The organism is Novosphingobium beihaiense, assembly GCF_022832375.1.
Classification (GTDB): domain Bacteria; phylum Pseudomonadota; class Alphaproteobacteria; order Sphingomonadales; family Sphingomonadaceae; genus Novosphingobium; species Novosphingobium beihaiensis.
Genome location: NZ_JALHLG010000028.1, coordinates 1 through 54,198, shown reverse-complemented (window position 1 = coordinate 54,198; position 54,198 = coordinate 1). Strand labels below are relative to the sequence as shown.

The window sequence follows — 54,198 nt, the reverse complement described above, 5'->3', positions numbered from 1 at the left end:
GGCGGACGAGGCTCGGCGGGCGGGCCGCGCTGGAGCCATGACGGCAGCGGCTCGCGCAGCGGCAATTCGGGGGCGCCGGTCTCCGCCGGGACAGGCGCGGGCAATGCCCCGTGTTCGCAGCGCGAGCCCCAGATCGCGTCCCCGATCTCCGCTTCGGGCGGGAACAGCTCGCGCAAGCGGGCGTACCAGCTCTTGGGCGGTGGTCCATCCTTGTCGCGGCGGCTGAGCGCGCCGCCCACGAACAGCGCTTCCTCGGCGCGGGTCATGGCGACGTAGAGCAGGCGCCAGTGTTCTTCCTCGTCGGCCTGCCGGTTGGCCTCGATCCGCTCGGCAATGCGGCCCTGCTTTTCCTCGCGCGAGAGCGGCGGCAGCGGGATCGCGCGGGCCTCGTTGGCGGGATCGGGCAGATCGAGCCCGCGCTCGCGCGCGCTTTCGGGATTGCCGGCGGCATCGGCGAGGATGACGATGGGCGCCTGCAACCCCTTGGAGCCGTGCACCGTCATTACCCGCACCAGCCCGGCGGCATTGTCCGCCTCGCGCTTCAGCTCGCCGTCTCCGGCATCGAACCAGGCGAGAAACCCGGCGAGGCTCGGCGTATCGGTGGCGACATAGGCCTTGGCGGCATTGATCAGTTCGTCGATCGGATCGTTCGCCTCGGTCCCGAGCCGGGCGACCAGCTTGCGCCGCGCCTGCCATGGCCCCACCAGCAGCCAGTGCAGCAATTCCTGCGGCGGCTCGTAATCGGCGAGTGCCAGCAGCCCGGCGAGCTGCTGCACCGCCGCCGCCGCATCGCCCTCGCGCGAGCGGCGCAAGTGATCCCACAGGCGCGTGTGTCTGGGGCGATAGCCGTGTTGCAGCAATTGCTCCTGGCTCCAGCCCACCAGCGGCGAGACCAGCAGGCTGGCGAGATTGAGATCATCCCACGGCTGCACCGCAAAGCGCAGCGCGGAGACCAGATCCTTCACCGCCAGCGGCGCGCCCAGACGCAGGCGGTCGACGCCCGCCACCGGCACGCCCGCTGCGTGCAGCCGCGCAACGATCAGCCCGGCGAGTTCCTTGCGCTGGCGCACCAGCACCATGACATCGCCCGCCGTGGCCCGGCGCGGCTTGCCCTTCACCAGCGTGAAGCCCGGCCCCAGCGGATCGAGCCATGCCCTGACCTGCCGCGCGATATTGTCCGCCATCCGCCGGTCCGGGCGCGAGAGCCAGGTCTGGGCGGTGCCCTCTTCCTGTTCCTCGTCCTCTTCGATGTCCTGCGCGGTTTCGCTGACGGGCTGCCACAGGCCGACATAGCCGGGGCGCGCCTGCCCCTCGTGCCGTTCGGGCGCATGATCGAGGCCGAAACTGGCGTGCCCGATCCCGGCAATCGCCCGGTCGACGAAATCGAGCACGTGCTGCGCGGTGCGGAAGCTGCGGTCCAGCCCCAGCTCGATCAGCTTGCGCGCGCGATCGTTGCTGCGCAGCATTTCGGCGTTCTCCGCCGCCAGCAGCATTTCGCGGCGAACGCGGTCGGCAGCGCGGCGGAAGTTTTCGGGGCTGGTGCCCTGAAAACGGAAGATCGCCTGCTTGTAGTCGCCCACCACGAAGAGCGTGCGCATCGCATCGCCGCGCTGGCCCAGCCCGGCCCAGAACTCTTCGGCCATGGCGAAGATGATGTCCCACTGCGCGGCATTGGTGTCCTGCGCCTCGTCGACGAGGATGTGATCGAAACGGCGGTCCAGCTTGTAGCGGATCCAGTCCGCCTGATCCTTGTTGCCCAGCAGATCGGCGGCGCGGCGGATCTGATCGTCGAAATCGATCAGCCCTTCGCGCTGCTTCGCCTCGTCCCACGCAAGCGCGAAAGCCCGGCCCAGACGCAGTGCCGGAACCAGACGCTCCGCCAGCGACAGCAGCGCGGCAGCGGCGCGGACACCGGCAATGCGCTCGATCACCCGCGCGGCATAATCGGCATAGGCCGGATCGAGCTTCTCCAGCGAAGCGCTCGACCGGGGCAGGCCCTTTTGCGTCAGGAACACGCTCGCCAGCGCGTCGATGCTCTCCAGACGCTGCGCCGGATTGCCCAGCAGCCATTCGCTGATGGCATCGACCGCGCCAAGCCCGGTCTTGGTGCCCCACTCATGGTTCACTTCCATGCAGCGGCGCAGCGAGCGGGTGTCGAACGCTTCGTCGCTGCACATCGCGGCCAGCCAGTCCGCATCGGCCTCACTCGGCAGGCCGAGCAGGCGCAGCAGGTTGAAGCGCATGTCGCCCGACTGCCAGCTTCCCGGCCCGATCCACGCTTCGCGCGCGGAGGCGCAGCGCAGCAGGAAGCCGGTCACGGCATCGGGGCCATGGCGCAGCGAAAGTTCCTCCACCGCGCGCAGCAATTGCGGATCGCCCAGCGGATCGCTTTCGGCATGGACCAGCAGATCCGCCAGCACCTGCCGCGCCAGCAGCACGCGCTCGCGGTCTTCCATCGGGCGGCTGCCGGGGATGAGGTCCGCCTCCAGCGGGAAAGTCGCGAGCAGCCATTGCGAGAAGGCGTGGATAGTATCGATGCGAAGCCCGCCGCCGGGGCAATCGAGCACGGCGGCGAACAGCGTGCGGGCATGGGCCAGCGTAGCCGGATCGGCCGGTGCGCCGATGGCTTCGAGCCGCACGAACAGGTCCGGATCGCTCAGCCGCACCCATTCGGCCAGCGTGCCGTTGATGCGCGCGGCCATTTCAGTGGCGCCTGCCTTGGTGAAAGTGAGGCACAGGATCTGCGAAGGCTCAACGCCCGGCTGCAGCAGAAGCCGCAGCACGCGGGAGGACAACACCTGCGTCTTGCCCGTGCCCGCCGAGGCGGAAAGCCACACCGTCTCGCGCGGATCGACGGCAAGGCGCTGGTTGCCGTGCAGCGGATGGACCGTGGCGCCGCCGCTCATGCTGCATCCTCCGTGCCGGTATCGCCCCCAGTATCACCGAGGGTCGTGAGCCACTCATCAAGGCGCATGAGCTGATCGTAATCGGCGTAGCTGCCCAGTTCGGGATTGAGACGTGCGGTGAAGGGTTCGGTGCCCAGGATCCACCGGTCCAGCGCATCGTTGAGGAAGAATTCGCTGGTCGGCAGGAATTCCTCGCGCGGCAGGCCGGACTTCTTGCGCCCTTCCAGCACCGGTTCGAACTGATAGCCCATTGCGCCGCTCTTGGCCTTGGCCATCGACCAGTATTCGAAGCCGGTCACATCGCCATTGATGCCCTTGAAGCCGTTCGCCTCGGCAATCAGGCCGATGAGCCCCAGTTGCAGCGCGAAGCCTTCCTCCACCCGCTTGCCGGAGGGGGGCTGGCCGGTCTTGTAATCGACCACCGCCAGCGTGCCATCGGCCTTGCGGTCGATGCGGTCAGCGCGGCCGTGGATGCGCACGTCGCGGTAACGCATGTCGCCCCACTGCTCGACGCCGAGCACTTCGCGCCCTTCGGCCTTGGCCTCCAGAATCATATGCTCGAACGTCTCCAGCGCGGCGGCGAGGCGCGGCCACCACAGCACGCGCATCAGCGGGTGCGCGTTGGCCTCGGTCAGCACCTGCTGCGCGATGGCGTGGAGGCCGTCCGGCGGCTCGCCCGCCTCGTGCCAGCGCTGCATGATGAGGTGCGCGACTTCGCCCTTCCACGCCGCGCTCGGCTCGGCATCGAGCGGATCGAGGCTGCGCAACCCGAGAATGGCATTAGCATAGAACTGGTAGGGATCGCCGCGCAGACGGTCTAGTCCGGTGACGGAGACATCCACCTTCCGCTCTTCGGCGGACGGCATGGGCTGCGGGCGCGGATGCGGCGGCACCCGGGCGGCATCATCCAGCATCCGGGCAAGGCGCAAGGTTTCCCGCTCGTCATGGCGGCCTGCCTGATCGCCCAGCATGGCCCTGACCCGCAGCACGAAGCGCGAGGGGATGACGGGCCCGCCCTCGTCGCGCTGCGGCCAGCTCAGCACCACTTCGGGCGCGCCTAATGCTGCGGCAAGGTCATGCGCGGCAAGGCCGATGCGGAAATCGGCGCCGGGCACGCCCAGCGCGCGCAGCACGGCGGGCGGCAGCAGCGAATCCTGCGAAGGCGAGGCAGGCCATACCCCTTCGGCCAGCCCCCCGCAGATGACGAGATCCGCCCGGCTCATGCGCGCTTCGAGCAGGCCGTAGATCGCCACGCGCGGATGCCCGCCCCATGGCGGACGCACCGAAACGCGGTCCATGGCATCGCGCAGCACCGCGTGCAGCTCGCGCGGATCGAGCAGGGTTCCGGCGGCATCGGCGGCTTCGCGCAAGTCCTCCACGAACGCGCCCAGCGCCCGGCCATCGGGCCCGGCCCACACCGCCTCGCCGCACAAGGCCTCCGCCGCATCGGCCAGCGCGCCGAGCAGGCGGGTGAACGGTTCGCTTTCACCGAATGCGAAAAGGGGCGAGAGGATGGCTTCAACCATGCTCCACCATGCGCCCAGCTTGTGCTGTTCGGCGATCCCGGCGAGCGCTTCCAGACCGGCTGCCGGGCGCGGGCCGCGCAGGGCGAGGTCCAGCTTGCGGGCATTTTCCAGCCATTGGGGGCGCCCTTCCCCGCCGCCCGCCAGCGGATGGACCAGCAGCGCGATCAGCGGCACCGGCGCGGCCTGATCTGCGAGCACTTCGGCGAGCAGCAGCAACAAGCGCCCCGCCGCCGTCTGCGGCAAGGGGCGGCCCGCCGTATCGTCCGCCGCGATGCCCCAGCGCTGAAGGTGCGAGACCACTCGCGCGGCCAGACCGCGATCGGGCGAGATCAGCGCCACGCGGCGTTCGGGCTGTTCCAGCGCCTCGCGAATCAGCACGGCGATGGCCTGCGCCTCCTCGCCGGGGTGCGTGCTTTCCATCAGCCGCACGCCCGGCAACCGGCGGTGTTCGGGCTTCAGTTCCGCCCAGACCGCCGAAGCACGCGGCGGCAGGAACAAGTTGGAAATCACCTTGCTGCGCACCGGCGGCGCGGCGGACACACCGGAGCGGTGCCAGGGCTGCACTTCCTCGCGGGCAATGCCCATGCGGTTGAGCAGCAGTTTAAGGTGATATTGCGGGTGCGTCACCGCGTCATGGCGGCCGAAGGGCGGATCGCCCTTTTCCGCGGGCGCCCCGGCCGTGCCCAATTCCTCCCAGACCTCCGGCGCCAGCGCCAGATCGAGATCGGGCAGAATCACGCTGCCGCGCTCCAGCTCGCTCACCACGCGCAGCAGTTTCGCCAGCGCGGGCGAAGCGCTGGTCACGCCTGCCGCGACGACCGGGTGCGGCGGCGGTTCCTCGCGCCAGCGCCGCGCGGCGTGTTCGAACAGGCGGTTGCGGCGCTCGGGCGCATCGATCTGGCCGCGCTCGGAGAGTTCCGCGATCCAGTATTGCTGCACCATCAGGAAAGTGCGGGTATTGTCGCTCCAGTGCCCGGCCAGATCGCCGACGAGGCCGATCACCTCGTCCGACATCAGATCGATCGGCGCGATGCCCTCGACCAGCAGCCGGTCCATGGTGCGCCCGATTTCCCACGCCCGGCGCAGCAGGGCCGCACCCTTCCCGGCCTTGTCTCCCTCCACTTCGCGCAGATAGTGCGCAAGGCGCAGCCAGCGGCGCGTGGAATCGGCGGCAGGCGGAATATCCGCCGCCCCCAGCGGATCGAGCAGCGGCCCCAGCGTCTCGTCCAGATCGAGATCGCCCACTACCGCCATGCGCGGCAGCAGCATCCCTTGTCCTGAATGACGAACGAAAGCCTCCGTCACCGTGCGCACGGTACGGCGGCTCGGCAGCAGCAAGGTCAGCCGGGCGAGGCCCAGATCGGGCTCGGCGTAGCGCGGGACCAGCCCGGCCACCAGGGCATCAGCGAAACCGCGATGGGCGGCGATGGAATAGATGCGGGGCCCGGCCCTCTCAGGCACGGGTCAGCCATTCCTCAGTGGGCTTGATCGCGGCCGGTTCGCCCACCTCGCACCACAGCCCCATGTGCGAGACGGCGTAAAGCCGTCCTTCCTCGATCGCGCGGGTCCACAGGACGTTCGTCGAAAACGGGCCCTCGGGCGCATCGCGCAGCAACCGGTGCGACACGATCTGAACGCCCATGTAGATGAAGGGCGCAACGTAACCCCGCTTGCGGCGGGTCACGCGGCCTTCGGCATCGAGGTGGAAATCGCCTGCGCCGCGATGGTTCAGCGCGCGTGTGTGCGGCACCACCAGCAGCAAGGCATCCATCCGTTCCGGATCCCATGCCTGCGAGAGTTCGCTGAACACATTGTTAGGGCCGTCCAGCCAGATGTTGTCGCTGTTGAGGCAAAAGAACGGATCGGGCAGCATCGGCGCGGCCTTCACCATGCCGCCGCCGGTTTCCAGCAACTGCTCGCGCTCGTCGGAAATTCGCACGTCGGGCGCGCGCTTGCGGACCTTGAAATGGCCTTCCAGAGCGTCTGCCAGATAATGCACATTGACGACGGCATGCGCCACGCCTGCGCTTTCCAGCTTGTCCAGCGCATGGTCGATCAGCGACTTGCCCGCCACGCGCACCAGCGGCTTGGGCTGCGTCGCGGTAAGCGGCCGCATGCGTTTGCCCAGCCCGGCGGCAAGGATCATCGCCGTATCACTGGCGAGAGCTTTTCCGGCCATGCTTGAGACCTTTCCGGTCATACTTGAAACGTTCCCCCATGGGCCGCACGCAAATCGGCTGGAATATTGGTCCCGAACCAGGCCGCCACGGGCGCGAGCGCGGGATGTGCGAGATCGCGTTCCAGCAGCGCCCAGACGCGCGGGATCAGGTCCAGATAACGCGGCTTGCCATCACGCTGCCACAGCCGCACGAAAATACCGATAATCTTGGCGTTGCGCTGCGCGCCAAGCCGCGCGTAGTCCGCCCGGAACGCCTCCGGCTCTACCAGCGTGGACCGCATGTAATGATCGAGCATCCGCGTTTCGAGTTCCCCGGAAACATCGCGGCGGGCATCCTGCAGCAGCGATACCAGATCGTAGGCCGGATGGCCCACCAGCGCGTCCTGGAAATCGAGCAGCCCCTGCTTTTCCAGAGCGCCCAGCAGCATGATGTTCTCGGCATGGTAATCGCGTAGCACGGTAACACCGGGACGCTGGCGCGGCAGCAGGTCGCTCAGCACTTTCTCCCAGGCCGCAACATAGCCCGGCACATCGACATAGAGATTGCGCGCTGCGCAATACCAATCAACGAACAGCCGTGTTTCGCGCTGATATTCGCTCATCGAATAATCGATAAACGGGCCGGGCGGCAAATCGTGCAGATGCACCAGCGCATTCACCGCGCCCTTGTAGACGGCCTCTTCATCGTCGGGCCACTGGTCCAGATAGTCGCGCATACGCGCTGTCCCGAAATCCTCCAGCAGCACAAGCCCCCGGTCCGCATCCTCCGCGAGGATACGCGGCGCGCGCATGCCATTGGCATCAAGCCAATGCGCGGCGCGCAGAAACGGGCCCGGATCTTCATTGGGCGGCGGAGCGTCCATCAGCATCGCGGTATCGCCAGAGGCTTTGCGAATACGGAAATAGCGCCGGAAAGACGCATCGCCGGGCAGCGGCTCTACCGCCGCCTCGCCCCAGCCTGCCTTGGCCAGGAACGGATCGAGATCAGCGGGCAGTTCGGACGGATTCGATGTCATTGCGGCATTCGCCCTAGCCAATCGGCCCCGCCCTCGACAATGGCCATGCGCCCGTCATCCATAACTTCCAGCGCAACCGAGAGGCAGCCCGGCTCATGCGCGAATCCGCCTGCATGATCTGGCCATTCGGCAATCATCGCGGCGCCGTCCCGGTAATCGTCGAGACCGATTTCCTCCGCCTCTTCCGGCCGTTCCAAACGGTAAAAATCGGCGTGGACCAGCGGCAGGCGCACCGAGGGCGGATCGTAGAGTTCGACGATAGCGAAGCTGGGCGATGGCACTTCGCCTTCATGCCCCAGGCCTGCGATGATCGCGCGCGCCAGCGTGGTCTTCCCCGCACCCAGCCCGCCGGATAGCGCCACGACATCGCCCGGGCGCAAAACACCTGCGATAGCGCGGCCCAGCCGGTCCATCGCCGCCAGGTCGGGAAGCGCAATCTTCACGGCAGTTCCACAATCGCGCTGGTGCCCTGCCCTGGTTCGGATACCAGCTTGAGCGTGCCGCCATGCGCCTCGACCAGTTGCCGCGCGAGCGGGAGGCCCAGCCCCTGACGGCGCTCCACACGTTTGCCGTCGGAACTGACTTTCATGCCTTCGAGCGCCCGGGCAAGGCTGCGGCTGTCCATCCCCTTGCCCTTGTCCTGCACGAGGATCTGCACGCGATCCTCACCATCCGCCTTGCGGCGCGAGACCTGCACCAAAATGCGGCTTCCGCGCGGACTTGCGGTAATCGCATTGTCGACAAGATGCCCGATCGCCCGCGCAAGACGGCGGCGGTCCGCCGAAAGCGGCCGCATCAGCCCGCTGGCGCGAAGGTCCAGCGTCAGTCCGGCCTTCTCCAGCCTTTGACCACGTTCCTCGGCAATCGTGCGAAGGAACGGCATGACCTCGATCTCCTCGCGCTTGAGCGGCAGCATCCCGGCCTCGCTTTGCGAAAGATCGAGCAGGCTGTCGATATGTTCGCCCAACTGGCCCGAAGCCTGGAGGATCGAGCCAACGTAATCCTTACCCGCCTCATTCAGTTCGCCGCCAAGGCCATGTTCCAGCATTTCGGCAAAACCGCCGATCGAATTGAGCGGATTGCGCAGTTCATAGCTCATGTGCGCCAGGAACCGCGTCTTGATCGCATCTGCCTCGATCAGGGCCGCATTGCTCTCGCGCAGGGCATCCTCGACTTTTTGCGAATCGGTGATGTCCAGAACGGCGAGCAGACCATTGCCATCGGGCAGAGGGACACCGGCAAATTCGAGCATGCGCCCGTCAGCCAACCCGATCCGCCCGCCCTTCTGGGTGCGGTCGAGCGTAGCCGCACGCACAACCGTGCCCACCGTCTCCGCCTCGGCCGGACGCTTGAGCCGCGAGGCGATCTTCTTGAGCAGCGCTTCGACATGCGGATGGGTATCGAGAAATTCGCTGTCGAGCCCCCAGTCGGCGGCGAAACGGCGGTTCCACGTCTGCATCCGGCCATCCGGCGCGAAGACGGCGATTGATTCGAACAGGCTGTCGAACGTCGCGGTGCGAGTGCGCAGCATGGTGTCGCGGATGGCGGACAGGCGAAGCTGCTCGGTGCGGTCCTCGACGATCATCAGCAATCCGCCGTCAGGCACCGGCTGGGCGACGATGCGCAGATGCGTGCCATCGGCCAGAGACCAGGCCTCCTCATGCGTATCGCCTGCCGCGAACCATGCCGCGCGCTCGCGCCGCCAGGCCGGGAAGTCGCGCACTTCGGGCACCCGGCCAGCAACGCGGGCGGTATCGAGAAGACGTTCGAAGGCGGGCGGGTCCTGCATCGTCCGCGCGGGCAGGCTGAACAGGCGCTGGAACGGCTGGTTAGCGAACGTGAGCCGCCGCTTGGCATCGAACTGCGCGACACCGGCAGACAACTGATCGAGCATGGATCGCTGGGCATCACGGAACGCTTTGAACGAGCGGGACATTTCCTCCATGTCCTCGATGTCCACCGCATAACCGGCGACCCCATCCTCCCCGAGCGGCAGGTCGCTGACCCGCAGGGCACGGCGCTGTCCACCGATGGTCGTGTGGACGACACGCTCGACCGGCGCGCCTTCTTCCGCCGCCTGCTGCGCGACTTGCGCGGGCGTGAGGCCATCAACCGCCTCGACCAGTTCCACCCCGCCCGCGACCACCGCTTCCGCGCTTTCCGCGCCAACGGCCGCGACGTAAGCGGAATTGACGAGCTGGATCTCACCGTCCGGCCGCCGGAACCACATCGGCATCGGCGCCGCCTCGATCAGTGAGACGAGCGCGTGGAAATCGCCCTGCGCCCGCGCCGCTTCCTCCCGCAGGCGGGCCAGTTCGCTTTCGCTGTCGCTGAAATCGAAAATCCACACGAGCGCGGCCCCGCCCGGCGAAACCTGCGGGTCCGCCAGATGGCCGCGCAGCGCGAGACTGCGGGTAGAGCCTTCCGGCGTCACCACCATGCGGAACGGCGCCGCCGTCTTCTGGCAGCGGCGTACCGCTTCGGTGAGTTCGGCAAGCTTGTCTCGCGGCAGCCCCCGGCCCTGTCCATCGAGTTCGGACAGATATTGCGGGACTGCATCGAGCCCCAGCCATTGCGCCAGGCGCGGGCTGGCCTCGATTCGCCCGTCGGATCGCACCAGCAGCGGCAAGGCGGGCGATTCTTCAACCATCCTCGCCAGCCGCCGGGCCGATCGAAGCTGGCTTTCCGTCCGCTTCTCCCTCGCCCGTGCCGCCAGAACGGCCCAGGCCGCCGCCAGCATCCAGGCGCCCAGCAGCAGTCCGATCAACAAGGGCAGAAAGCGTTCAAGGTCCATCGCAACCGGCTATGGTGCCGACAAGCCGCCATGACAATGGGCCGCTGTCATGAACTTCGCGCAATCCACTGCCCGCTATGCGCGGTCCGGCCCCGCACGGCACGAAAAAACCCGGGACAAGCCTATGCTGCCCCGGGCCTTTTTGCGAACCGCGCCCGCCGCAGCGGGCCGCGATACGTGCAATCAGTAGCGGTAGTGATCCGGCTTGAACGGGCCTTCCTGCGGCACGCCGATATAAGCAGCCTGCTTTTCCGAAAGCTGGGTGAGCTTCACGCCCAGCTTTTCGAGGTGCAGCGCCGCCACCTTTTCGTCGAGGTGCTTGGGCAGCACGTAGACGCGGTTCTCGTAATCGTCGGACTTCGTGAACAGTTCGATCTGCGCGAGCGTCTGGTTGGTGAAGCTGGCCGACATCACGAAGCTCGGGTGGCCGGTGGCGCAGCCCAGGTTCACCAGGCGGCCCTTGGCCAGAATGATGATCTGCTTGCCGTCCGGGAACGTGACGAGATCGGTGCCCGGCTTGATTTCCTTCCAATCGTAGTTGTCGAGCGCGGAAATCTGGATCTCGGAGTCGAAGTGGCCGATGTTGCAGACAATAGCCTTGTCCTTCATCTGCTCCATGTGGGCGCCCGTGATCACCGCTTCGTTGCCGGTGGAGGTCACGAAGAGGTCGCAGCGCTTCACGGCTTCGTCCATGGTGACGACTTCATAGCCTTCCATCGCCGCCTGCAGCGCGCAGATCGGATCGATTTCCGTGACCATGACGCGGGCGCCGCCATTGCGCAGCGACGCGGCCGAGCCCTTGCCGACATCGCCGAAACCGGCAACGCAGGCGACCTTACCGGCCAGCATCACGTCGGTCGCACGGCGGATCGCGTCGACCAGCGATTCGCGGCAGCCATAAAGGTTGTCGAACTTCGACTTGGTGACGGAGTCGTTCACGTTGATCGCGGGGAACGGCAGCTTGCCGTCCTTGGCCAGGTGATAGAGACGGTGCACGCCAGTGGTGGTCTCTTCCGAGACGCCCTTGATCGCGTTGACCGAGCGCGAAAGGTAACCCGGCTTCGCCTTGAGGAACGCCTTGAGCGCGCGGCAGAATTCGATCTCTTCGGCGTTCGAGGGCTCGAACAGGTCCTCACCCGCTTCGACGCGCGCGCCCCACAGCGCAAACATGGTGGCATCGCCGCCATCGTCGAGGATCATGTTGGCGGTCTGATCATCGCCCCAGTCAAAGATCTTGCCGACATAGTCCCAGTAATCGGACAGGCTCTCACCCTTGATCGCGTAGATCGGAATGCCCTGCGCGGCGATCGCGGCGGCAGCGTGATCCTGCGTCGAGAAGATGTTGCAGGTGGCCCAGCGCACTTCGGCACCGAGCGCAACCAGCGTTTCGATCAGCACGGCAGTCTGGATCGTCATGTGCAGCGAACCGGTGATGCGCGCGCCCTTGAGCGGCTTCGACGCGCCGAACTCGTCGCGCAGGGCCATCAGACCGGGCATTTCGGTTTCGGCGATGGCAATCTCCGCACGGCCGAAATCGGCGAGCGAGATATCTGCGATGGCGTAATCGTGTGCAGCGGTCTGGGCGTTGGCCACGGGCGCGAACTCCTGGGTAGTTTACGGGACGGCACCACGCCCCGCATCGAGCGGGATTGCGCGCGGCACCAGCAATGCACGCTCCCTACCCACTCCGGACGCCCGAAGCAAATATAAAGATATCTTTATATGATCGCGGAGGAGCGCGTGGCTCCCCCGCGATCAAACTGGCCTTACCGGTTCCGGTTCGGCAGAGACGCTGGGAGCTGATTCAGCGGCTCCGCGGCATGAAAGCCGCCCGGCTGCAGTGCTTGCCTTGCCTGTATGTCCCCAGTTCGACCACAAGCCAGTCCCGCAGCAGGTTACAGTATCCACGGAAGTGCCTGCCGATGCTTCAACGCGTATCGTAAACTGCAATTCACCACATGCGATTCATGACACGGGGCGTTGCCGTTGCCTGCATAGCCCCTATATCTGCGCGAATTGCGATTCACTTGCAGAATAAAGGATCTATTCCATGACCATCGCCGTTGGAGACAAGCTGCCTGACGTCAAGCTGATGAAAGCTGGCGAGAGCGGCCCCGAGCCGGTCCAGACCGCCGATTACTTCGCCGGCAAGAAGGTCGCGCTGTTCTCGGTCCCGGGTGCCTTCACCCCGACCTGCTCGGCCAAGCATCTGCCCGGGTTCGTCGAGAAAGCGGCGGAACTGAAGGCCAAGGGCATCGACGAGATCATCTGCACCGCCGTCAACGACGCGTTCGTGATGGGGGCCTGGGGCGTGGCCTCCGGTTCCTCGGACGTCACCATGCTGGCGGACGGCAATGGTGACTTCGCCAAGGCGCTGGACCTCGTCATGGACGGTTCGGGCTTCGGCCTGGGCAGCCGCGGCCAGCGTTTCTCGATGGTGGTGAATGACGGCGTGGTCGAAAAGCTGAACGTCGAAGCGCCTGGCACGTTCGAAGTCAGTTCGGCGGAATACATGCTCGGCCAGCTCTGAACGCTGCGCCGCGTATTACGAAAAAGGGGCGGCCTTCCATCGGGAGGGCCGCCCCTTTTTCTTTTCTGGCCCTGCTTTTCGGGCGCAACATCGGCAGGGCGTTGGCTTTACCCGGCCCGCTTGCCCCCCTGCCCCGGCATAGTTAGCTTTGTGGGAAAGCGAGGAGATCTCATGGCACGTTCGGTTATCGTCACGGGTGGTTTCGGCGCCCTCGGGCAGGCAGTGGCGGAATACTTCGCCGCTACAGGCGACAAGGTCACGCGTATCGACTTCGCCCCTGAAGCCAAAACCGCGCTGGACGGTGCTCTGGACATCGGCGGCGTGGACCTGACCGATGCAGACGCCACCAAGGCCGCGCTCGGCAAAGTCGTGGCGGCGCATGGCGGGATCGACATTCTGGTCAACGTCGCGGGCGGCTTCGCCTGGGAAACGCTGGAAGATGGTTCGATCGCCACATGGGCCAGGATGCAAGCAATGAACCTGATGACAGCCGCGACGATCACGCAGCTTGCCCTGAGCGAACTCAAGAAATCCAACGCCGGGCGCATCGTCAACATCGGCGCGGGTGCGGCCGTGAAGGCCGGAATGGGCATGGGCGCCTATGCCGCTTCGAAGTCCGGCGTGCACCGTATGACCGAAGCGCTGGCGGAGGAACTGGCCGGAACCACCGTGACGGTGAATGCCGTTCTGCCAAGCATCATCGACACGCCCATTAACCGCGCCGACATGCCCGACGCCGATTTCTCGGAATGGGTTCAGCCTGCTGCGATTGCCGACGTCATCGGCTTCCTGGCGTCGGAGGGCGCGCGTTCGGTGACTGGCGCCCTCGTCCCCGTCATGCGCGGGGCCTGATCCTCGCAGGCACATAAACGACGATCCCCTCGCGCGCGTAGATCCGCCGCCACTTGCGGCTGCGTGCCAGAGCCTGCGCGAGCGGCGCGTTGTGGTGTGCATTAAGGATGAAGGCCGCCGGGTGCCACTTGTGCACGACGTCCACAAGCGGGACGATGCCGTTTTCTATCCCGCCATTGTATTGCCATTCATGGCGCGAGTAGCGGTAGTAGCGGCCATCGTAGGCCACTCGCCACGCCGGATAACCGCTATCGATAATGGCGCCCCCGAACGGAAAATCGCCATAGATGGTGCCATGCAAATGCTCTTGCTTGAGGCGGGCAATCGCATCGAGCGGAATGCTGGGCATGAACCGCGCAGGCAGCACCACGGGCCCCAGCACCGCCACAAGGAGCAGCGGCACCGCGATCACCCCACGCGGCAGTTTAGCGGGCTCTGACGAAGCGTCCGGAGCGGTGGCGGCACGGGCGATCACCGGCACCATCGCCGCCGCCCAGAACAGTACGAAGCGATAGGCCGTCACTGTCAGCACGAAGAGCACCAGCGCCACTGCCAATTCCGCGGGATCAATGCGGTCACGGTGGCGCCGCAGCAGCAACAGCGCCAACAGCGCGGTGATCACGACCGGGATCGCCGTCGTGCGGTTGGCCGGGATCCACAAAGGCAGCCACTCGCTGGCGCCAATGGCAATACTTGCCGCGGCGTTGCGTGCGGAAACCGCCAGCACCGAAACGCCATCGGGCGTGGCGAAGATCGCACCCGCTCCTATCAGGGCCAGAACCACAGGCGCCCATGGCACACTGCCCTTGCGGCCCCGCAGCCAGCCCAGCGCCCCTGGAGCGGCGGAAGCAGCCATCGCGATCACTCCCACGCTCACCGAAGGATGCAGGTTCTGCCAGAGCACCAGCAACGGCGCGCCCAGCACCGCCGTCCAGATCAGACCTGGATCGAGCCGCCGCAGCGCCAGCAGCAGACCAAAACACAGCAGGGCAAAACTCTGCGGCCGGATGCTGGCGGTAGGAAGCACCGCGAAGAAGACCAGTACCAGCGCCAGCATGACCGCATTCAGGCTGGCCCCGCGGGCACGGCAGGCCGCCGCCGGAGCCCATAACCCGCCCAGCCAGCACAGCGCATCGAACAGCCGAAGCAAATCCCATCCGCCGGTCAGCCGGACTTGCGCCATGACTGCCTGCCCCAGCCAGGAAATGGTGGTCAGCGGCTCACCCAGATGGAGTGCAGAAAACGGCTCGGCGCGCACCGGGCCATGGCGGGCGAGGATCAGTTCTCCCAGCTTGAGCTGCCAGAAGATATCGACGTCCCAGACCCGCCGCGCCAGCAGGATCAGCAGCATCACCGCCGGAACGAGCGCCAGTCCATAATGGACAGGCAACCGCTTTCCGGCTGAGATGACACCGTTCTTGTCCTGCTGGCAGCCGTCCATTGCACGCTATCCGATTCGTCCGGCTATCTCGCGCCGGACTGCGGCAGGATCAAGCCTGCATATCGCCGGACAATTCAGTCAGCGCGCCCCGCGCCAGACATCCTCGTTCAATAGCCCATCAGGCTGAGCACTTCCTTGCGCGAGCGTTCGTCCTTCAGGAACGTGCCCATCATCCGGCTGGTCGTCATGCCCACGCCCGGCGTGCGCACGCCTCGCGCGGTCATGCAGGCATGGCTGGCTTCGATCACCACCGCCACACCGTGCGGCTTGAGGTTGTCCCAGATGCACTGGGCGACTTCAGCCGTCAGCCGTTCCTGGATCTGCAGACGGCGGGCATAGCCGTGCAGCACGCGCGCCAGCTTGGAAATGCCGACCACATGATCGCGCGGCAGATAGGCAATCGCGGCCTTGCCGATGATCGGCGCCATGTGATGCTCGCAGTGCGACTGGAAGGGGATGTCCTTGAGCAGGACCACTTCGTCATAGCCGCCCACTTCCTCGAACACACGCGAAAGATGGATCGCCGGATCTTCCTGATAGCCCTGGCAGTATTCCATCCAGGCCCGTGCCACGCGCTTGGGCGTATCGACCAGCCCTTCGCGGGCCGGATCGTCACCGGCCCAGCGGATCAGCGTGCGGATCGCGTCCTGCACGTCTTCCGGAACGGGCGGCTTGCCAAGCGGGTTGTCTTCGTCAGGACCAACCAGGCTGCTCATCCCCTTCTTCTCCTTCTCAATCTTTCCATCAGGCGCATACGCATGAGTTGCCCCTTCCGGCGAAACAACCCGCGCCTCTCGATCGGCTCGAACATTTCGCCGGGGCGTTCCGGATCGAGCAAGCCACTCAAGCCGAGCGCTCTTTCAGCTTCCGAGAGATGTTTCAAGGGCAAGGGTGCAAGATGTTTGCCCGAACCGGCCAGAGAATCGATCATTGCCGCCATCGAACCATGACGTTCGATCCGGCTGCGAACGGTCTCCGTCCCTGCCCCGCAATGCTCGGCCAGCAGCCGCAGCCGCAGCCGCGTGATGGCAGCCCCCGCATGGCCGTTGGCAGGCCGCGCGGTATCGATGAAGACATCGCATTCGCTGTCGAGCCCCATCGAGCGATTGTTCATGTTCGCGGAACCGACCCGCAAGATCTCATCATCGATGATCATCAGCTTGGCGTGAACGTAGATCGGCGTGCCGTCCGTCGCGACCGGGTGATAGATGCGAAAACGGCCCGCGTGATCGGCATGGCGCAGCGTTTCCAGCAATTCCTCCCGAGCCGTGTCCATCGCGACTTGCTCCAGCCAGCCATGCGCCGTCAGCGGCGTGACCACCAGGAATTCGGGCGGATCGGCTTCGAGCAGGCGCTCGCATATCGCTTCGGCAATCGCACGCGAGGCGAAATACTGCGTCTCGATATAGGCGAAGCACCGGGCGCGGCGGATCTGCTCGATAAACAAGCGCTCGATCTCGCAGATCTGCGGTGTGCCCGCATATTTGGCGCTGGTGCGGGCGATCCCGATTTCGACATTTTCGAACTCGGGCCTGAGATCCTCCGGCCAGGGACTGGTATCCTGCGGGGCGCAGGGCTGCACCCGCCGCCCGCCCGCGATCCGCCAGCGGTCGCGCCCCAACTGGCCCAATGCGATCGCAACGTCCCCGTCCATCACCATCGTCACGTCATGCCAGGGCCCATAGAGCCCACCCGTCGGGCGCCGGCGGCGCGGATCGTGGGGACGGTGCTCGGGCGTATCCCAGCGCTCGGACGTCATGTCGATGCCGCCGCAAGCAGCAAACACATCATCGATCACCACGATCTTCTGGTGGTGGCTGCATCCCACCGGGTGGGCGGAATCGAACTTGAAATCGATCTGCCTGCGCACGGCCCAGCGCACCAGATCGAACAGCATGGTGCCCCGGAACAGGTATTTCACCATGGCGAAGTTCCACTTGAGCAGCAGCACTTCCAGAGCCCGGTTCCGCTTCACCAGCCACAGGATGTAAGAGCCAAGGCGGGCGGGAAAACGCCGCTTGCGGCCACGCTGCCACCAGCGGCGGCCATAGGGCAGCAGTATTCGCGAATCGAAATCCCATCCGATCAGGAAAATGCGCTGCTGCGCCATTTCCATCGCTTCACGGATAATGCCGAAATATTCGGCTGCGTCGATGGCCAGATAAGCGCGCCGGGCCATGGCATAGCGCCAGACCGGCTCCGGGGCCTCGTTCCCGCGCCCGGCTCCCTCGCTTTGCTCGTTATCCATCGTTTGCCTTGCTGGATCAGTCACTTCGCAGGATCAAGCCCCGATACTGCCGGTTGTTCCCTCTCCCGGCTTTCATATCGCGATGCACGGTCATTTGCCTGCAACTGCGGAGCCTTGTCCAGGCAGTTGCAGGACCTGCCTGCATCCCCGAGCCTGTGCTGACGCGATAACACGGGAAGGGAGAGCCCCATGACCACCAAGGTGAGCAGGATCGTCGAGGAACTCGCAAATCGCGAGGCCATCCGCGAATGCCTCTACCGCTACGCGCGCGGGGCAGACCGGCTCGATGCCGACATGGTGCGCTCGGCCTACTGGCCGGACTGCATCGACGAACACATGGGCTTTACCGGCAATACCGAGGAATTCATCGTCTGGTCCTTTCCGATCATGGGATCAATGGATCAGACCATGCACCTGATCGGCAACGTGCTGATCTCGCTGCATGGCAGCGAAGCGGACGTGGAGAGCTATTTCCATGGCATCCACCGCATAAACCTTCCCGATGGCAGGAAATCGGATGTTATCGGCGCCGGGCGCTATCTCGACCGTTTCGAGATGCGCGGGGATGAATGGCGCATTGCCCGGCGCCTCGTCGTCACCGACTGGTTCCGGCAATATCCGGACTCGGCGGACTGGTCGCAGGGCATGCTCGGGATCAAGACCGATCCGGGCGGCCGCTATCCCGATGATGAGAGCTACAAGCGCATCAATCTTGGATAATTACGCCGCATTGCACAAATTTTAGCGAATCGGCGCGGAAAACTGTCAATTCACCGTTGATCTGGCTCCGTTCAGCAGCCATTCGGTTACAGGCGCGTAATCGTCGCACCAACGCTGTTCGCCCATTGGCGCGTGCCTCACGCCTGCGAACGCATCTCGGTCCGCCGGGCCGGGTCGCCGTCCGGACATCGCGTTCCGGACCACCTTTCGAGACCTCCCGCATGACCGGGGGGCATGTTCCGGGACCGCGCCCAGGTCCCGCACCGAAGAGGAGTACGACATGAAAACATCCCTCATCGCCGCCGCGATTGCAGCTGCGAGCCTTGCCCCTGCCGCCGCATCGGCACAGGACGCAGCGGCAGCCGTCGCCCCGACGGTGGGAGCCAAGGTCTACGGCCCCGAAGGAAATGAAGTTGGCACCGTTGAAACCGTGCAGAACGGCGCGGTTACAGTGAACACCGGCACGGTCCGCGCAGGCCTGCCCACCAGCGCCTTTGCCATGCGCGAAAAAGGCCTGACCATCGGCATGACCAAGGTTCAGCTCGAAGCGGCCGTCAACGGCGCGAAGGCCAAGACCAGTGAAGCCAAGGACGCCGCCATGGTCGTCGACGCTCCGATCAAGAGCAGCGACGGCGTCGTGCTCGGCACGATTTCCAAGATCGAAGGCGATGACGTGACCGTGCAGCTCAGCGATGGTGCATCGGTGATCCTCAAGAAGTCCTACCTCGGTCTGGTCAATGGCTCGCTGACGCTCGGCATGACCGCCACCGCTTTCGCCGAACAGACCCAGCCTGCCCCCAGCGATACCGCCACCCCGGCTTCGGACGAGGCTGCGGCCGCGGAAGAAGGCACGAGCGGCGAATAATCGTCCTCCTTTTTCCCTGATGGCCAATTTCAAGGGCTGGAGCGGTATCTGCCGTTCCAGCCCTTTTTTCGTTCGCCAGCCCGGTTTGCTCGTCCGCAAGAGGGGCATTCATATTTTTCGGGGAAAAGCCTTGCTCTTCGGCGCAGGGTTGACGCAATAGGGCGCCGAACCCCGTTGCACGTTTCCGTGCATGCCATACCCCGAATCAGCGAGCGAACCCGTCTTGACCTCCAGGGAGAGAATCCGAGCCTTTTTCCAAGCCGTCCCCGGCTTCGACACATCCATGGATCTGGCCCGGCGCCGTGCCGCCACAGCCATTGGCGCCATCACCCTTGGCCTCATTGCTATCGTTTTTGCCTGGATGGGCGACAAGGCGCAGGAAATCTTCAACGAGTTCCAGTCGCAGAACCGCTTCGTGCCGCTACTGCTGACCCCGGCCGTGTTCGTTGCCGTGGTCTGGATCACCAACCGCTGGACGCCCGATGCGCGCGGCTCCGGTATTCCGCAGGTGATGGCCGCGGGCAAGGATCTCGATCTCGCCTATACAAAGCTGCTCTCGCTGCCGACGGCGGTCGCCAAGCTGTTTTTGACCGTCGCCATGCTTCTGGTGGGCGGTTCGGTAGGCCGCGAAGGCCCCACAGTGCAGGTGGCCGCAGCGATCATGATCGTGTGCCACCGCCTGTTCCGGGTGCCCATGACGGCAGGCGTGCTGATCGCGGGCGGCGCGGCCGGTGTAGCGGCCGCCTTCAACACGCCGCTTGCCGGTGTCGCCTTTGCCATCGAGGAACTGGCTGCGGCTTTCGAACAACGCGTTGCCGTGCTGGTGATGGGCGCCGTCGTCATCTCCGGCCTCGTCAGCCTCGGCCTTTCCGGCGACTATATCTACTTCGGCGTCATGCACGATACGCTCAGCGTCAGTTCGGTCGTGATCGTCGCGCCGGTGGCAGGCGTGTTCGGCGGCGTGCTCGGCGGGTTGTTCTCACGCACCCTGCTCGCTTTCGCTCGCAGCGGGCACGGCTGGTTCGTCTACTTCCGCAAGCACCCTGTACTCCTGGCCCTGGGCTGCGGCATCATCGTCGCAGTGGCCGGCGTCCTCACAGGAGGCATGACCTGGGGCACCGGCTACGAAGTGACCCAGCAGATGGTGGAAGGCAACCAGAGCGCCCCCGCCTGGTTCGGCCCGGCCAAGCTGCTGGTCACGGCCGCGACCGCCGTCTCCGGCGCGCCTGGCGGCATTTTCGCACCGTCGCTCTCGGTGGGCGCCGGTGTCGGGCAATTGCTGACTTACTGCTTCCCTGACGATCCTATGTCCGCAGTGATCCTGCTGGGCATGACCGGCTACTTCGTCGGCGTAGTGCGCGCACCGCTCACAGCCGTGATCATTCTCATGGAAACGACGGCCAGCCGGGGCATGATCCTGCCCCTGTTTGCCACGGCCATCATTGCCGATGCCGCCAGCAAGCTGGTCTGCCGCGAAAAGCTCTACCACGGCCTTTCCCATGGCTTTGGCCTGCACGCGGAACCGCGCGCCAAGCAAGCCTGAACGGGCCGCGGAAAGAAGCGGCCCGCAGGTTCTCTTGTTCCTATAGGTTGGCTACGCCGCCATCGACCATCAGCTCGGTGCCCACGACAAAGGAAGATTCCTCCGAGGCCAGGAATACTGCTGCCTTGGCGAGTTCGATCGGCTTGCCCATGCGGCCTATGGGCACCAGCGCGCGAATGTCTTCGCGCAGTGCAGCTTCGGCCTGCGGTTCCAGCCCGAGCTTGTTAAGAGCCGGCGTTTCGGTCGGACCGGGGCTGAGGCCATTCACCCGGATTCCACGATCCTTGAGTTCGCCCGACAAGGTACGTGCCAACGACAATAACCCGGCTTTGCTTGCGGCATAGGCGCTCGATTGCGGCAGGCCGATATGCGCGGAAACCGAGCCGCAGAGGATGATCGAGGCCGGGTTGGCGAGCAGTGGCAGCAGTGCGCGGATCAGGAAGAACGGCCCCTTCAGGTTTGTCGCCATAAGTGCGTCGAAACTGGCTTCGTCCCATTCGGTCAAGGGACTGTGCGTCACATCGCCGGCATTGGCGTAAAGAATATCGAGCTTCGGCCATGTGTCACGCAACTGGCCGGCCAGCGCCTGTTGACCGTCGATGTCACCCGCAGCGCTTTGTATCGTCAATACTGCATCGCCCAGCTCGCGTTTGGTCCTATCCAATCCCTCGGGCGAACGGCCGGTAATGGCCACGTGCGCTCCTTCCGCAATGAACTGCCGCGCCGTCTCCAACCCGATGCCGCTGGTGCCCCCGGTGATAAGGGCATACTTGCCCGCCAATCGTGCCACGTCTTGTCTCCATTTGGTGAGGAGGCGGACATCGGCACTTTAGTATCATTTGTATAGTAGGCACCTTTTTGATACTAATGGGTATGCCTCCGATTTCTTCGAAAAAACGTCCCGCTGACACCGCCGAAGGTTGCCCTATGGTTGCGTTCGTCAATCTGATCTCGGGTAAATGGGCGATACCGATCCTCTACAGGCTCATCGTTGAGGGCCGGCCGGTACGGTTTGGCGAGTTGCAGCGGGCGGCTGCGCCGATCACGCAAAAAGAACTGACGCGGCATCTGCGTTTGTTCGAGGAACAAGGACTGGTGACGCGCACCGTTCACCCGGAGATGCCTCCGCGTGTGGAATACACGATCACCGATCTGGGCCGGACACTACAGCCGACGCTCGATTCGCTGGCGGCATGGATGCGGACGCACGGCGCAACGCTCTCGCATACGAAATGAAGGCGGACCACCCGCCTGCGGTCGAACCTTTCCTTACCATGCGGTAAGTGCGGTTTCGGCAATCGAATCGCAGTGTGAGGAGGAAACTGGAGAAATGTGGCGCGCCCGGAACGATTCGAACGTCCGACCCTCAGATTCGTAGTCTGATGCTCTATCCCGCTGAGCTACGGGCGCGCATGGCTATCTCCATCTTCCACAGCCTCGAAAGGCTGATTTGACGATATGGCGCGCCCGGACCGATTCGAACGTCCGACCCTCAGATTCGTAGTCTGATGCTCTATCCAGCTGAGCTACGGGCGCGCATGGCTATCTCCATCTTCCACAGCCTCGAAAGGCTGATTGGAAGATATGGCGCGCCCGGAACGATTCGAACGTCCGACCCTCAGATTCGTAGTCTGATGCTCTATCCCGCTGAGCTACGGGCGCGCATGGCTATCTCCATCTTCCACAGCCTCGAAAGGCTGATTGGACGATATGGCGCGCCCGGAACGATTCGAACGTCCGACACACAGATTCGTAGACTGATGCTCTATCCAGCTGAGCTACGGGCGCGTTGGAGGTGCGCCTTTAGAAAGGGATTCGGCTGCGGTCAACGCCTATATTGCCTCATGGCCGAGAATATGCGCCCAGATAGCGGTTCAGCGCCTCGGCGAGTGGATAATCGAGTGGCGGCATCTCCAGCGAAGCGATGGCATCGGGCCGAACCCACGCAATCGCTTCGGCATCGCGGGCATCTGGCACGCCCTGCCAAGTCCGGCACGCGTAAAGAAGTATGACAAGCGGCCGTTGCGCAGATTCAGTGTTGTCTTTGGAAGCTGCCGTAATCCCGCTGGCAAAACCCACCGTTTCAAGCGCAGCGGCATCGATTCGAACGCCCAGTTCCTCTTCCAGTTCACGAACCGCTGCTGTTTCCGGCCTTTCTCCCGGCTCAAGCTTGCCGCCCGGAAATTCCCATAGCCCTCCATGCACGGCGGCGAAACGGCGCTGCTGCATCAATATAGTGCCGTCCGGCCCGACAAGAGCCACTGCGGTAACAAGCAAAGGTGTCAAGAAATCTTCCAGTTTTGTCGATGCCATTAGAGATAAATTAACGCTGCCGTGGGACTTCGGCGCCCCCCGGCACGAACGAGGGTGGGCATGGCACGCTTACAGAGCCTTTCAAATATCCTTCGCGACACGCGGGGAACATCCTCAGTGGAATACGGCATAATCCTCGGCATGATCGTGCTGGTCATCTTCCTGGCCATGCAGGGGCTGGCGACCGAGACCATTTCCATGTGGGACGACGTTTCGACCAAATCGTCAGACGCCATCAACGGCAAATAGCGTTCGTTCCTGACTTAAGCTTTTTTCAAGATATTCCCCGTAGTCAACAGCATGTCCGAAGCGCGGCAGTCAGGTTGAAGCGCGGCGGAACGGGTACAGAAGACTGCATCATCAGGAGACCACTATGAAGTTTCTCGCCAAGCTGCGCCGTAACGAAGAAGGCGCAACCGCTATCGAATACGGCCTGATCGCCGCCCTCATCGCCGTTGCCGCGATCGCCGCCATGCAGGGCATGGGCTCGCAGCTCACCTCGACCTTCGAAAAGACCTCCTCGACCATGGCTGACACCAACAAGTAAGTCGGCTTTGACGAGAAGACATATTGGGGCGGCGGGGGAACTCGCCGCCCCTTTTCGTTGCACGGAACAAAACCGGCCCCGCAAGGTGTCGCCCTGCCTTACAGTTCGTGCGCAGCGCCCCCCTTTTCCGCCAAGGGATGCCGGGCATTGACAAGCGCCACGAGCCGCGCGCTGTCGACATGCGTGTAAATCTGGGTCGTAGCGATATCGGCATGCCCCAGCAACATCTGCAGCACACGCAAGTCCGCACCGCCTTCCAGCAGATGCGTGGCAAAAGCGTGGCGCAGCACATGCGGCGAAACCCGGGAGGGATCGATGTCTGCCCGCACGGCAAGCGCCTTCAACAGCTGGAACAGACGCACACGGGTCAGATGCCCGCTAGCCCCGCTTGAGGGGAACAAATACTTCGAACCGCCCTTCCGCACCGCCAGCCAGCGTGAAAGCGCTGTGCGGGCCCGGGTGCTGACTGGAACCATGCGCTGCTGCCCCCCCTTCCCCGTCACGTGCAGAAAAGGCGCATCGCGCGGCACCGCCGCCACGGGAAGCGACACCAGTTCGGTAGCCCGCAAGCCGGACCCGTAGAGCAGCTCCAGCAGCGTCAGCAGGCGAATGGCATCAGGCCGGTCAGAACAGGCTTCCTCTTCCGCCAGCACCAGAAAACGCTCAACATCCTCGCGGCCGAGCACGCGGGGCAGCGGACGGCGCGTGCGGGGACGCGGCAGCGAACCGGACGGATCGTCCATCCGGATTCCCTCATCAACGAGGAAACCGTAGAATTGCCGCAGCGCGGAACATTTACGAGCCAAGCTAGATGCGGCCAGCCCACTCCAGGCCTCGCCCAGCCCGGCCAGTGCAGCCCCGTCCGCAGAGGCCAGATCGCCTAACACCTTGCGTGCCGCGTCCAGATCGCGGCGATAGGCAGCCAGAGTATTCGCGGCAGCGCCGCGTTCTGCAGCCAGCATCGCCAGAAAACGCTCGGCGAGGCTCTCTCCCGCCATCGCGCCTTCAGCCCCGGGCAACGGCTTCCGCAGCGATCATGCGCGCTTCGCCCTCGAACCCGACCTGCCGCAGCGCGGAGACGATATGGAACAGATAGCGCGGCGTCATACGGCTCCAGCTGGTTCCCTGCATGCCAAAACCGGCGAGCAGTATCACACTTGCGGAATCGCCGCGCCGGGCTGCACTGTCGATGGCACTGGTCCAGCGTGAACTCCGGCCAAGGTCCAGCGACATGTCGTTGGAATAGCGCCCGGTCTCATCCGCCCCGAGCCGCTCCAGCCCGGCAAGCCCTGCTACCAGGAAGGCAGCCTTGCGCTTGCCCGCACTTTCATCGGCAGCGATGAATGTATCGAGCGCGCTGGTATCGGCCGGAGCGTTCCGTCCCGGTGCCGCCAGCATCAGCAGGCCCCAGCTCTCGCTGCCCGCAGGCACCACACTGGCCCATCGCACCGCGTTCGCGTCGTATCCGGCAGAGAGCATGGAGGTGATCAAAGGCGCGGATTCACCAGCCAGTTCCTCGTCCGCAGGCATGCGCGCCGCAGCCGCTGCGGTGAGCACTTGCCGGGCATAACGCACGGAATCCGATCCCGTGCCGTTCCACAAGCTCTGCATCGCCGCCAGACGCGCTTGTGCATCCGGCAGAGCATAGGCATCGCGCAGGTTTTCGGCCCGGTCCTGCCAATCGCCTGTCACGCCGGGATCGGCGTAAATCTGCGAATAGAGATCGACCATGGCCGAATTGGAAAGCACGCCCGCCGCTCCCGCCTGATCGGCCGCTGCCGCACGCCGCTCCAGGCCGACCATCGGCGCCAAGGCCGTCACATAGCTGTACTCCGGCCCTGCCTTGTCTAGCAGCCGCGCAGGCGGTTCCAGCCCAACGCCGATCGCCATGCCGTAGCGCCATGGGGTCAGCGCCTGCACGTTGTCCCATTCGATCGTCACCGCACGCCGCGATTTGCCCGCCGCCCCGGCATAGCGCTGGGCCAGCAGCAGATCGATCTTGGGCATCGTGCCGCGCGACATATCGCGGTCCAGCGTGGAAAGAGCCGAAGCACTGTTACCGCGAAAGGCCTGGCACACAGTCTTGGCGGCATTCCATTCGGGACTGTCCTGCAAGCTGCCCTGCGTGGCCATGACGGGACACAGCCCCGTGAAATCGGCGGTCTTTTCGTAGACTTCCAGAGCTGTGCTGCCGATGGCCGGAGTATAATCGGCAATGTCCATGTCCTGCAGCACGGCGCGCGCGGCATCGGTTTCGCCCATGCGCAGCAACAGGCCGACGCGCAGCGCCAGAAAATCCTGCGGCGTCATGCCTTCAGGCGGCTGCAGACGCGATACCAGTGCACGCCGCAGCAGAATGTGCCCCCAGCGCGAAACCAGCGCGCCTTTGTCTCCCGAAAGCACGGTTTCGACCATCTGGGCGTCCTCACCCGCCAGCGAGTCCGCCGGGAGCCCGCCTTCGCTTTCATCCAGCAGCCCGGCACGCGCCATCGAGCGGCGGGCCTGCGGCGGCGTATCGAACACCACATTGCTGCCGAGCAGATCCTGGAAGTCATCCGGCGTCATTTTCGCCAGTTCCTCCAGAGTGGGGACACGCTTGAGCGTCTTGCCATTGCCTTCAGCCGCAGGCGCTCCGGTCTCACCGGGAAGCGGTTGAACCACAGCCGTGGATTCGGCGCGCTCAGACGCGGCGGCTTTCGGAGCCGATGATTTCACCGGAGCCGGGCGCGGCGGCGCCTGCGTGGCCGGAGCGGGATCCTGAAACATCTTGGGAAGCAGCGATTCGGGCGCATCCTGCGCCGCCACCCATACGGAAGTCAGCGCCAGCGCGGCACCGGCCAGCAGGTAAACGCCCCTCATTGCGCCAACTCCGGAACCGCCACCGGCTGCACAATATCGTGCACCGGCGTGCGTCCGGCATCGACCCACGCAAAGGTGCCCACGGCAACCGCAGCCAGCGAAACGGCCAGGGCCATCACCCACAGGAACCCCCGTCCGCGCATTTCGATCGTCACTCGCCTTCCTTCACCGATGCTTGCGCTGCGACCTAGCGCAACTATAGGCGGTGGGGCAATGGACGTTCAACAAACCCGCTTCTCCGCTCAGGAGATCGCAGAGCTGGCGCGGCGCATAGACCGGCCGATCGTGCTCGTGGGCATGATGGGCGTCGGCAAGTCGAGCGTGGGCAAGCGGCTGGCCATGTTGCTGGATTGCGCTTTCGTCGATGCCGATGAGGAAATCGAACGCTCCGCTCAAATGACCATCCCGGAAATGTTCGAGACTTACGGCGAAGATTACTTCCGCGATGGCGAACGCCGGGTTATCGCCCGCCTGATGAGCGAAAGCACCGGCGACGCGGGAAACCGCCCGGGAAGCCGCATCGTCATCGCCACGGGCGGCGGTGCATTCTGCAATGCGGAAACCCGCGCGCTGATCCTGGACAAGGCAATCACCGTATGGCTCGACAGTGAGATCGACACGCTGGTGGACCGCACCGCGCGCAAGGACAATCGCCCCTTGCTCAAGCAGGGTGATCCGCGCGAGATACTCGCCCGCCTGCGCACCGAGCGCGAACCGCACTATTCGCAGGCGCCGATCCACGTCCTCAGCGGCAGCGGGCCGCACGTGCAGACCATCAACAAGGTGCTTCAGGGAATTTCGCAATGGCTGTGATCTCCGTTGATATCGCCGGGCGCCCCTATGAAGTCCGCGTGGGCGCGGGCCTTCTGGCTGAACTGGTGCCGCATTGCCGCGGCCGCCTGCGCAAACGGACGGTGCCGGTCGTCACTGACGCCCATGTCCATGCTGCCTGGGGCGAAGTGGTCGAAACCAGTCTGCGCGAAAACGGGCATGAGCCGCACTGGCGCATCCTTCCGCCAGGCGAGCAGACCAAATCCTGGGAAGAACTCGCCGCCACGGTGAACTGGCTGCTCAGCCTCGAAGTCGAGCGCGGCGATCACATTATCGCGCTGGGCGGCGGCGTGATCGGCGATCTCACCGGGTTCTGCGCCTCGGTGCTCAAACGCGGCTGCAAGTTCATTCAGGTACCCACCACCCTGCTGGCGCAAGTCGATTCGAGCGTGGGCGGCAAGACCGCGATCAATACGCCCGCGGGCAAGAACCTCGTCGGTGCCTTCCACCAGCCTTCGCTGGTTCTGGCCGATCTTTCGGCATTGGAAACCCTGCCCGAGCGGGAGTTGCGCGCGGGCTATGCCGAAGTGATCAAATACGGGCTGATCGACGATGCCGATTTCTTCGCCTGGTGTGATGCCAACGGCGCGAAGATGATCGCGGGCGACGGAGCCCTGCGCGAATACGCCGTCGCACACTCCGTCGCGGCCAAGGCGCGGATCGTGGCGGAGGACGAATTCGAAACGACGGGCAAACGCGCCCTGCTCAATCTTGGCCATACGTTCGGCCACGCCCTGGAAGCCGAAACCGGCTTCTCCGCGCGCCTGCTGCACGGCGAAGGCGTGGCGCTGGGCATGGTGCTGGCGGCCCGCTATTCCGCCCATCTCGGCCTTATGCCGCAAGCCAGCGCCGAACATGTCGCCCGGCATATCGGCAGCATCGGCCTGCCCGCCAGCCTCAAAGCCCTGCAACTCGATTGCGATGGCGCCGGTCTCGTGAAGCACATGCTGCACGACAAGAAGATGGATGCAGGCACCCTGCCCTTCCTGCTGATGAAGGGCATCGGGCATACTTATCTGGCGAAGGACGTGTCGCTCGATGATGTTGCAGCCTTCCTCGACGCGGAACTCTCGCGCGAAGCGGCCTGACACTGCGGGATTTTCCCGCCGGATTCGCCATCCCGTGCATCGCCCGGGCCGAGGCGCAGCCGCCGTCACAACAGCCGTCATCCGGCCGGTCTTCAATAGTCCGCGTCCCGCAGGCCCGATTCTTGTGAACCCTGCGGACAGCCGCTGCGCCTTTCCAGAATCCCCGGGCGCAACGCTCTGGCGGCAGGCCCTGTGCCTGCCGCCATTTTCCTGAAAGGTCCCAACGAAAATTGACGCCATGACGTCAACGTGACATTGCGCGCACGCGTATCCGTGTTACGCAAAGCAATAAGATAATTACGGGTCACGAGAGAAAAACCGCATGACAGCAGCCGAAGCGACACCTGAGCTCGACTTTCCGGAGGAAGCCGGACGCGACGACCGCGCCTTCCTCGGCCACCCCAAGGGGCTCGGCTTTCTGGGACTGGTCGAAGGGTGCGAACGCTTCTCGTACTATTCGATGCAGACGCTGCTGACGCTCTATATGGTCAAGTACCTGCTGCTGCCGGGCCATCAGGAAAGCGTTATCGGGCTTGAATGGCTCAAGACCCACATCTTCCCCGGCCTGGAAGGGCAACCGCTCGCTTCGGAGATCTTCGGCCTTTACACGGCTTTCGTCTATCTCACCCCGGTCCTTGGCGGCATTCTGGCCGACCTGTTTCTGGGCCGCCGCGCCGCGCTGATCGCGGGCGGGCTGATCATGTCGCTCGGCCATTTCCTGATGGCAATCGAAGGCGCCTTCCTCTTCGCGCTGATCGCGCTCGTCATCGGCGTCGGGCTGTTCAAGGGCAATATCGCCAGCCAGGTGGGCGAGCTTTACGATCCGAAAGACAACCGCCGCGCCATGGCGTTCCAGATCTTCTACATCTTCATCAACGTCTCGGTGATCGTTGCACCGCTTATTTCCGGTACGCTGGGCGAGGAAGTGGGCTGGCACTGGGGCTTCGGCTGCGCGGGCGTGGTCATGGTCCTGGGACTGCTGCTCTATCTCTATGCCCGCCCCTGGCTCCCGGCAGACAGCGGCAAACGTCCTGCATCGGCGCAGCCGCGCGCCCGGTTCCAACGCGGAGACGGCCCGCGTCTGGCCGCCGTATTGCTGCTAATGCCGATCATGGCAGTGTCGCTCCTGACCAATCAGGAAATTTTCAATGCCTACCTCGTGTGGGCGGACCAGCAGTTCCAGCTTACCTTCTTCGGGATCACGCTGCCCACGAGCTGGATGATCACTGTCGATGCGGCCTTTTCCTTCTCGATGCTTGTCGGCGTAACCGCATTCTGGGCGTGGATCGGCAAGCGCACCGGCAAGGAGCCGGACGATCTGAGCAAGATGATCATCGGCTGCGCCTTCGGCATCGCGGGCGGCCTGTGCCTCTATATCGCGGCTGCTACACAGGGATCGGGCAAGATCGGGCTGTTCTGGCCGGTGATGTTCCACCTTGTGAACTCGATCGCCTTTGCACACGTACTGCCCGTCAGCCTGGCACTGTTCACCCGGCTGTCCCCCCGCGCGCTCTCCGGCTCGATCGTGGGGATCTATTACCTCTCGTTCTTCGGCGCCAATCTGGCGGTGGGCAAGATCGGCACTTTGTTGGAAACGATGCCCGCAACGCAGTTCTGGCTGCTCCACGTCGCATCGGCCGTCATCGCTTTCATGGGCTTCGGCGCGTTCAAGCTGTTCCTGGCAGACCGGTTGATGAAAGAGCCCGCGCCCGCCTGAGCAGGAACAGCGCGCCCGTCAGCCGAACAGCGCGATCGACTGCATCCCCGCCATCACCGGTTCGCCCGATGCGTTCCAGGTTGCCTCACGCTCGCTTGAACACCCCTTTTCGGCATAGTCGCCGATAGAGCGCATCAGCCACCAGCCATCGCGCGTGCGCGGCGCCGGGGTTAGCAGGTTCACCTGCCAGTGCATCGTCGAAACCGGCACGGCCGCATGCATCAGCGGCATCACGCCCGGCGGCAGGGCATCGCCGACAAGCAGCAGTTCCACCATCGGATCGATCCCATCGCGCTCGGCCAAACGGACCCAGCGGCACATCTCCGGCCGCCGTTCCGCAGATGGCGGCAGCGCGTGGCGTGTCTCGAAATGGCTGGCAAGGAACGCCGGTGTATGGCGGGTATAGGCTACCGGATGCGCCTCATCCGCAGGCACGAGCCCCTCGGGAACGGGCCGCTCGTTGATGTGCAACGCGCTCTCGACAGCGCCCATGAAAACGAAGCTGGCGCTGAAAGCCAGCCCCTTCTCGCCATGTATCGCAGAGGAAATCCAGATCGCATTGCGCCCGGCCCGCTCGATCCGGGCGCGCACCTCAACACCGCCATTGACGGGCGCCATCATCGCCATTTGCGCCGAGCGTAGCGGCGGCAACCCCTCGCCGCCCGCCTGCTGCGCCACGGCCAGCGTCAACGCGGCGGAAAAGCCGCCATAGGCCGTGCGCCCCTGATGCCAGCTCTCGGGCACATCCAGCGCCAACCCATCCTCCAGCACTTCCGCGCCGGACAGCACTTGGCCGAAGCTCGCCATCAGAACAGCCGGGAGCCGTCCGGCACGGGCTTATCGGGCGAAAAGAGCGTCACCCGCGCCTCCTCATCCGCAAAGCCGAGCGTCAGCACTTCGGAAACGGCCTTACCAATCTGGCGCCGGGGAAAGTTCACCACGGCCGCCACCTGACGCCCGACCAGTTCCTCGGGCGAATAGAGCGCCGCGACTTGCCCGACGCTCTTCTTCTCGCCGATGCCGGGGCCGAAATCGATCCGCAGCTTGTAACTGGGCTTGCGCGCACCCTCATAGACTTCCGCCGCCACCACCGTGCCCACACGGATATCGACTTTGAGAAAATCGTCGAACGTGATTTCGGGGCAGGCAGCGGCGGCGGGATCGTGGTCTAGATGCATTTATTCCAATTCGAGGATAATCGCATCGACTGCAAGGCTTTCTCCAGCCTTGGCGCTGACGGACTTCACCGTGCCCGCCTTTTCGGCGCGCAGGATGTTTTCCATCTTCATCGCCTCGACCACCGCGAGCGGCTGGCCGATCTCGACCTGGTCGCCTTCACCCACGTTCAGCGAAACCAGCAAGCCTGGCATCGGACAGATGAGGAACTTCGAAAGATCCGGCGGGATCTTTTCGATCATGTGCCCGCTCAGCGAAGCCACGCGGGTGGGCAGGCAGCCGACCTGATGGATCGCGCCGCGTGTGGTCATCCTGAAACCGGTGCGGGTCGGCTCGATCTTGATCGTGATGTCCTCGCCATCGGCTTCGGCATCGATGAAGCGGTCGCCCGGCGTGTATTCCAGCGCCAGATCGACTTCGGCGCCGTTCACGATGACCACGTCCTCGTCGATCACGACTTCGAACGGCTCCTTGCCGATCGTGACCGTCCAGTCGGACGGCGGATCGAGCGGCGTGGCGAGCTGGCCATCGACTCGGCGCGCGCGGTCGGCCCGGGCGGCAGCAACGAAACCAGCGACGGCCGCCAGCTTCACCTTGAGTTCGTCCGATGCCGGGGCGCCGTGGAAGCCTTCGGGATATTCCTCGGCGATGAAGCCGGTGGTCAGTTCGCCCGAGCGGAAGCGCGGGTGCTGCATGATGGCTGAGACGAAATCGATGTTGTGACCGAGACCTTCCAGCTCGAAGGCATCGAGCGCGGCGATCTGCTTGTCCGCCGCTTCGTCGCGGGTCTCGCCCCAGGTAATCAGCTTTGCGATCATCGGGTCGTAGAACATCGAGACTTCGCCGCCTTCATAGACACCATCGTCCACGCGCACGCCGTCCACGCCGCGGCGGCCATTCTCGGCACCGTCGTCAGTCCAGCCATCGACCGGCGGCTGATAGCGCACGAGGCGGCCCGTGGAGGGCAGGAAGCCGCGATAGGGATCTTCGGCATAGACGCGGTTCTCGATGGCCCAGCCATCGATCTTCACATCGTCCTGCGTCATCTCCAGCTTCTCACCCGCGGCCACGCGGATCATCTGCTCGACCAGATCGACGCCGGTGATACACTCGGTGACCGGGTGCTCCACCTGCAGACGGGTGTTCATTTCGAGGAAGTAGAAGCTCTCGCCCGTCGGATCGGCGCCCGAAACGATCAGCTCGACCGTACCGGCCGAATAATAGCCCACCGCCTTCGACAGCGCGACGCACTGCTCGCCCATGGCCTTGCGCATCTTGGGCGTGACGAAAGGCGACGGTGCCTCCTCGACCACTTTCTGGTGACGGCGCTGGATCGAGCACTCGCGCTCGTTGAGGTATAGCACGTTGCCATGCTTGTCGCCCAGAATTTGGATCTCGATGTGGCGCGGGTTGAGAATGAATTTCTCAATGAAAACACGATCATCGCCGAAGGAGTTCAGACCTTCCCGCTTGGTCGCCTCGAAGCCTTCGCGCACGTCCTGCTCGGAATAGGCAAGGCGCATGCCCTTGCCGCCGCCGCCGGCCGAAGCCTTCATCATCACCGGATAGCCGATGTCGTTGGAGATGCGCACCGCATGCTCGGTATCCTCGATCTCGCCGACATAGCCGGGCACGACGTTGACGCCGGCTTCCTTGGCAAGCTTCTTGGACTCGATCTTGTCGCCCATCGCGGCAATCGCATTGACGGGTGGGCCAATGAACTCGATGCCCTCTGCCGCCAGCGCCTCGGCAAACGAGGTACGTTCGGAGAGGAAGCCGTAGCCAGGGTGAACCGCCTCGGCGCCGGTCTGCTTGCAGGCGGCGATGATCTTGTCGGCGATCAGGTAGGATTCCGAGGCGGGCGGCGGGCCGATGTGCACGGCCTCGTCGGCCATCTGCACGAACGGCGCGCGGGCGTCCGCGTCTGAATAGACGGCCACCGTCTGGATGCCCATGCGGCGGGCAGTCTTGATCACACGGCAGGCAATCTCGCCCCGGTTTGCGATGAGGATTTTTTTGAACATCAGTCCCTGTCTTTCGTCACTCGCCACGCGGCGAAAATTCCAATTCCGATCAGAAGGATCAGGCTCCCTGGAAACATCAGGAAGTTGATCGATCCATCATTCTCACATCCCGTTCCGTCAGCGTTTGGCGCACAATCTCCCGCTACAGCGCCAAACAACATCATGATCACAAATGCCGAACCAAGCAGTCCCAGGGCGATGCAGCCAACGTGCTTAGCGAGATCACTGTTACCGCCATCGCCGTAGCTCACTCCCCTTCAACCTCGTACCCGCGCAGGCGAGAGCCCCGCTTCGCCGCAATGTCCCACAAGGCAGAGTCATCCCCGCCTGCGCGGGGATGACGGGAGCGAGGCGGCAACGTCACTCAGCCGGTTCCATCTTCACGCAGCCCTTCGGCATCCGCGAGGCGTCCACCTGCTCCTGCGTTTCGCTGATGGCCATCGCTTTCAACCCAAGCCGCGCAAACATCGCCGCGTCGGTGTCGTCGCCCGCGTTGGGCGCGGTCAGCAGCTTGTCGCCGGTGAAGATCGAGTTGGCGCCGGCCATGAAACACATCGCCTGTGTCATCTCGGACATGGACTCGCGGCCCGCCGAAAGGCGCACCATCGAATGCGGCATGGTGATCCGCGCCACCGCCACGGTGCGCACGAATTCCACATCATCGATCTTGGCCATCGGCGTATCGGCCAGCATGTCGCCCAGCACCGTGCCCTTGACCGGCACCAGCGCGTTCACCGGCACCGACTGCGGATGGTCGGGCAGCGTCGCCAGCGTGTGGACGAAGCCCACGCGGTCCTCGCGCGTCTCGCCCATGCCGACGATGCCGCCCGAACACACATTGATCCCGGCGCGGCGCACTTCGGAGAGCGTATCGAGACGGTCCTCCATCGTGCGTGTGGTGATCACCTGATCGTAGCGTTCGGGCGAGGTATCGATGTTGTGGTTGTAGTAATCGAGCCCGGCTTCCTTGAGCATGTCGGCCTGTTCGGGCGTCAGCATGCCCAGCGTCATGCAGGTTTCCATGCCCATCTCGCGCACGCCCTTCACCATCTCGATGATGGCGGGCATGTCGCGGTCCTTGGGGTTGCGCCAGGCGGCGCCCATGCAGAAACGGGTGGAGCCCTGATCGGCCGCTTGCGCCGCGCGCTGCAGCACCGCCTGCACGTCCATCAGCTTGGTCGCCTTGACGCCGCTGTCCGCCTTCACCGACTGCGAGCAATAGCCGCAGTCTTCCGCGCAGCCACCGGTCTTGATCGAAAGCAGCGTGGAAAGCTGCACTTCGTTGGCCGCGTGGTTCGCGCGGTGGACTTCGGCGGCGCGGAAAACCAGCTCGGTAAACGGCAGATCGAACAGCGCGGCGATTTCCTCGCGCGTCCAGTCGGTACGGGGTTCTGTCTGGGGGGCTTCAGTCATAAATTCAGATGTGCTCCAGGGCCTGCGCCAGGTCGGCCACGATATCGTCGATATGCTCGATGCCAACCGAAACGCGCACGACGTCCGGACCGGCTCCGGCCTCGATCTGCGCGCCTTCTTCAAGCTGGCGGTGCGTGGTCGAACTGGGGTGGATGATCAGCGAGCGCGTATCTCCGATATTGGCAAGATGGCTGAACAGCTTCACTTGCGAAACGAGCTTCACGCCAGCGTCATAGCCGCCTTTCACCCCGAAAGTGAACACCGCACCGCCCTTGCCCTCCAGGTACTTGTGCGCGAGCTGGTGATAGGGGCTTTCCGGCAGGCCCGCGTAGTTGACCCAGGCCACTTTGGGATGCGCCTGCAGCCACTGCGCCAGATGCAGCGCGTTGGCGCAGTGCCGCTCCATGCGCAGCGCCAGCGTTTCCATGCCAGTCAGCGCCAGGAACGCATTCATCGGCGCCATCGCCGGGCCCAGATCGCGCAGGCCTAGCGTGCGGCAAGCGATGATGAAGGCGATATCGCCGAACGTCTCGCCCAGTTTCATCCCGTGGTAGCTGGGGTTGGGCTCGCTGATCGTCGCGAACTTGTCCGAAGCCATCCAGTCGAACTTGCCGGAATCGACGATCAGCCCGCCCACGGCATTGCCATGGCCATTGAGGAATTTGGTCGCCGAATGGACGACAATGTCCGCGCCATGTTCGATCGGGCGGCACAGCGCCGGGGTCGCCAGCGTGTTGTCGACAATCAGCGGCACGCCAGCATCATGCGCAATCTTCGCAATGGCCGCGATATCGGTGACGACACCGCCTGGATTGGCAAGGCTCTCCACGAAGACCGCGCGGGTCTTATCCGTAATGGCGGCGGCGACATTCGCCGGATCGTCCGCATCGACGAACGCGGTCTCCCACGCCATCTTGCGGAACGACTGGCCAAGCTGATTGAGCGAACCGCCATAGAGCTTCTTGGACGCGACGATCTCGCAGCCCGGTTCCATCAGTGTGTGAAACACCACCAGCTGCGCGGCATGGCCCGATGCCACGCCCAGAGCCGCCACGCCGCCTTCCAGCGCGGCAATCTTGCCTTCCAGCGCGCCGTTGGTGGGATTCATGATCCGGGTGTAGATGTTCCCGAATTCTTCGAGATTGAACAGGCGCGCGGCGTGATCGACATCGTCGAAGACATAGCTGGCCGTCTGATAGATCGGAGTAATGCGGGCATTCGTCGCGGGATCAGGCTCGCATCCTGCATGGACGGTCATTGTTTCCAGTTTGTGGGTCATGATCCTCTCCTCCTCAGGCTGCCTGCCGGTTGGCCGCGCGTATCGCCGCATAGCCTTGCAAGGCCATTCCATAGTGCGGTGCGGCCCGCCGTTCCAGTTCCCCGGCCTGAAGGCCTCCCACCGATTGCGCGATACGCGCCACCGCGGCATCGCTCAAAGACCCGAGCGGCGCGCGGTAGATGCCGATGGTAAAGACGATCGCCCGCGATTTCGGCAAGCGGCGCAGCGCCTCACGCTCGCAGCGCACGAACAGCGTTTCGCCCGCATTGTCGGCCGTGACATGGGCAAAGCGATGTTCAGGCGGCAATTCGGGCATGTAGCGAAGATCATCCGAGGCGACGACGAAGGCATTGGTGCGCCCGAAGATGTTGAACGACTGCAAGCCGTTCAGGAACTTGTCGACACCGGCAGAGAGGTTTTCGGCATAGCCGTGGATCGGCGCGTGCACCTGATGGACGGCCTGCCCCATCTTCTCCGCAATCCGCCAGTCGGTGGGAAACGCAACGGCAGCCGCGCCGAGGCGGAACGGCGCGCCGGGCGCATCCTGCACCATCACGCACAGGTCTTCCCAGACCGAGCGCGCGCAGGCTTCAAGCCCGCCATCCACGCCCAGCAGCCCGGCCAGTTCGGCGATGCCCGCTTCGGCTTCGGGCCGCACGATCACGCTTTCGGGATGGGCATCGAAAGCCGCCTGGCGCGCGGCCAGATCGGGCTGCGGATCGAGCCACGCGCTCTCGGCGAGCTTGACCAGCCCCATGCGCAGCGGGCCGGAAACCCGTGCGCTGGGAAGCAGATCTTCTACCGAGAAGCCGAGTGACACGTGCCGGGCCCGCCTTTTACTCGGCCGATTCCAGCTCGGAACCGACCGGCGGCATATTGTGGCCAAGCAGGCGCAGCATGTCGGCGGCGCATTCGACCACGTTCGAGCCGGGGCCATAGATGCCCTGCACGCCCGCTTTCTTGAGGAAGTCATAATCCTGCGGCGGGATCACGCCTCCGGCGACCACCTTGATATCGGCGCGCCCGGCCTCCTTGAGATGGCCGATCAGTTCGGGAATCAGCGTCTTGTGCCCGGCCGCCAGCGAACTGGCGCCCACCGCATCGACATTGTTGTCCAGCGCCATCTTGCAGGCCTCTTCCGGCGTCTGGAACAGCGGACCGGACACGACATCGAAGCCCATGTCGGAGAAGGCCGAGGCAATCACGTTGGCACCGCGGTCATGGCCGTCCTGCCCCATCTTGGCGACGAAGAGCTTGGGCGCGCGGCCCAGACGGGTGGTCACGGCCTCGACGCCGTTCAGTACCTGCTGATAGCGGCTGTCGCCTGCATAGGCGCCGCCGTAGACGCCCTTCACCGGGGTCGGCGTTGTGCCGTAGCGGCCGAAAGCGGCTTCCATTGCGTCGGAGATTTCACCCAGCGTCGCACGCTCGCGCGCGGCATCGACGGCCAGCGCCAGCATGTTTGCCCCCGGACCGGCAGGCGCCTTCGCGCCTTCGGCCAGTGCCTTGAGCGCGGCCTGGCACTTCGCCTCGTCACGGTTTTCGCGGGTGCGCTTGATGCGGGCGATCTGGGCTTCGCGGACCTTGTGGTTATCGACCTCAAGCGTCTCGATCGGCTCTTCCTCGGCGAGGCGGTACTTGTTGACGCCGACGATGACGTCATCGCCCTTGTCCACGCGCGCCTGACGGGCGGCTGCGGCTTCCTCGATCATCGCCTTGGGCCAGCCCGCGCCCACGGCCTTGGCCATGCCGCCCTCGCTTTCGACCCGCTCGATGATTTCCCAGGCCTTGTCGACCAGATCCTTGGTCAGCGCCTCGATGTAATAGGAGCCGCCCAGCGGATCGACGACATTGCACATGCCGGTCTCTTCCTGGATCACGATCTGCGTATTGCGCGCGATGCGGGCCGAGAAATCGGTCGGCAGCGCGATCGCCTCGTCGAGCGCATTGGTGTGGAGCGACTGGGTGCCGCCCAGCATCGCCGCCATCGCCTCGATCGTGGTGCGCATGACGTTGTTGTACGGGTCCTGCTCCTGCAGCGAGACGCCCGACGTCTGGCAGTGGGTGCGCAGCATCTTGGACCGTTCGGACTGGGCGCCGAGCTGGGTCATGGCACGGTGCCACAGCGTGCGCGCGGCGCGCAGCTTGGCGATCTCCATGAAGAAGTTCATGCCGATGGCGAAGAAGAAGCTGAGGCGCCCGGCGAACTTGTCGATATCGAGGCCCGAGGCGACGCCGTACTTCACGTACTCCATACCGTCGGCGATGGTGAAGGCCAGTTCCTGCACCTGCGTCGCGCCGGCTTCCTGCATGTGGTAGCCAGAGATGGAAATGCTGTTGAATTTCGGCATGTTATCCGCGGTATATGCGAAAATGTCCGAAATGATCCGCATCGAGGGTTCGGGCGGATAGATATACGTGTTGCGGACCATGAACTCCTTGAGGATGTCGTTCTGGATGGTCCCGGTGAGCTTGTCCGGCGTGACGCCCTGCTCTTCCGCCGCGATGATATAGAAGGCAAGGCACGGGATCACCGCGCCGTTCATGGTCATCGAAACCGACATCTCGTCGAGCGGGATGCCGTCGAACAGGATCTTCATGTCCTCGACGGAATCGATGGCGACACCGGCCTTGCCGACGTCCCCCACCACGCGCGGGTGATCGGAATCATAACCCCGGTGCGTCGCCAGGTCGAACGCGACCGAAAGGCCCTTCTGGCCTGCTGCCAGATTGCGGCGGTAGAAAGCGTTCGATTCCTCGGCGGTTGAGAAACCGGCGTATTGGCGGATGGTCCACGGGCGCCCGGCGTACATCGAAGCCTTCACGCCGCGCGTGAACGGCGCGAAGCCGGGCAGGCCCGGATCGGCCGTGACGTCCTCGGCGGTGTAGAGCGGCTTGACCGGAATGCCCTCGGGGGTGTTCCAGGTCAGATCCCTGCCCTTCACTTCCTTTTCGGCCAGCGCCTTCCAGTCGTTGATCTCTGCCATAATCCGGTTCCTCGGTCCGGCGCCCTGTTCTCTCCTGGGGCGCCTGTCGTGAATGTCAGTGGGCTTCCTTGGGCGTTTCCATGATCTCCGTGAGCTGGCCGCCCATGTCCTTGGGGTGGACGAAGAAGATCAGAGTGCCGTGGGCACCGATGCGCGGCTCACCCAGCACACGCTTGCCCTTGCTTTCGAACCACGCCTTAGCCGCGTGGATATCGGGCACTTCATAGCAAACGTGGTGCTGGCCGCCGAGCGGGTTCTTCTCCAGCCACTTGCCGACGGCCGAGTCCGCTTCGGTGGGCTGCAGCAACTCAACCTGCGTACCCGCCGTGCCGTTCTCGCCCGGCGTATTGACGAAGCAGACGCGCACTTTCTGGCTGTCGAGCACGAAAGGCTCGGTAATGTCGGTGGCCCCCATCACATCGCGGTAGAACGCGATCGAGGCGTCGAGATCGGGCGTAGCAACGCCGATGTGGTTCATGCGTCCAAGTTTCATGGGTGCATACTCCCCAAATTCGTCAAACGTTCTCGATGATCATGGCAATGCCCTGACCGCCGCCAATGCACATGGTGATGAGCCCGTACTTGCCGCCAATGCGCTTCAACTCATACATCGCCTTGATCGTGAGGATCACACCGGTGGCGCCGACCGCATGGCCCAGGCTCACGCCCGAACCGTTGGGGTTCACCTTGTCGGGATCGAAGCCGAGTACCTTGGCACAGGCAGCGGCCTGCGCGGCAAAGGCCTCATTGCTTTCAATCACGTCCATCTGATCAAGCGTCATGCCTGCACGCTCCAGCGCGATCGGCACGGCCTTGATCGGGCCTTCGCCCATGTATTCCGGTTCCACACCGGCATGGCCCCAAGCGACGATCTTCGCCATCGGCTTGAGCCCGCGCTTTTCCACTTCGCTGCCGGTCGCCAGGACAACGGCAGCGGCGGCATCGTTGATGCCCGAGGCATTGCCCGGCGTGACCGAACCATCCTTCTTGAAAGTCGGCTTCATCTTGCCGAGCACTTCCATGGTGGTGTCGGCCCGAACATGCTCGTCGGTATCGAACACGGTCACGCCCTTGCGGGTCTTCACCTCGACCGGAAGGATCTGCTCCTTGAAGCGGCCTTCGGCGATGGCGCGCGCGGCGCGCTGGTGGCTCGTGACCGACAGCGCGTCCATATCCTCACGGGTGACCTGATGCCGCTCGGCTACGTTTTCGGCCGTAACGCCCATATGGTAGCCGCCAATGGCGTCCGACAGACCGAGCGTCAGCGCATCTTCCTGCGTGTTCGCGCCCATCTTGCGGCCCCAGCGTACGCCGTGGTCGTGATAGGGCACGTTCGACATCGATTCCGCGCCGCCCGCAAGCGTAACGCTGGCCTCGCCCAGCTTCATCATCTGCGCGGCGGAGACGATCGCCTGCACGCCCGAACCGCACAAGCGGTTCAGCGTCAGCGCCGGGGTGGAGAGCGGCACTCCGGCATTGATGCCGATCACGCGGCTGAGCATCTCGTCGCGGGCACTGTTGGGCATGACCTGGCCGATCACGATGTGCTCGATAGCCTCTGGCTCCACGCCCGCACGCTTGAGCGCTTCGGTAGCGACCATGCCGCCCAGATCCGACGGCGCGAAACTCTTGAGCGAACCGCCGAAGTCGCCGACCGCCGTGCGCACGCCGCTGACAATGTAGATGTCTTCCATGAGCTGCTTCCAATCCCTTGTTCAGTTATGACCGGAAACAAGGCGATGATGCCCGGGTTCCGACCGTGATAGGCGCCGGAGCGGCACTCCCGTGCCCTGCGGCAAGAGTGCCATCCCCGCGTTACAGCGGAATGTTGTCGTGCTTCTTCCAAGGGTTTTCGAGCTGCTTGTTACGCAGCTTGCGAAGCCCCAGCGCGATGCGGCGGCGGGTGGAGTGCGGATAGATCACTTCGTCGATATAGCCGCGGCTGGCGGCCACGAACGGGTTGGCGAAGCGGTCTTCGTATTCCTTGGTCTTGGCGGCGATGCCGTCCGCGTCCTGCCCGCGGAAGATGATCTCCACCGCGCCCTTGGCGCCCATCACCGCGATTTCGGCGGTCGGCCAGGCGTAGTTGAGATCGCCGCGCAAATGCTTGGAGCTCATGACGTCATAGGCGCCGCCATAGGCCTTGCGGGTGATCACGGTGATCTTCGGCACGGTCGCTTCGGCATAGGCGAACAGCAGCTTGGCGCCGTGCTTGATGATGCCGTTGTGCTCCTGATCGGTGCCGGGAAGGAAGCCGGGCACGTCCACGAAGGTCAGGATCGGGATGTTGAAGGCATCGCAGAAGCGCACGAAACGCGCGGCCTTCTTCGAGGAGTTGATGTCCAGCACGCCCGCCAGCACCATCGGCTGGTTGGCGACGACGCCCACCGTGCGCCCCTCCACACGGCCGAAGCCGACGATGATATTGCCCGCGTGCAGCGGCTGCAGCTCGAAGAACTCGCCTTCGTCGAGGGTCTTACGGATCACCTCGTGCATATCGTAAGGCTGGTTGGCGTTGGGTGGGATGATCGTGTCGAGGCTTTCCTCGGTCCGGTCCCACGGATCGGCGCTCGGGCGCTCGGGTGCTTCGTCGCGGTTGGAGCTGGGCAGGAAGTCGAAGAAATCGCGCGCCGCCAGCAGCGCCTCGATATCGTTTTCCAGTGCCAGATCGGACACCGAGGTCTTGCTGGAATGGGTGATCGCGCCGCCCAGCTCTTCCTGCGTGACGACTTCGTTGGTGACCGTCTTCACCACTTCCGGGCCGGTCACGAACATGTAGGAGCTGTCCTTCACCATGAAGATGAAGTCCGTCATCGCGGGCGAGTAGACCGCGCCGCCCGCGCAGGGCCCCATGATCAGCGAAAGCTGCGGCACCACGCCCGAGGCCGTGACATTGCGCTGGAACACATCGGCATAGCCCCCGAGCGAGGCCACGCCTTCCTGAATGCGCGCGCCGCCGGAATCGTTGAGCCCGATCACCGGCGCGCCGACTTTCATCGCCGCATCCATGACCTTGCAGATCTTCTGCGCGTGGCGGGCCGAAAGCGAGCCGCCGAACACGGTGAAATCCTGCGAGAAGACATAGACCAGACGGCCGTTGATCGTGCCCGATCCGGTAACGACGCCATCGCCTGGGATCTTCTGGTCCTGCATGCCGAAATCGACGCAGTCGTGCTCGACGTAGAGGTCCATCTCCTCGAAGCTGCCCTCGTCGAGCAGAACTTCCAGACGCTCACGGGCGGTCAGCTTGCCCTTGGCGTGCTGTGCATCGATGCGGCGCTGCCCGCCGCCCATCTTGGCGGCGGCACGGCGGCTTTCCATTTCGGCGATATTGGCTGACATCAGGCTTCCCTTGTCCGCAGTGGTTCCAGCAGGAATTGCTGGCACCGCTAAGGCAGGTTGATGCGCCGAGGTCAACCATTTTAATCGCTCGATTAAAACAAATCGCGTGGCCGTTCCGGCGGTTTTCGCCGGGCCGATACCTGCCCTGCGATCAGCCCCACATCTGCCCGGCGGCTCCGAAGTCATGCGCCTTGCTGTGCGGGTGATCGATCATGGCGACCACGCTGAAGACGATCGCCAGCAGCACCAGCGCAAAGCCCGCAAGACCAAAGGCCAGCGTGCGGTTCGCCCCGGCGCTGGCCGCCGTCATCTCCCGCCCGGTACGCAAGCGGCGGGCGGTAACGCGGTCTTCCTCGCTGCCCCAGCGGTGGATCACCAGGATGGCGCTGACCGCGAACATCATGGTGCCGGGTATCCACATGATGATGCCGCCGGTCTGCTCGTCGGTGAGCATGGAAACGTGCCACATATGCCCCAGCGCAATGTAGGCATCGTAGAGCGGCACCGTCTTGAAGGTCAGGAACGCGCCCAGCAAGATATTGCCGAGCGCCGCGAAGACGAACATGCCCAGCCGTGTCCCCAGCCCCGGCCCCTGCGGCGCGGTGCGGCGGTCGAAGATCACCGAGAAGAAGATCAGCCCCGTCACCAGCAGGCTGATATGCCACATATAGTGAATCGGCTCGTCGAGGATGGCCATGTCGTGAAAATGCGGCAGCATCCAGAAATAGCTCGCGAGCAGGAACAGCACGGTCGCAACCGGCGGAAAGCGCAACACATCGAGGACCTTGCGCAACCAGCCACTGCCCGCGAAGAACCGGCTCACCCCATTCGGCAGCCCCCGCACCAAAGCCGCCTGCGGGCGCGAGAGGAACAGCAGCATCGGCGCCACCGTGCGCAGCAGCATGTGCTCCACCTGATGGACGGCGAAGATATGGTCCGCCAGCCGCTCCACCGGAGAGATCAGCGCAATGAACAGCGCCAGAAGGCCGCCGAAGAACGCCGCGATGCGCCAGCGCTCGTCGACGAGACCATGGCGGCTGCCGCGCCAGTAGATCAGCCCCGCGACGACAAGCCCCAGCAGGATTTCCGGCGAAAGCTGCCAGAGCGTCCAAGGATTGGCGTCCGCATGAACATGCCCGCCGTGTGCCAGCGCAGGCGTCGAAAGCAACGCGACAGGAATCGCGGCGAGCCATCGGGAAATTCGCATACGAGGGGGATACCCCCCTCACCCATTCATGCAAACCCCGGCCCGGCGGATATCACTTCAGCAGTACGAGTTCCTCGGACATCGTCGGGTGAACCGCCACGGTCGCATCGAAATCGGCCTTGGTCAGCTTCGCCTTGATGGCGATGGCCGCAGCCTGCATGATTTCCGGCGACTCCGGGCCGATCATATGCAGGCCCACGACCTGATCGGTCTCCGCATCGCAGATCATCTTGTAGAGCGAACGTTCGTCCCGGTGGGCCACGACGTTCTTCATCGGCCGGAAATCGCTGGTGTAGACCTTGATAGAGCCCAGCTTTCCACGTGCCTCGCCCTCGGTCATGCCGACGGCCGCAATCGGCGGATGGCTGAACACGGCAGACGGGATGCAGGAATAGTCCACGGTGGAAGGCTTGCCGCCGAACACCGTGTCAGCGAAAGCCTGCCCCTCGCGGATCGCCACCGGAGTAAGCTGCACGCGGTTGGTCACATCGCCCACGGCGTAGATGTGATCGACGCTGGTCTTCGAGTGCTCATCGACCACGATCGCGCCTTTCCCGTCCACTTCGACGCCTGCGGCCTCAAGGCCTAGTCCATCGATATTCGGCACACGGCCGGTCGCGAAGAGCACGCAATCGACATCCATCGGATCATGGTTCGTCATCGAAACCCTGAGCGAACCGTCTTCATTCTGCTCGATACTCTCGAACTCGGCGTTGAAGCGGAAGTCGATGCCCTTGGTGATCGAAATCTGCAGCAAGCGGTCACGCACCGAATCGTCATAGCCGCGCAGCAGCTGGTCCGAACGGTTGATGATCGTCACCTTCGCGCCGAATTCGTTGAAGATGCCCGCGAACTCGTTGGCGATATAGCCTGCCCCGGCAATCAGCGCCCGGCCGGGAATCGCATCGAGGTGGAACGCCTCGTTGGAGGTGATGCCCAGTTCGTGCCCCGGAAAGGAGGGGATCAGCGGGCGGGCGCCCGTGGCGATGAGGATATACTTCGCGGTCTTCTTCTCGCCGCTCGACAGGGTCACTTCGTGCGGGCCGGTGATCACCGCGCGTTCGTGGAAGATTTCCACCTCGTGATTGGTCAGAGTCTGGGTGTAGAGGCCGTTTAGCCGGTCCACGTCGTTAAGGACGTTATCGCGCAGCTTGACCCAGTCGAACGTGGCTTCGGGAATGTCCCAGCCGAAGTGGCGGGCATCTTCCAAATCCTCGGCGAAATGGGCGCCGTAAACGAGCATCTTCTTGGGCACGCAGCCCCGGATCACGCATGTGCCGCCGACCCGAAACTCTTCCGCCACCGCAACCCTGGCGCCATGGGCCGCCGCCACGCGGCTGGCGCGCACGCCGCCCGAACCGGCACCGATCGTGAAGAGGTCGTAATCGTATTCGGCCATGCACATGCTCCTCTATCGCCCGTCTCTGGATCGGTCGCGGGCGCATATGGGGCATGGAAGCGCCGATTGCCAACCGGCTTTGACGAATTAACCCCGCTCAGGGCAGCGTGAGCCGCCAGGTTCCCAGCGCCCGCACATCGCTGGCACCGGCGTTACCCGCGACGCCGACGCGCAACTGCGAGTGCGCACCGCCGCGCATGTATCCGAATGTCAGCAATGGATCGGTACGTCCGGAAAAATCCACCCGCCGGTTGCTGAACAGCAGCGAGCGGCTGGCAAGGTCGTAACTGGAACCCACTGTGTACGTCCCACTGCCGGATATAACCGTGAGCGGCTGCACCACCCCGAAGCTCACCCGGCCTTTGCCGAGCGGACGGCTTGCCGTCAGCCCGAAACGGTTGGTGAGCAGCGTGCCTGCATGGGTCAGCAGCATATCGCCTGCCAGCTTGAGCCGCGTAGCGCCCAAGCTCGCGTAGCCATTCAGCGTCCATCGTCCGAACCGGGCCTCATGCGCGGCCTCGGCGAACACGGTCCGCGCGCCATCGCCGAACCGCAAGGCTCCGCTGCCAGTGGGTGTGCCGAACACCACGTCGGTTTCGTCCAGATAGCCTGCCTTGAGCCGCATCCCCGCCTTGCGCCAGGACACCACCGCCCCGCTGGCCGAGCCGTATCCGGTGCGGCCGCCCACCGCCTCGATGCCAAGCTGGCCGCCGCCAAGCGGGTAACGCGCGCCCAGCGTCATATCGGCCACCGGCGAGTAAGCAAAGACCGCATCCGAGCTGGGAGCCAGCCCCATGAATTCATCCGCCACCGAATCGCTGGAGTTGAGCGATGCGGTAAACCAGGCCTTGCCGCTGCGCACGGCAATCCGGCCATTGGTGAGCATCGTGCGCACTTCGTCCGTGCCTGGCCCGGCGCGCAGGCTGGCAAACCCGGCGCTTGCCTGCAGATGCGGTGTGGCGAGCGAGGTTGCCCCGGCATGGGCCTGCACTTCCACCCGGCGATTCAGCCAGCTGCGGTCCTTGCCCTGACGCACCACCAGCCCGGACAGATCGCCTGCATAATCGCGCCCATAGGCATCGAGCACCGTCACATTGCCAAGCGCCTTACCGGCGAATCCCGCCGCGCCCACGGCCCCCGGCACCACCATCACGGTTCCCGCCGCCGAAGTCTGGGTTACCCCGTTCGACAGCACCGGGTTCACAGGCGAAAGCGCAGCCCGCACGTCGATCAGCCCGTGCCCGAACACAGGATCGACGCCCGGCGCCCCGATGTCGCGCGCGGTGTTCACGATAACCTGCCCGGCTTCCACCCCGGTAAGCTGCGGCCACTTGCTCAGGATCAGCGCGGCCAGACCGCTGACCTGCGGCGTTGCGGAGCTGGTGCCACTGAACAATACGAGCGAACCGTCCACGTCCTGCGAGGCATTGGTGCCCATCGCCGCAACGCAATTGTTCATCGCCGTGGCGCCGCACTGGTTCGAATAATCCGTCAGTTCGTAGCTCGTCTGCGTGCCTTGCAAGGCGACGACGAAAAGCCAGCTCCGCGAGTTGCTGGCATCGAGATCGAGGTATCCATCCGCATTCGCCGCGCTCTCGTTACCCGCCGCGTTGACGAACAGCCCGCCGGATGCCTGATAACTGGCCACGGCCTGCGACCAGCCCGGACTGGGCGTGGACGGATCGAGCTTGGATATCGAGGCATTGATCACCTTGATGCCCTGGTTGCCTGCGTAAGCGATGGCCTGCGACAGCCCGATGCCCAGGGTCTCCTGCTCGTCTGGATTAGTGGCATCGAGATCGATCTCGCTGATCCGCAGGGCGACGATTTCAGCACCAGGCGCAATGCCTTGAACGCCCGTGCCATTGTTGGCCGCGGCGATCACGCCTGCAACCATGGTGCCGTGGTCGGAATAGTCGTCACCGATCACATTGCGGTCTGTCGTCACGCCGTTTTCGGTAATCGTGCCATAGTCACGGCTAAGGCTGGAGATCTTGCCCTGAAGCTCCGGCACTTCCTTCACGCCGTCGTCGAGAACGGCGACCTGCACGCCCTGCCCCGTCCAGCCATGGTCGAGCGCGTAGAGCGCATTGACGTATTCGAACGAGACGTAGTTGTTCCGGTACTCGGCGTCGTCCTCCGCCGACCGCACCGGTTGCTGGCTTTCGGGCACAATAACGTAACCCGCCGGAGGCGTGGGCGCGGGAGACGGCGTTGGAGTTGGGGCAGGCGCCGGTGTGGGGGCCGGTGTTGGCGCGGGCGTCGAATTGACACCCCCGCCGCCGCCACACCCGGCAAGTGCCAATGCCAGCCCGCTCGCCAGCATCGAACCGCGCAAATTCCGTAAAGGCCCCGCCATGGCCTCATCCCCTGTTCCCGTGGACCCGGGGCTTTCCCTTTACCAGGCGGGGAAAGCTCCGGATATCTTTGTGAACCGTTGCTACTTCCAAGTTCCTAACACACAGGCCGCAGAACCACCCGGCCTGCGGCCTACAATGCCGTCAGCTGATCCCGGCCAGCGCCAGCAGCGCCTCGGTCGAAGGATCGAACGTCGTGCCGCCCTTCTCGATCTGCTTGGCGATTTCCTTGCCCAGTTCGACCCCGAACTGGTCGAACGGGTTGATCCCCATCAGCACCGCGTTGGCGAAAGTGCGGTGTTCATGGAACGCAATCAGCGCACCGAATGTGGCCGGACCGACTTCGTCGAGCAGGATCGTCGCCGACGGACGGTCCCCCGGATAAGCGCGGGCCGGATCGCCGCTCTGCTTGCCCGCCATCAGCGCGGCGCCTTGCGCGAAGCAGTTGGAGAGCAGGATGCGGTGATGCTCCAGAGCGAGATCATGGCCCGGCGCAATCGATGCGATGAAATCCACCGGCACAAGATTGGTGCCCTGATGGAGCAGCTGGAACACCGCGTGCTGCGCATCGGTGCCAACGCCGCCCCAGGTAATCGGTGCCGTCGGCCCATCGACCGGGGAGCCGTCCACTTTCACGCTCTTGCCGTTCGATTCCATTTCGAGCTGCTGCAGATAGTCGGGCAGCAGGGCAAGGCGTTCGTCGTAAGCGAAAACGGCCCGCGTCTGGCAGCCGCGCAAGCGGGTGTAGTACTGATCGGCAAAGGCCGCGCGCAGCGGCAGGTTGGCCATGCCGTCGGTGTCGCGGAAATGCTCGTCCATGGCAGCAGCCCCCGCCAGGAACTCGGCGAAGTCCGGCCAGCCCAGTGCCATCGCCACCGGAAAGCCGATCGAGGACCACAGCGAATAGCGCCCGCCCACGCTTTCCGAGAAAGGCAGGATGCGCGTTTCATCGACGCCCCATTCCATCGCTTTCTCGGGCGAGGCGGTCAGCGCGACAACGCGGCCGTAAGCATCCTCCACCCCGTTCTCGCGCAGCCAGACCAGCGCGCTTTCGGCGTTGGTCATCGTCTCGATGGTGGTGAAAGTCTTGGAAGCCACCGCCAGCATCGTGGTGGCCGGATCGCAGGCCGCGAACGCCTGTTCGAGCGCGCAGCCGTCGATGTTGGAGACGACATGGACATCGACCATCGCCCCTTCCCGCGCCAGCGCGTCGATCGCCAGTGCCGGGCCGAGCGCCGATCCGCCGATGCCGATGTGAATGAGGTGCTTCACCTCACCCATCGCGCCGCGATGGATAGCCTCGACAATGGCGGCCATGCGATGGTGGTATTCCTGCGCCAGTGCCACGCTCTCTTCGCTGCCGACGCCGCGCTGCGCACTGTGCTCGGCCGCCCGTCCTTCGGTGGGATTGACAATGCCGCCCGCGAACAGCACCGCGCGGCGCCCTGCGAAGTCCATCGCCTCCGCCAGTTCCTCGAACGCGGCGACGTGCGCGGCGTCGAGGTGAGTCTTCGACCAGTCGAACCGGATCGAACAGGAGTTTTCCTCATCCCCCAGTTCGAATGCGGACGCATAAGTGTCCAGACGGCGGGGATCCGCTGCAAAGAGCTGGCCCAGATCCGGTTTGTCCAGTCCCTTCAGCTTGTTCCAGACCGCTTCACTCATGCCTTGATACTCCAGATGGGCAAACAGCGCGCCTTATGCGTTTTACGTGACCCAAATCCAAGCAAGAGTTGTTCAATTGTCGATCCGTGTCGTGTCTTGAGCGGGATCGCACTTGACGTAAGGCGCTGCTGGCAACAAGGGTTCCCGAATGAGCGACACCCCTAGCGCCAGCGAAACCCCGGCCGCACAGCCTGCCTCCACACCGGCCGCCGAGACACAGGCAGCCCCCGCCAAGAAAGACGAAAGTTTCTTCGGATTCCTGATCTGGCTGGTGCTGGGCGTGGTGGTTCTGCGCAGCTTCATCATCTCGCCCTTCAACATTCCCAGCGAATCCATGCTGCCCCGGCTGCTGGACGGCGATTACCTGTTCGCCACCAAGTGGTCCTACGGCTATTCGAAGTATTCGCTGCCGTTCAGTGTGCCGCTGATTCCGGGCCGGATCTTCGCCAGCCAGCCGGAGCGCGGCGACGTGGTGATCTTCAAGGCGCCGCCGGGCAACGATGTTGACTACATCAAGCGCGTGATCGGCCTGCCGGGTGACGAAGTGCAGATCAAGGGCGGGCAGGTCTGGCTGAACGGCAAGGCCGTCCCCAAGAAGCCCGTCGCGGATTTCGTGGTTCCGGTGTCTCCGAACACGCATTGCTACGGTCCGCAGTTCGAGCGCACGGCCAAGGACGGCACCACTTCGTGCCACTACCCCCAGTTCCGCGAGACGCTTCCCAACGGCAAGAGCTATAACGTGCTCGACCTTGGCCGCACGCCGCAGGACGATACCGGCGTGTTCATCGTGCCCGAAGGTCACATGTTCATGATGGGTGACAACCGCGACAATTCGCTCGACAGCCGCTTCCCGGCGGTCGAGGGCGAAGGCGTCGGCATGGTCCCGCAGGCCAACCTGGTGGGCAAGGCCGCCGTAATGATGTTCTCCACCGATGGTTCGGCCGAATGGCTCAAGCCGTGGACCTGGTTCACGGCGGCCCGCTGGAACCGTATCGGAGGCACGTTCTAAGTGCATTGCCGGTATGCTTGATGACAAGACCCGCGCATTCCTGACCGGGCACGCAGGCCACGCTCCCGCCGACGAGGCGCTGTGGCTCTCGGCGCTGACGCATGGCTCCACCGGGGAAAAGCGCAATTACGAACGGCTGGAATTCCTGGGCGACCGGGTGCTGGGCCTCGCGGTAGCCGAATGGCTCTACCAGAACAGTGACGAGGCCGAAGGGCGGCTCTCGCAGCGGCTCAACGCGCTCGTCAGCCGCGCGACTTGCGCCCGGATCGCGCGCGAGATCGGCCTGGGCCCGCACATGCGGCTGGGCAAGCAGGCGCGCGACGACGGCGGCGAGGATTCGGACAATATCCTGGGCGACGTGATGGAAGCGATGATCGGCGCCTGTTTTACCGAACACGGCTTTTCCGCCGCGCGCGACATGGTCCGCCGCCTGTGGTCCGGCACGCTCACGGGCAAGACCGGCAAGCGCAAGCACCCGAAGTCTGCGCTGCAGGAATGGGCCGCAGGCAACCGCCGCCGCATGCCCGAATACCGCCTGGTGGACCGCTCCGGCCCCGATCACGCCTCGCGTTTCACGGTCGAAGTCCACGTCTACAACGTCGGCTCTGCACAGGCCACCGCCAATTCCAAGCAAGATGCCGAGACACAGGCGGCCGAGGAATTCATGAGGAAGTTCGCTTGAGTTCCGGCTTCGGCGCAGGCATTCTGCGCCCTGCCCGGAACGAGCGGACGATGGCTCCAATGGCCTGTCCACCCATACCGGGCCCGGTGCCATGCTCCAACCCACATCACGAACAGGACAGTTTCACAGCATGACCGAAAAATGCGGTCTCGTCGCCGTCATCGGCGCTCCCAACGCGGGCAAGTCCACGCTGGTCAATGCGCTGGTCGGCCAGAAAGTGGCGATCACTTCGGCCAAGGCGCAAACCACCCGCGCGCGGCTGATGGGCATTGCGCTGGAAGGCGAAGTGCAGATCATCCTCGCCGATACCCCCGGTATCTTCGCGCCCAAGCGCCGCCTCGACCGGGCGATGGTCGCCGCCGCCTGGGAAGGCGCGCAGGAAGCCGATGCGATCCTGCTGGTGGTCGATGCCGTGAAGCAGCGCCGCCATGAACTGGAGCCCCTGCTCGAAACCCTGAAGGACCGGCCCGAGCGCAAGCTGCTGGTGCTCAACAAGGTTGATGCGAGCGCCAAGGAACCGCTGCTGGTGCTGGCGCAGGATCTCACCGCCAAGGCCGATTTCGACGAAGTGTTCTTCGTCTCTGCCCTGTCCGGTGACGGCGTGGGCGAATTGAAGACCCGGCTGGCCGGACTGATGCCCGAAGGCCCCTGGCACTATCCGGAAGACCAGGTTTCCGACGCTTCGGAACGCTTGCTTGCCTGCGAGATCACGCGAGAACAGCTCTACAAGCAATTGCACGACGAGCTGCCCTATGACACCGCCGTGCGCCCGGAAAGCTACACGCACAAACGTGACGGTTCGGTGGAGATCCGCCAGCAGATCGTCGTTGCGCGCGATAGCCAGAAAGCCATCGTACTGGGCAAGCGCGGTGCCAAGGTTCGCGATATCGGCGAAGCCGCACGCAAGGAACTGGCGGAAATCCTGGGCCACAAAGTCCACCTCTTCCTGCATGTGAAGGTGGAGGAAAACTGGGCCGAAGCGCGCGACATTTTCGAAGAGATCGGTCTGGACTGGGTGAAGTGATGAAAGCTCTTTTGCTGCCCGCCACGGCCGGAGCCGCCGTGCTGCTTGGTCTCGGCAGTGCCAGCAGCGCAATGGCACAGGAAACCGGGGCGACAGCCACAGCCTCGGTCGAACAGAGTCTGGAAGGCGCGCGCTATGTGGCCATGGGCTCCTCCTATGCCGCCGGGCCCTTGCTGCCCCCCGGCAAGCCGGGCGCACCCGCCCGCTGCGGGCAGAGCCTCAACAACTACCCCACGCTGCTGGCCGAACGCTTCGGCATGGTTCTGGTCGACCGCAGTTGCTCGGGCGCGACGACGAACCACATTCTCGGCCCCTGGGGCGATATCCCGCCGCAGATTGCCAGCGTCGATGCCAAGACCCGGCTGGTGACTGTCACCATCGGCGGCAATGACCTCAACTACGTGGGCAATCTGTTCAACGCCACTTGCGCCTTCAACGCGAAAGCGCTTGCGGCCTCAGGCGCCAAGCCGAAAGCTTGCGCGCCGGTGCGGGTGCCGGCCGAAGCCGACTATGCGCGCGACGAGGCGCAGCTCAACGAGATCGCCCGCCGTGTGCGCGCCGCCGCACCGAAAGCCCGGCTGGTTTTCGTCCAGTACCTGACGCCGCTGCCGCCTGCCGGATCGCTGTGCGCCGTTACGCCCGTCAGCGAGGAAAATGCCGCCATCATCCGCGAGATCGGCAAGCGCCTCGCCGAAATCACCGGGCGCGTGGCCCTGGCGAACGGCGCGCTCGTCATCGAGATGAACCAGGCTTCCGCCATGCACACGCCCTGTGATCCCGAACCCTGGATGATCGGCGCTCCGCAGGGCTATGATGGCAAGCAGGGCCTGCAATGGCACCTCAACAAGACCGGCATGCAAATGACGGCAGACGGTATCGCCTACTGGCTGATCAAGGAGGGGGTAAATCCGGGCAAGGCCATCGCGCCTGTCCCGTCCGCGCCGAGCGCCCAGCCCGAAACGCCCTCCGCGCCCGAAGAGACACCCGCGCCTGCCGAAGACACCGTCACCCCAGAGGACGGCGCGCCCTGATCGCCTGGGCCAACGTGCCCTCGTCCAGATAGTCCAGCTCGCCGCCGACCGGCAGCCCGTGGGCGAGCTGGGTGACGCGCACCGGATAGGCTTCGAGCCGTTCGGCGATGTAGTGCGCGGTGGTTTGTCCCTCCAGCGTGGCATTCATCGCCAGCAGCACTTCGTCGATCCCGCCCGCGCCGATCCGCTGGAACAGACGGTCGATCGTCAGATCCTCCGGCCGCACCCCGTCGAGCGCCGAGAGCCGCCCGCCCAGCACATGATAGCGCCCGGTGAACAGTTTCGCCCGGTCGAGCGCCCACAGATCCGCCACTTCCTCCACCACGCAGATCGAACGCGCATCGCGGCGCGGATCGGTGCAGATGCCGCAAGGGTTGGCGGTATCGACATTGCCACAAGTCTCGCACTCCACCAGCGTCTCGCGCACCGCGGCGAGCGCGTCGAGCAATTGCACCAGCGCCGTCTCGCGCCGCTTGATCAGCCACAGCACGGCACGGCGCGCGGAGCGCGGGCCAAGGCCGGGAAGGCGCGACAGGGCGGCGGTGAGCGTCTCGATCTCTTGCGATGCCATGATCGGGGAGATAGGGCCTCGCGCAAGCAAGGCCAAGCCATTCGGAGACTTCCCCACATATGCGCATCATCTTCATGGGAACCCCCGATTTCGCCGTCCCCGCCCTCGCCGCGCTGGTCGAGGCCGGGCACGAAGTCGTGGCCGCCTATACCCAGCCTCCTCGCCCCGGCGGTCGGCGCGGCAAGGAACTGACGCCCTCCCCCGTCCACAAGGAAGCCGAAACGCGCGGGATCGAGGTGCGCCATCCGGTCTCACTCAAGGGCGCGGACGAGCAGGCCATGTTCGCCGCGCTGGAGGCCGATATCGCGGTGGTCGCGGCCTATGGGCTGATCCTGCCGCAAGCGATTCTCGACGCGCCGCGGTTCGGCTGCCTCAATATCCACGCCTCGATCCTGCCGCGCTGGCGCGGGGCAGCGCCGGTCCAGCGAGCGATTCTGGCAGGCGATCCCACCACCGGCGTCACTATCATGCAGATGGAAGCCGGGCTCGACACCGGCCCGATGCTCGCCACCTTGCGCACCACGATCGACCGCAAGACCGCTGGCGAACTGACCGGGGAACTGGCGGACAAGGGCGCCGGGCTCCTGCTCGCCACCCTGCGCAACCTCAAAGTCCACCGCCCGGTCCCCCAACCCGAGGACGGGGTGACGTATGCGAAGAAGATCGACAAGGCCGAGGCCCGGATCGACTTCGCCCAGAGCGCCGAAGCCGTGGAACGCCAGATCCGCGCCTTCATGCCCGCGCCCGGCGCTTTCTTCGAACTTGGCGGCGAGCGGTACAAGGTGCTTGGCGCCGATGTGGCCGAAGGTTCCGGCGCGCCCGGCACCACGCTCGACGATGTCCTGACCCTGGCCTGCGGGACCGGCGCCATCCGCATCACCCGTATCCAGCGTGCAGGCAAGCCCGCCATGGACACCGCCGACCTGCTGCGCGGACGGCCGATTCCGGCAGGGACCACGCTCGGCTAATCCAACCCCAATTCCCGCTCGGCCTGAGCTTGTCCAAGGCCCGGTCCCTGCGCGAGGGGCCTTCGACAAGCTCAGGCTGAGCGGGGTGT

Annotated in this window: 47 protein-coding genes and 4 tRNA genes; 16 read left to right on the top strand and 35 right to left on the bottom strand. The window is 64.6% G+C overall.

Annotated features, from left to right (window positions below; genetic code table 11):
* From MTR66_RS15785 to ahcY, 7 genes are all read right to left on the bottom strand, one after another.
* A partial coding sequence (locus tag MTR66_RS15785) for a UvrD-helicase domain-containing protein (protein WP_243922769.1) occupies window positions 1–2,906 on the bottom strand: 2,906 nt, incomplete at its 3' end.
* Window positions 2,903–5,893 (bottom strand): PD-(D/E)XK nuclease family protein, encoded by a 2,991-nt coding sequence (locus MTR66_RS15780; RefSeq protein ID WP_243922767.1) that lies wholly within the window; start codon window positions 5,891–5,893, stop codon window positions 2,903–2,905. The genes MTR66_RS15785 and MTR66_RS15780, both read right to left, overlap by 4 nt.
* On the bottom strand, window positions 5,886–6,611 hold the full coding sequence (locus tag MTR66_RS15775) for a nucleotidyltransferase family protein (protein ID WP_243922764.1): 726 nt from the start codon (window positions 6,609–6,611) through the stop codon (window positions 5,886–5,888). The genes MTR66_RS15780 and MTR66_RS15775 overlap by 8 nt, the downstream gene beginning before the upstream one ends.
* A gap of 17 nt (window positions 6,612–6,628) precedes the next feature.
* On the bottom strand, window positions 6,629–7,627 hold the full coding sequence (locus MTR66_RS15770; protein ID WP_243922762.1) for an aminoglycoside phosphotransferase family protein: 999 nt from the start codon (window positions 7,625–7,627) through the stop codon (window positions 6,629–6,631).
* On the bottom strand, window positions 7,624–8,070 hold the full coding sequence (gene tsaE, locus MTR66_RS15765) for a tRNA (adenosine(37)-N6)-threonylcarbamoyltransferase complex ATPase subunit type 1 TsaE (RefSeq protein WP_243922760.1): 447 nt from the start codon (window positions 8,068–8,070) through the stop codon (window positions 7,624–7,626). Before tsaE ends, MTR66_RS15770 begins: the two co-directional genes overlap by 4 nt.
* Window positions 8,067–10,421, bottom strand: a complete 2,355-nt coding sequence (locus MTR66_RS15760; protein WP_243922758.1) for a PAS domain-containing sensor histidine kinase — start codon at window positions 10,419–10,421, stop codon at window positions 8,067–8,069. Before MTR66_RS15760 ends, tsaE begins: the two co-directional genes overlap by 4 nt.
* Before the next feature lie 183 nt (window positions 10,422–10,604).
* Entirely contained in the window at window positions 10,605–12,014 is a 1,410-nt protein-coding gene (ahcY, locus tag MTR66_RS15755; RefSeq protein ID WP_243922756.1) for an adenosylhomocysteinase, read from the bottom strand.
* A 457-nt stretch (window positions 12,015–12,471) separates the two neighbouring features.
* On the opposite strand from ahcY, the gene MTR66_RS15750 reads away from it, so the two are divergent.
* A complete protein-coding gene (locus tag MTR66_RS15750; RefSeq protein WP_243922754.1) occupies window positions 12,472–12,951 on the top strand; it encodes a peroxiredoxin in 480 nt (159 codons plus the stop codon).
* Between the two features lie 171 nt (window positions 12,952–13,122).
* The gene (locus MTR66_RS15745) at window positions 13,123–13,803 is read left to right on the top strand and encodes an SDR family NAD(P)-dependent oxidoreductase (RefSeq protein ID WP_243922752.1); all 681 of its coding nucleotides are present in this window, start codon (window positions 13,123–13,125) and stop codon (window positions 13,801–13,803) included.
* Here the strand turns inward: MTR66_RS15745 and MTR66_RS15740 are convergent.
* The 3 genes from MTR66_RS15740 to MTR66_RS15730 all read right to left on the bottom strand — a co-directional run bounded on the left by MTR66_RS15740 (window position 13,787) and on the right by MTR66_RS15730 (window position 17,492).
* On the bottom strand, window positions 13,787–15,244 hold the full coding sequence (locus tag MTR66_RS15740; RefSeq protein ID WP_243922750.1) for a hypothetical protein: 1,458 nt from the start codon (window positions 15,242–15,244) through the stop codon (window positions 13,787–13,789). The two genes, MTR66_RS15745 and MTR66_RS15740, sit on opposite strands and share 17 nt — an antisense overlap.
* 107 nt (window positions 15,245–15,351) lie before the next feature.
* Window positions 15,352–15,960, bottom strand: coding sequence for a GTP cyclohydrolase I FolE (gene folE / locus MTR66_RS15735; protein ID WP_243922748.1), 609 nt, complete (start codon window positions 15,958–15,960; stop codon window positions 15,352–15,354).
* Entirely contained in the window at window positions 15,957–17,492 is a 1,536-nt protein-coding gene (locus tag MTR66_RS15730) for a phospholipase D-like domain-containing protein (protein ID WP_243922746.1), read from the bottom strand. The genes folE and MTR66_RS15730 overlap by 4 nt, the downstream gene beginning before the upstream one ends.
* A gap of 189 nt (window positions 17,493–17,681) precedes the next feature.
* Between MTR66_RS15730 and MTR66_RS15725 the strand changes: the two genes are divergently transcribed.
* The 3 genes from MTR66_RS15725 to MTR66_RS15715 all read left to right on the top strand — a co-directional run bounded on the left by MTR66_RS15725 (window position 17,682) and on the right by MTR66_RS15715 (window position 20,620).
* The gene (locus MTR66_RS15725; RefSeq protein ID WP_243922745.1) at window positions 17,682–18,212 is read left to right on the top strand and encodes a nuclear transport factor 2 family protein; all 531 of its coding nucleotides are present in this window, start codon (window positions 17,682–17,684) and stop codon (window positions 18,210–18,212) included.
* Window positions 18,213–18,492: 280 nt separating this feature from the next.
* Window positions 18,493–19,077, top strand: a complete 585-nt coding sequence (locus MTR66_RS15720; protein WP_243922743.1) for a hypothetical protein — start codon at window positions 18,493–18,495, stop codon at window positions 19,075–19,077.
* A gap of 283 nt (window positions 19,078–19,360) precedes the next feature.
* Window positions 19,361–20,620, top strand: coding sequence for a chloride channel protein (locus MTR66_RS15715; protein ID WP_243922741.1), 1,260 nt, complete (start codon window positions 19,361–19,363; stop codon window positions 20,618–20,620).
* Between the two features lie 40 nt (window positions 20,621–20,660).
* On the opposite strand, the gene MTR66_RS15710 is transcribed toward MTR66_RS15715, so the two are convergent.
* Window positions 20,661–21,410 (bottom strand): SDR family oxidoreductase, encoded by a 750-nt coding sequence (locus MTR66_RS15710; protein ID WP_243922740.1) that lies wholly within the window; start codon window positions 21,408–21,410, stop codon window positions 20,661–20,663.
* 137 nt (window positions 21,411–21,547) lie between these two features.
* Here MTR66_RS15710 and MTR66_RS15705 point away from each other — a divergent pair, with 137 nt between their 5' ends.
* Window positions 21,548–21,856, top strand: a complete 309-nt coding sequence (locus tag MTR66_RS15705) for a winged helix-turn-helix transcriptional regulator (protein WP_243922737.1) — start codon at window positions 21,548–21,550, stop codon at window positions 21,854–21,856.
* Between the two features lie 97 nt (window positions 21,857–21,953).
* Here the strand turns inward: MTR66_RS15705 and MTR66_RS15700 are convergent.
* The 5 genes from MTR66_RS15700 to MTR66_RS15680 form a co-directional block, all read right to left on the bottom strand.
* Window positions 21,954–22,030: transfer RNA gene (locus MTR66_RS15700), tRNA-Arg, on the bottom strand.
* A gap of 49 nt (window positions 22,031–22,079) precedes the next feature.
* Window positions 22,080–22,156, bottom strand: a tRNA-Arg gene (locus tag MTR66_RS15695).
* Window positions 22,157–22,205: 49 nt separating this feature from the next.
* Window positions 22,206–22,282, bottom strand: a tRNA-Arg gene (locus tag MTR66_RS15690).
* A gap of 49 nt (window positions 22,283–22,331) precedes the next feature.
* Window positions 22,332–22,408: transfer RNA gene (locus MTR66_RS15685), tRNA-Arg, on the bottom strand.
* A 54-nt stretch (window positions 22,409–22,462) separates the two neighbouring features.
* The gene (locus tag MTR66_RS15680) at window positions 22,463–22,933 is read right to left on the bottom strand and encodes a (deoxy)nucleoside triphosphate pyrophosphohydrolase (protein WP_268740536.1); all 471 of its coding nucleotides are present in this window, start codon (window positions 22,931–22,933) and stop codon (window positions 22,463–22,465) included.
* A 117-nt stretch (window positions 22,934–23,050) separates the two neighbouring features.
* On the opposite strand from MTR66_RS15680, the gene MTR66_RS21245 reads away from it, so the two are divergent.
* Window positions 23,051–23,182 carry a Flp family type IVb pilin gene (locus MTR66_RS21245; protein ID WP_268740535.1) on the top strand — a complete coding sequence of 44 codons (132 nt, stop codon included), beginning with the start codon at window positions 23,051–23,053 and terminating at the stop codon, window positions 23,180–23,182.
* 124 nt (window positions 23,183–23,306) lie between these two features.
* Window positions 23,307–23,480, top strand: coding sequence for a Flp family type IVb pilin (locus tag MTR66_RS15675; protein ID WP_243922735.1), 174 nt, complete (start codon window positions 23,307–23,309; stop codon window positions 23,478–23,480).
* Window positions 23,481–23,578: 98 nt separating this feature from the next.
* Here MTR66_RS15675 and MTR66_RS15670 read toward each other — a convergent pair whose 3' ends face one another.
* Genes MTR66_RS15670 through MTR66_RS15660 form a run of 3 tightly spaced genes read right to left on the bottom strand, consistent with a single transcriptional unit; the run spans window position 23,579 to window position 26,494 of the window.
* Complete coding sequence (locus MTR66_RS15670) at window positions 23,579–24,478, bottom strand: tyrosine recombinase (RefSeq protein WP_243922773.1); 900 nt, start codon at window positions 24,476–24,478, stop codon at window positions 23,579–23,581.
* A gap of 7 nt (window positions 24,479–24,485) precedes the next feature.
* Window positions 24,486–26,339 (bottom strand): hypothetical protein, encoded by a 1,854-nt coding sequence (locus tag MTR66_RS15665; protein ID WP_243922733.1) that lies wholly within the window; start codon window positions 26,337–26,339, stop codon window positions 24,486–24,488.
* Window positions 26,336–26,494, bottom strand: coding sequence for a hypothetical protein (locus MTR66_RS15660; protein ID WP_243922731.1), 159 nt, complete (start codon window positions 26,492–26,494; stop codon window positions 26,336–26,338). Before MTR66_RS15660 ends, MTR66_RS15665 begins: the two co-directional genes overlap by 4 nt.
* 58 nt (window positions 26,495–26,552) lie before the next feature.
* Here MTR66_RS15660 and MTR66_RS15655 point away from each other — a divergent pair, with 58 nt between their 5' ends.
* From MTR66_RS15655 to MTR66_RS15645, 3 genes are all read left to right on the top strand, one after another.
* Window positions 26,553–27,152 (top strand): shikimate kinase, encoded by a 600-nt coding sequence (locus MTR66_RS15655; protein ID WP_243922729.1) that lies wholly within the window; start codon window positions 26,553–26,555, stop codon window positions 27,150–27,152.
* The gene (aroB, locus tag MTR66_RS15650) at window positions 27,143–28,258 is read left to right on the top strand and encodes a 3-dehydroquinate synthase (protein ID WP_243922727.1); all 1,116 of its coding nucleotides are present in this window, start codon (window positions 27,143–27,145) and stop codon (window positions 28,256–28,258) included. The genes MTR66_RS15655 and aroB overlap by 10 nt, the downstream gene beginning before the upstream one ends.
* 322 nt (window positions 28,259–28,580) lie before the next feature.
* Entirely contained in the window at window positions 28,581–29,975 is a 1,395-nt protein-coding gene (locus tag MTR66_RS15645; RefSeq protein ID WP_243922725.1) for a peptide MFS transporter, read from the top strand.
* An 18-nt stretch (window positions 29,976–29,993) separates the two neighbouring features.
* Here MTR66_RS15645 and MTR66_RS15640 read toward each other — a convergent pair whose 3' ends face one another.
* From MTR66_RS15640 to pgi, 15 genes are all read right to left on the bottom strand, one after another.
* Window positions 29,994–30,782, bottom strand: coding sequence for a thioesterase family protein (locus MTR66_RS15640; RefSeq protein ID WP_243922724.1), 789 nt, complete (start codon window positions 30,780–30,782; stop codon window positions 29,994–29,996).
* Window positions 30,782–31,153, bottom strand: coding sequence for a tRNA-binding protein (locus MTR66_RS15635; protein ID WP_243922722.1), 372 nt, complete (start codon window positions 31,151–31,153; stop codon window positions 30,782–30,784). Before MTR66_RS15635 ends, MTR66_RS15640 begins: the two co-directional genes overlap by 1 nt.
* Window positions 31,154–33,175 (bottom strand): acetyl-CoA carboxylase biotin carboxylase subunit, encoded by a 2,022-nt coding sequence (locus tag MTR66_RS15630; RefSeq protein ID WP_243922720.1) that lies wholly within the window; start codon window positions 33,173–33,175, stop codon window positions 31,154–31,156.
* A complete protein-coding gene (locus tag MTR66_RS15625; protein WP_243922718.1) occupies window positions 33,175–33,426 on the bottom strand; it encodes a hypothetical protein in 252 nt (83 codons plus the stop codon). The genes MTR66_RS15630 and MTR66_RS15625 overlap by 1 nt, the downstream gene beginning before the upstream one ends.
* 109 nt (window positions 33,427–33,535) lie before the next feature.
* Window positions 33,536–34,588, bottom strand: coding sequence for a biotin synthase BioB (gene bioB, locus MTR66_RS15620; protein WP_243922716.1), 1,053 nt, complete (start codon window positions 34,586–34,588; stop codon window positions 33,536–33,538).
* A gap of 4 nt (window positions 34,589–34,592) precedes the next feature.
* A complete protein-coding gene (locus MTR66_RS15615) occupies window positions 34,593–35,867 on the bottom strand; it encodes an O-acetylhomoserine aminocarboxypropyltransferase (protein WP_243922714.1) in 1,275 nt (424 codons plus the stop codon).
* A gap of 13 nt (window positions 35,868–35,880) precedes the next feature.
* The gene (locus MTR66_RS15610; protein ID WP_243922712.1) at window positions 35,881–36,687 is read right to left on the bottom strand and encodes a heme-dependent oxidative N-demethylase subunit alpha family protein; all 807 of its coding nucleotides are present in this window, start codon (window positions 36,685–36,687) and stop codon (window positions 35,881–35,883) included.
* Between the two features lie 16 nt (window positions 36,688–36,703).
* The gene (gene scpA / locus MTR66_RS15605) at window positions 36,704–38,854 is read right to left on the bottom strand and encodes a methylmalonyl-CoA mutase (protein ID WP_243922710.1); all 2,151 of its coding nucleotides are present in this window, start codon (window positions 38,852–38,854) and stop codon (window positions 36,704–36,706) included.
* A gap of 55 nt (window positions 38,855–38,909) precedes the next feature.
* Window positions 38,910–39,347 (bottom strand): methylmalonyl-CoA epimerase, encoded by a 438-nt coding sequence (gene mce / locus MTR66_RS15600; RefSeq protein WP_039283584.1) that lies wholly within the window; start codon window positions 39,345–39,347, stop codon window positions 38,910–38,912.
* Between the two features lie 22 nt (window positions 39,348–39,369).
* Window positions 39,370–40,548: a beta-ketothiolase BktB gene (bktB, locus tag MTR66_RS15595; RefSeq protein ID WP_243922708.1), complete on the bottom strand. Its 1,179-nt coding sequence runs from the start codon at window positions 40,546–40,548 to the stop codon at window positions 39,370–39,372.
* Between the two features lie 121 nt (window positions 40,549–40,669).
* On the bottom strand, window positions 40,670–42,196 hold the full coding sequence (locus tag MTR66_RS15590; protein WP_243922706.1) for an acyl-CoA carboxylase subunit beta: 1,527 nt from the start codon (window positions 42,194–42,196) through the stop codon (window positions 40,670–40,672).
* Between the two features lie 151 nt (window positions 42,197–42,347).
* Window positions 42,348–43,403, bottom strand: a complete 1,056-nt coding sequence (locus MTR66_RS15585; protein WP_243922704.1) for a cytochrome c oxidase assembly protein — start codon at window positions 43,401–43,403, stop codon at window positions 42,348–42,350.
* A 52-nt stretch (window positions 43,404–43,455) separates the two neighbouring features.
* Complete coding sequence (gor, locus tag MTR66_RS15580; RefSeq protein ID WP_243922702.1) at window positions 43,456–44,802, bottom strand: glutathione-disulfide reductase; 1,347 nt, start codon at window positions 44,800–44,802, stop codon at window positions 43,456–43,458.
* 97 nt (window positions 44,803–44,899) lie between these two features.
* On the bottom strand, window positions 44,900–47,161 hold the full coding sequence (locus MTR66_RS15575) for a S8 family peptidase (RefSeq protein WP_268740534.1): 2,262 nt from the start codon (window positions 47,159–47,161) through the stop codon (window positions 44,900–44,902).
* A 142-nt stretch (window positions 47,162–47,303) separates the two neighbouring features.
* Complete coding sequence (pgi, locus tag MTR66_RS15570) at window positions 47,304–48,824, bottom strand: glucose-6-phosphate isomerase (RefSeq protein WP_243922700.1); 1,521 nt, start codon at window positions 48,822–48,824, stop codon at window positions 47,304–47,306.
* A 148-nt stretch (window positions 48,825–48,972) separates the two neighbouring features.
* On the opposite strand from pgi, the gene lepB reads away from it, so the two are divergent.
* The 4 genes from lepB (at window position 48,973) to MTR66_RS15550 (ending at window position 52,570) form a co-directional block, all read left to right on the top strand.
* Window positions 48,973–49,833 carry a signal peptidase I gene (lepB, locus tag MTR66_RS15565; protein ID WP_243922698.1) on the top strand — a complete coding sequence of 287 codons (861 nt, stop codon included), beginning with the start codon at window positions 48,973–48,975 and terminating at the stop codon, window positions 49,831–49,833.
* 13 nt (window positions 49,834–49,846) lie between these two features.
* Window positions 49,847–50,515: a ribonuclease III gene (gene rnc, locus MTR66_RS15560; RefSeq protein ID WP_243922696.1), complete on the top strand. Its 669-nt coding sequence runs from the start codon at window positions 49,847–49,849 to the stop codon at window positions 50,513–50,515.
* A 130-nt stretch (window positions 50,516–50,645) separates the two neighbouring features.
* Window positions 50,646–51,539: a GTPase Era gene (gene era / locus MTR66_RS15555; RefSeq protein ID WP_243922694.1), complete on the top strand. Its 894-nt coding sequence runs from the start codon at window positions 50,646–50,648 to the stop codon at window positions 51,537–51,539.
* On the top strand, window positions 51,539–52,570 hold the full coding sequence (locus MTR66_RS15550) for an SGNH/GDSL hydrolase family protein (RefSeq protein WP_243922692.1): 1,032 nt from the start codon (window positions 51,539–51,541) through the stop codon (window positions 52,568–52,570). Before era ends, MTR66_RS15550 begins: the two co-directional genes overlap by 1 nt.
* On the opposite strand, the gene recR is transcribed toward MTR66_RS15550, so the two are convergent.
* Entirely contained in the window at window positions 52,545–53,141 is a 597-nt protein-coding gene (recR, locus tag MTR66_RS15545; RefSeq protein WP_243922690.1) for a recombination mediator RecR, read from the bottom strand. The genes MTR66_RS15550 and recR overlap by 26 nt on opposite strands.
* Before the next feature lie 59 nt (window positions 53,142–53,200).
* On the opposite strand from recR, the gene fmt reads away from it, so the two are divergent.
* The gene (gene fmt / locus MTR66_RS15540) at window positions 53,201–54,109 is read left to right on the top strand and encodes a methionyl-tRNA formyltransferase (RefSeq protein ID WP_243922688.1); all 909 of its coding nucleotides are present in this window, start codon (window positions 53,201–53,203) and stop codon (window positions 54,107–54,109) included.
* Window positions 54,110–54,198 lie beyond the last annotated feature (89 nt).

Bases quoted from the DNA above. Each gene is read 5' to 3' on its own strand.
- MTR66_RS15775 (WP_243922764.1), bottom strand. From the start codon at position 6,611: ATGGCCGGAAAAGCTCTCGCCAGTGATACGGCGATGATCCTTGCCGCC.
- MTR66_RS15770 (WP_243922762.1), bottom strand. From the start codon at position 7,627: ATGACATCGAATCCGTCCGAACTGCCCGCTGATCTCGATCCGTTCCTG.
- MTR66_RS15760 (WP_243922758.1), bottom strand. From the start codon at position 10,421: ATGGACCTTGAACGCTTTCTGCCCTTGTTGATCGGACTGCTGCTGGGC.
- MTR66_RS15750 (WP_243922754.1), top strand. From the start codon at position 12,472: ATGACCATCGCCGTTGGAGACAAGCTGCCTGACGTCAAGCTGATGAAA.
- MTR66_RS15745 (WP_243922752.1), top strand. From the start codon at position 13,123: ATGGCACGTTCGGTTATCGTCACGGGTGGTTTCGGCGCCCTCGGGCAG.
- MTR66_RS15740 (WP_243922750.1), bottom strand. From the start codon at position 15,244: ATGGACGGCTGCCAGCAGGACAAGAACGGTGTCATCTCAGCCGGAAAG.
- folE (WP_243922748.1), bottom strand. From the start codon at position 15,960: ATGAGCAGCCTGGTTGGTCCTGACGAAGACAACCCGCTTGGCAAGCCG.
- MTR66_RS15730 (WP_243922746.1), bottom strand. From the start codon at position 17,492: ATGGATAACGAGCAAAGCGAGGGAGCCGGGCGCGGGAACGAGGCCCCG.
- MTR66_RS15725 (WP_243922745.1), top strand. From the start codon at position 17,682: ATGACCACCAAGGTGAGCAGGATCGTCGAGGAACTCGCAAATCGCGAG.
- MTR66_RS15720 (WP_243922743.1), top strand. From the start codon at position 18,493: ATGAAAACATCCCTCATCGCCGCCGCGATTGCAGCTGCGAGCCTTGCC.
- MTR66_RS15715 (WP_243922741.1), top strand. From the start codon at position 19,361: ATGGATCTGGCCCGGCGCCGTGCCGCCACAGCCATTGGCGCCATCACC.
- MTR66_RS15705 (WP_243922737.1), top strand. From the start codon at position 21,548: ATGGTTGCGTTCGTCAATCTGATCTCGGGTAAATGGGCGATACCGATC.
- MTR66_RS15680 (WP_268740536.1), bottom strand. From the start codon at position 22,933: ATGGCATCGACAAAACTGGAAGATTTCTTGACACCTTTGCTTGTTACC.
- MTR66_RS15675 (WP_243922735.1), top strand. From the start codon at position 23,307: ATGAAGTTTCTCGCCAAGCTGCGCCGTAACGAAGAAGGCGCAACCGCT.
- MTR66_RS15670 (WP_243922773.1), bottom strand. From the start codon at position 24,478: ATGGCGGGAGAGAGCCTCGCCGAGCGTTTTCTGGCGATGCTGGCTGCA.
- MTR66_RS15665 (WP_243922733.1), bottom strand. From the start codon at position 26,339: ATGAGGGGCGTTTACCTGCTGGCCGGTGCCGCGCTGGCGCTGACTTCC.
- MTR66_RS15655 (WP_243922729.1), top strand. From the start codon at position 26,553: ATGGACGTTCAACAAACCCGCTTCTCCGCTCAGGAGATCGCAGAGCTG.
- aroB (WP_243922727.1), top strand. From the start codon at position 27,143: ATGGCTGTGATCTCCGTTGATATCGCCGGGCGCCCCTATGAAGTCCGC.
- MTR66_RS15645 (WP_243922725.1), top strand. From the start codon at position 28,581: ATGACAGCAGCCGAAGCGACACCTGAGCTCGACTTTCCGGAGGAAGCC.
- MTR66_RS15640 (WP_243922724.1), bottom strand. From the start codon at position 30,782: ATGGCGAGCTTCGGCCAAGTGCTGTCCGGCGCGGAAGTGCTGGAGGAT.
- MTR66_RS15635 (WP_243922722.1), bottom strand. From the start codon at position 31,153: ATGCATCTAGACCACGATCCCGCCGCCGCTGCCTGCCCCGAAATCACG.
- MTR66_RS15630 (WP_243922720.1), bottom strand. From the start codon at position 33,175: ATGTTCAAAAAAATCCTCATCGCAAACCGGGGCGAGATTGCCTGCCGT.
- bioB (WP_243922716.1), bottom strand. From the start codon at position 34,588: ATGACTGAAGCCCCCCAGACAGAACCCCGTACCGACTGGACGCGCGAG.
- MTR66_RS15615 (WP_243922714.1), bottom strand. From the start codon at position 35,867: ATGACCCACAAACTGGAAACAATGACCGTCCATGCAGGATGCGAGCCT.
- scpA (WP_243922710.1), bottom strand. From the start codon at position 38,854: ATGGCAGAGATCAACGACTGGAAGGCGCTGGCCGAAAAGGAAGTGAAG.
- mce (WP_039283584.1), bottom strand. From the start codon at position 39,347: ATGAAACTTGGACGCATGAACCACATCGGCGTTGCTACGCCCGATCTC.
- bktB (WP_243922708.1), bottom strand. From the start codon at position 40,548: ATGGAAGACATCTACATTGTCAGCGGCGTGCGCACGGCGGTCGGCGAC.
- MTR66_RS15590 (WP_243922706.1), bottom strand. From the start codon at position 42,196: ATGTCAGCCAATATCGCCGAAATGGAAAGCCGCCGTGCCGCCGCCAAG.
- MTR66_RS15585 (WP_243922704.1), bottom strand. From the start codon at position 43,403: ATGCGAATTTCCCGATGGCTCGCCGCGATTCCTGTCGCGTTGCTTTCG.
- gor (WP_243922702.1), bottom strand. From the start codon at position 44,802: ATGGCCGAATACGATTACGACCTCTTCACGATCGGTGCCGGTTCGGGC.
- MTR66_RS15575 (WP_268740534.1), bottom strand. From the start codon at position 47,161: ATGGCGGGGCCTTTACGGAATTTGCGCGGTTCGATGCTGGCGAGCGGG.
- pgi (WP_243922700.1), bottom strand. From the start codon at position 48,824: ATGAGTGAAGCGGTCTGGAACAAGCTGAAGGGACTGGACAAACCGGAT.
- lepB (WP_243922698.1), top strand. From the start codon at position 48,973: ATGAGCGACACCCCTAGCGCCAGCGAAACCCCGGCCGCACAGCCTGCC.
- rnc (WP_243922696.1), top strand. From the start codon at position 49,847: ATGCTTGATGACAAGACCCGCGCATTCCTGACCGGGCACGCAGGCCAC.
- era (WP_243922694.1), top strand. From the start codon at position 50,646: ATGACCGAAAAATGCGGTCTCGTCGCCGTCATCGGCGCTCCCAACGCG.
- MTR66_RS15550 (WP_243922692.1), top strand. From the start codon at position 51,539: ATGAAAGCTCTTTTGCTGCCCGCCACGGCCGGAGCCGCCGTGCTGCTT.
- recR (WP_243922690.1), bottom strand. From the start codon at position 53,141: ATGGCATCGCAAGAGATCGAGACGCTCACCGCCGCCCTGTCGCGCCTT.
- fmt (WP_243922688.1), top strand. From the start codon at position 53,201: ATGCGCATCATCTTCATGGGAACCCCCGATTTCGCCGTCCCCGCCCTC.